The sequence below is a fragment of the Citrobacter sp. Ce006 genome (assembly GCF_030336535.1).
In the GTDB taxonomy this organism is placed as follows: Bacteria; Pseudomonadota; Gammaproteobacteria; order Enterobacterales; family Enterobacteriaceae; genus Citrobacter; species Citrobacter europaeus.
Map to the genome: position 1 here is coordinate 661,206 of NZ_JAOWDO010000072.1, position 57,671 is coordinate 718,876.

Here is a 57,671-nt window from a genome sequence, read left to right on the forward strand (position 1 = left end):
GAAGTATTCCGTATGCTGTCGTTTGAAGAGATTGGCACCGCGACGCTGCAATCCCGGGCGATTGCCGGAGTAGCCAATAAAACGCTGATTTTCGCCATGCCGGGGTCGACGAAAGCGTGTCGTACCGCCTGGGAAAATATCATTGCGCCGCAGCTCGATGCCCGTACGCGTCCGTGTAATTTCCACCCACATTTGAAGAAATAAGTATGTCGCAACTGACTCATATTAACGCCGCTGGCGAAGCGCATATGGTGGATGTCTCCGCCAAGGCGGAAACCGTACGCGAGGCGCGTGCAGAAGCATTCGTGACCATGCGTAGCGAAACGCTGGCGATGATTATCGACGGCAGCCACCATAAGGGCGACGTTTTTGCCACGGCGCGTATTGCCGGTATCCAGGCTGCCAAACGCACCTGGGATCTTATCCCGTTGTGTCATCCGCTGATGCTGAGCAAGGTTGAAGTCAATCTGCACGCTGAACCGGAACATAACCGCGTACGTATTGAAACGCTGTGTCGCTTGACCGGTAAAACCGGCGTTGAAATGGAAGCGTTAACGGCGGCCTCCGTAGCGGCGTTGACCATCTACGATATGTGCAAAGCGGTGCAAAAGGATATGGTGATTGGGCCGGTGCGTCTGCTGGCAAAAAGCGGCGGAAAATCGGGCGATTTTAAGGTGGATGCGCATGATTAAGGTTCTTTTCTTTGCTCAGGTACGGGAACTGGTGAACACGGATGCGTTAGAGGTTGCTGCCGGGTTTGCAACGGTAGAAGCCCTGCGCCAGCATCTGGCAGCGCAAAGCGATCGCTGGGCGCTGGCCCTGGAAGACGGTAAGCTGCTGGCGGCGGTAAACCAGACGCTGGTCAGTTTTGACCATCCCCTTAACGCGGGTGACGAAGTGGCTTTCTTCCCGCCGGTAACCGGAGGCTAAGATGGCTGAAACGCGAATTGTTGTTGGCCCTGCGCCGTTCAGCGTCGGGGATGAGTATCCCTGGCTGGCCGAGCGTGATGAAGACGGCGCGGTCGTCACTTTCACCGGTAAAGTACGCAATCACAATCTCGGTGATAGCGTGCGGGCGTTAACGCTGGAACACTATCCGGGAATGACTGAAAAAGCACTGGCGGAGATTGTCGACGAGGCGCGTTCGCGCTGGCCGCTGGGTCGGGTGACGGTAATTCATCGCATTGGCGAACTGTGGCCGGGTGACGAAATCGTTTTTGTTGGCGTGACCAGTGCGCATCGCAGCAGCGCGTTTGATGCCGGGCAGTTCATTATGGATTACCTGAAAACTCGCGCGCCGTTCTGGAAGCGCGAGGCTACGCCGGAAGGTGAGCGCTGGGTTGATGCCCGCGACAGTGATAAGCTAGCAGCAAAACGCTGGTAGAGTACAATTGTTGTAGGCTCATACTGATTCAGGAGATTGTCATGGACCGATTCCCACGATCCGATTCTATTGTACAGGCCCGTTCCGGCCTGCAAACGTATATGGCGCAGGTGTACGGCTGGATGACCTGCGGACTGTTGCTGACGGCGTTTATCGCCTGGTATGCGGCAAATACGCCCGCGGTGATGATGTTTGTCTTCTCCAGCAAAATCACCTTCTTTGGCCTGATCATCGCTCAACTGGCGCTGGTGTTTGTCCTGTCCGGCATGGTGCAAAGGCTCAGCGCAGGTATGGCGACAACGCTGTTTATGCTCTATTCGGCATTAACCGGTTTGACGCTATCAAGCATTTTTATCGTCTATACCTACTCGTCTATCGCCAGCACCTTCGTGGTCACCGGCGGGATGTTCGGGATCATGAGTCTGTATGGCTACACCACCAAACGCGATTTGAGCGGCTTCGGCAATATGCTGTTCATGGCGCTGATCGGTATTGTGCTGGCCTCGCTGGTTAACTTCTGGCTCAAGAGCGAAGCGCTGATGTGGGCGGTAACCTATATCGGGGTGATTGTGTTTGTTGGCCTGACCGCCTATGACACGCAGAAGTTGAAAAATATCGGTGAGCAGATCGACCTGCGCGACAGCTCCAATCTGCGTAAATACGCGATTCTTGGAGCCCTAACGCTGTATCTGGACTTCATCAACCTGTTCCTGATGCTGCTGCGTATTTTTGGCAATCGTCGTTAATCGTCTGTTGCCGGATGGCGCTGCGCTTATCCGGCCTACAGTTGTGTATCGAAAGTAGGCCGGATAAGGCGTTAAGCCGCATCCGGCAAATCATTTCGCCATCGCCTTCTCGTTTTTTACCCGCAGCTTTTTCGCCCGACTCTCCAGCAGCAAATAACACACCAGCGCCAGCAGTAGCGGAATAAAATAGTACAGCACGCGATACGCGAGCAGTGCGGCAATGATCGTGCCCTGAGACGTGTCCTCTCCTGCCAGCAGCGCCATAAACACCGCCTCCAGCACGCCAATTCCCGCCGGAATATGTACGATAACGCCGGCAATACTGCTCACCAGTAGCACGCCCAGCACGAAGAAATAGTTAATATTCTGACCCAGCAACAACCAGATAATCGCCCCCATTACCATCCAGTTAGCCCCGGATATCGCCATTTGTGCGAGGGCAAATTTCCAGGAGGGTAGCACCAGTTTTTGGCCCTTGATGGTGATGTGGCGATGTTTAGCGAAGGCGCAAAACCACAGATAAACGCCAATTATCAACAGCAGCGCAATGCCTAAGATACGCAGCGTACCTTCATCGATATACCAGTGCGCGGGCAGTTCGACGACGCCGAAAGTAAAAATAAAACCGCCCAGCAGAATATAGCCCAGCCAGTTGGTGGTAATGCTCAGTGAAAAAATTCGGGTAATTGTGCTCCCCGGCAACCCGAGACGCGAGTAGAGCCGATAGCGCATCCCAATACCGCCCACCCAGGTGCTTAACGTCAGGTTGAAGGCGTAACAGATAAACGACACCAGCATGACCTGGCGTTTTGCCAGCTTGTGCCCACAGTAGTAGCGCCCGAGCAGGTCATAACAGCCGTAAAGTAAATAACTGACGATCACCAGCCCCACGGCACTGAGCAGGGCAATCCGATTATAATCGCGGATTACCGTCCATACTTCCTGCCAGTTGACCTTGCTGGCATAAACGACCAGCAATACGATCACCGCAATAAAAAAAAGCCATGTGAGGATCTTTTTCGCTAACCGCCAGCGTCGGTGGTTTTTTGTCATCAGGTTTTCCCTCCTGCATCCTCAGTTTGTATACGGTCCTGGGTTTCCAGAGCGGGCTGTGCGGGCGGCTCTACCTCGGCCAGAAGCGGGGTATGCGCCGGCAGCCAGCCGACCAGCGCCGGGAAGTGGCGTAAGAAGTGGAAGGCCAGCACGCTCTTGGTCAGGTTCCACCAGGTGCGTTTTGGCAGCATAGATTCGTCAACCCGCTTGCAGTCCTTGGCAATAATGGGATTCAGGTTGTCACGCAGAGTCTGGTTAAATGTGCGGTCATGAATAATCAGATTTGCTTCCAGATTCAGCGACAGGCTCAGCGGATCGAGATTGCTGGAGCCCACCGTCGCCCAGTGATCGTCCATCAGCGCTACTTTGCCATGCAGAGGTTTACGACGGTATTCATAGACATGGACGCCGCCCTTGACCAGATAGTTATACAACAGGCGGGCGCCCACTTTTACAATCGGCATGTCCGGTTCGCCCTGCACGATGAGTTTTACCCGAACGCCGCGCCGCGCTGCTTTACGCAGGGCATGCAGCAGGCGATATCCGGGAAAGAAATAGGCATTGGCGATAATCACTTCCCGCCGGGCCTGGGTCAGCATTTTCAGATAATGGCGTTCAATATCATCGCGATGCTCTTCGTTATCGCGCCAGACAAACAGCGCCTGCGCTTCGCCGGGACGATGATTGTCGATTGCCCGGTGATGACGTCGCCACCAGCGGCGTACGGCGCTTTGCCCGGGCAGGTTTTCCAGCACGAATGTCAGGATGTCGGCCACGACTGGACCTTCAACACGCACGGCGTAATCCTGCTTGGCCTCAGGGCCGTAATCAGACATATGTTCAGCGGAGTAATTGATGCCGCCGACAAAGGCAACACGATCATCAATGACCACAATTTTGCGATGCATACGGCGAAAGAGATTGGTGCGCATTCCAAACAAACGTGGACGCGGATCGTAGTAGCGGAAAACAACGCCGGCTACGGTGAGCTCTTCGACAAAACTGTCGCTAAGATCCGGCGAGCCGTAGCCATCCAGCAGCACCTCTGCTTTGATTCCTCGCTGGGCGGCCCCGAGTAGCGCGGCATGCAGCTGTTTTCCGACCGCATCCTCAAACCAGATAAAGGTTTCGAGGATAATTTTTTGCTGCGCCTGCTCAATGGCCTCAAAGACGGCGGGATAAAATTGATCGCCGTTTTCCAGCAGTTGTATTTGATTGCCTTCACGCCAGCCATATTTCATAAATGAATCTCCGCACTCAGGGGGGCATGATCGGACAAATGTCGCCAGTGGCGCAGCGCCAGCGTCGTTGGAGTACTGGCATTGGCGTTTTTCACATAGATCCTGTCCAGACGCAGCAGGGGAAACTGCACCGGAAAGGTTCGCGCCGGGCGACCGTGGGCGCGGGTAAAAATCTCATCAAGGCCGGCCCTGGCTTTCAACGGGCGATTGGCCGTTTGCCGCCAGTCATTAAAATCTCCGGCGATCACCACGGGCTCCGTGTCGGGCAGGGCGTTGACCCAGTCTGCCAGCATAGCGAGCTGGGCCTGGCGGTGAGCTTCACGCAAACCGAGATGCACGCACATCACATGGATGGGGTGGGAGAGCATTGGCGGTACGATTCGGCAGTAAAGGACCCCGCGCTTTTCACTCGCGCCGACGGAAACATCACGATTTTCATAATGCTCAATGGGATACCGCGACAGCACCGCATTACCGTGATGTCCCTGCGGGTATACGGCGTTACGCCCGTAGGCGAAGTCGCTCCACATCGTGTCCGCCAGAAATTCGTAGTGGCTGGTATCCGGCCAGTTCTCAATATGCAACGAATGAGCTTCGTGCGCGCCCATGACTTCCTGCAGACACACAATGTCTGCACCAACCGTTCTGACAGCCTCCCGTAGCTCAGGTAAAATAAAACGCCGGTTGAAGGCGGTGAACCCTTTGTGAGTATTAATGGTGAGCACATTGAATGAAAATTGAACTCCCGATCCGCTCATGAGCCTCCCGATGGCGTCACTTCCTAAATAAAATAGTGTAGTCGTCGTCACAAAAAGATGCGGTGTTGCGGAATTTTCCGTAAAGTCCGGTACTCTGAACAATTAGTCGAAAATCCTTCAGGAGAATAGCCATGAGGTGGCAACAACGTGTTCGTGTCGCAACGGGTCTAAGTTGCTGGCAGATAGTGTTGCATTTACTGGTAGTGGCGTTGCTGGTAATGGGCTGGATGAGCGGCACGCTGGTGCGCGTCGGCCTGGGATTATGCGTCGTTTACGGCGTAACGGTTTTATTAATGCTGGCCTTGCAACGTCACCATGAACAGCGCTGGCGCGACGTCGCTGACGTGCTGGAAGAGCTGACTACCACGTGGTATTTCGGTGCCGCAATGATCGTACTGTGGCTGCTGTCGCGTGTGTTGCAAAATAACGTCTTGCTGGCACTGGCGGGGCTGGTGATCCTTGCCGGACCCGCCGTGGTCTCGCTGCTGGCGAAAGACAAAAAGCTACATCACCTTGCGTCTAAACATCGCATACGCCGCTGAGCCGGTCGTGGCCGCTATCACTAATAGCGGCCACAAACTTCCCCAGACAATCTGCAGACTCGCATCCTTCAGGTAAATTTGTTTGGTGATGTCCGTAAAATGACGGATTGGGTTTATCCACGTCAGATTCTGCAACCAGACCGGCATGTTTTCGACCGGTGAAACATAGCCCGAGAGTAAAATCGCTGGCATCATAAACACAAACACCCCGATAAATGCCTGCTGCTGGGTGGCGCACAGCGATGAAATCAGCAGACCAAAGCCGACCAGCGACAGCCCGTAAATTACCATCGTGAAATAGAACAACCCCAGTGAACCGGCAAATGGGATGTGATAAGCCCAGATGCCGATCGCCAGCACAATGGTGGCCTGAAAAGTTGCCACAATTAACGCAGGCACCGCTTTGCCGATGAAAATCTGCCAGGTGGTAAGCGGGGAAACCAGCAGTTGATCCAGCGTGCCTTGCTCGCGCTCGCGGGCAACCGAGAGCGAGGTGACGATCATTACGCCGATAGTGGTGATCATGGCGATCAGCGACGGAACCACAAACCATTTATAATCCAGATTCGGGTTATACCAGTTACGCACTACCAGCTCGCTGTTATTCGGCTTCGGCTTGCCGTCCATCAGCTCCTGCTGATACTCCTTAACGATTTGCTGCAGGTAATTCGCGGCAATTTGCGCGCTGTTGGAGTTACGTCCGTCGAGGATAATCTGCATGGGAGCCTGCTGGAAGGTATCCAGATTACGCGAAAAGTTAGCCGGGAAACGCACCAACAGCAGGGCTTTTTGCGTGTCGATGGTGGGCTGGATCTCCTGCGGACTTTTCAGCAGCAGAACATGCGTAAAGGCGCTGGCGCGGGCGAAGCGCTGGGTGAGCTCCACCGAATGTTTACCGTTATCTTCGTTATAGATAGCGATAGTCGCGTTGGTGACTTCCAGCGTTGCCGCGAACGGGAACAGGATAACCTGAATCAGCACCGGTAAAATCAGAATGGCTCGCGTCTGCGGTTCGCGTAACAGCGATTGCAGCTCTTTGCGAATTAATGTCCATAATCGATGAAACATGCCCGTCCCCTTAATCCAGCCGACGTTTGGTTTTAAGCCACGTCAGGCCGATAAACATTACTGCCGAAGCGATTAAAAACAGCACGTTGACAATCAGCACTACCGGAATATTTCCCGCCAGAAACAGGCTTTGCAGGGTGCTGACGAAATAACGAGCCGGAATAATGTAGGTCACCGCCCGAATAATCGCGGGCATGCTGTCTATCTGGAAGATAAAACCCGACAGCATAATCGAGGGCAGGAAGGCGGCATTCAGCGCGACCTGCGCGGCGTTAAACTGGTTGCGAGTGATGGTGGAAATAAGCAACCCCATGCCGAGCGTACTGAGCAGAAACAGGCTGGTAATAAAAAACAGGATCAGCAACGAGCCACGATAGGGCACGCCAAGAATAAACACCGATACCAGCATACACAGCAGCATCGCCAGCATGCCCAGAAAGTAATAGGGGATCAGTTTGCACAGTAGGAGTTCGACGCGGGTGACTTCGGTAGACAGCAGCGCTTCCATGGTTCCGCGCTCCCATTCGCGTGCCACCACTAATGAGGTGAGGATGGCGCCAATGACCGTCATTATGATGGTTACTGCCCCAGGAATAATAAAGTGCTGGCTGATGGCCGCCGGGTTAAACCAGTAGCGGGTCTGCACATCGATCAATGGCTTGAACGATTCTCCACGATCTTCCGCCCGCTGTTGCTGCCAGATTTGCCAGATGCCTTCGACATAACCCTGCACAAAGTTGGCGGTATTCGGCTCACTGCCGTCGGTAATCACCTGGATCGGCGCCACGTCGTTGGGCCGCGCCATCTGCTGGGCGAAATCCACAGGGATCACCACCAGCCCGCGAATGCGCCCGGCCTGCATTTTCTCAATCAGTTCCTGACGGTTATCGCTGATGGTGGCGTCAATATAGGGCGAACCGGTCATAGTATGGGTAAAATCCAGCGCCTCTTCGCTTTGCTGTTCGAGCAAAATCCCTACCCGCAGCTTGCTGGAGTCGAGGTTGATCCCGTAGCCGAAGATAAACAGCAGCAGCAGCGGGATCACCACCGCAATCAGCCAACTGCTGGGATCGCGGACGATCTGGCGCGTCTCTTTTACGCACAGCGCACGTACGCGACGCCAGGAGAGAGCGGAGTTACTCATGCGTATGCTCCTTATCCCAGTCATTGATTAGCGTAATAAACGCCTGCTCCATGGTCGGATCCGGCGTGTCGCTGTCGGCAGCCTGAGCTTTCAGGTCGTCCGGCGTACCGCTGGCAATCAGTTTGCCGCGATACACCAACCCGATGCGATCGCAGTATTCCGCCTCATCCATAAAGTGGGTGGTCACCATCACCGTGACGCCTTTTTCCACCATGCTGTTGATATGCAACCAGAACTCGCGGCGGGTGAGGGGATCGACCCCGGAAGTGGGTTCATCAAGGAACAGAATGTCGGGTTCATGCATCAGTGAGCAGGCCAGCGCCAGACGCTGCTTAAAGCCCAGCGGCAATTCGTCGGTGGCGTGGGAGGCGATGCTCTTCAGGCCGAATGCCTCGCTCATACGGTCAATTTTCTCTTTCTGCGCCCGACCGCGCAGGCCGTAGACACCGGAGAAAAAGCGCAGATTCTGTTCAACCGTCAGGTTGCCATACAGGGAGAATTTCTGCGCCATATAGCCCAGATGCTGACGCGCTTTGCCGGAGCTGACTTTCAGATCCATATCCAGCACCAGCGCTTTGCCGGAAGTGGGGACCAGCAGGCCGCACATCATTTTAAACGTGGTAGACTTACCGGCGCCGTTGGGTCCTAACAGACCAAAAATCTCGCCGCGCTGCACGGCAAAGTCTACGTGGTCGGTAGCGGCAAAATCGCCAAATTTCTTGGTCAGCGCTTTGGCCTCGATCACCGTTTCGCCAGGCGTGCCTTCCACGGTATGCAGGATAGCCCCCAGCGGGGACTCTGATGTTCCGGCCCCACCGAGTAAATCGATAAAAGCATCTTCGAAGCGCGGCGCAGTTTCGTTGATGGTTATCTCCGGCATGCCGTCAGCGCGTTGAATCTGCTGAGCTGTAGCCTCTTTTTTCAGGATTAAACGGACTGATTTCCCCTGAATCATCCCATCGCTGACCTGCGGCAGTTTTAATGCGCGTTGCAGCAGCCGGCGGTTGTTTTCCTGCGGACTGCTCATCAGGAAGCTGCGACCCGCCATGGTTTGCGTAAGCTGAGTGGGATCGCCCTGGTATAATAATTCCCCTTCGTTCATCAGCAGCACATCACGACACTGTTCAGCCTCATCCAGATAGGATGTACTCCAGAGGATCAGCATGCCGTCCCCGGCCAGTTCGTGGACCATTTGCCACAGTTCGCGACGGGAAATAGGGTCGACGCCGACGCCTGGCTCATCCAGCAGCAATACTTTGGGTTCGCCGACCAGCGTACAGGCAAGCCCGAGCTTCTGTTTCATGCCACCGGAAAGCTTGCCAGCCAGTCGTCCGGTAAACGGCCCCAGCGAGGTGAATTCCAGTAGCCGGGCAAAGGTTTTTTCTCGCGTTTCACCGGTGACGCTGCGCAAATCAGCATAGAGATTGAGGTTCTCCATGACCGTCAAATCTTCATACAGACCAAATTTCTGCGGCATATAGCCGAGCACTGCATGCAGCGCGCTGTCGTCTCTGATGGGATCAAAACCAATCACCGCAGCACTTCCGGCATCGGGTTTTAACAACCCCGCCAGCATTCGCATCAGCGTAGTTTTGCCCGCGCCGTCGGGTCCGACAAGTCCGGTCACGTAGCCCGCATGGACGGTGCAGTCGAGTGGGGCGACAGCCGGTTTTTCCATTCCGGCAAAGTTTTTCGTCAGCCCTTTAAGCGTAATGACGGCGTCATTCATGCCGTGCCTCATCGGCAAACTTAATTGTTACCGGCATTCCCTGGCGTAGCGCATCGTCCGCGTCGGTGACGACAATTCGCAGTCGATAAACCAGGTCGGTGCGCAGGTCAGGGGTCTCAACCGTTTTCGGCGTAAACTCGGCGGTAGGGGATACGAAGCCGATTTTACCGTGATACGGTTTGTCCGGGCGACCATCGGTATAGAGCTGGATTTCTCGTCCTGGCTGCGCCTGGCTCAGATTTCGTTCGTCAACGTAGGCGCGAACCCATACCGGACGCGTGAGCGACAGCGTCAGTACCGTGCCCCCTTCGTTCAGCATGCTGCCGGGTTCAACCGCACGGGTGAGAAGCGTGCCATCTGACGGCGAGGTCAGCGTGGTGTCATGCAAATTAAGCTCTGCCTGCGCCAGCTCGGCCTGGGCCTGTTCGAGCGCGGCTTTTGCCTGTTCGATGTCCTGTACACGATTACCGCTGCGATATTGCGTGAGCTTATCCTGCGCGGATTTCAGTGAGGCCAGCGCCTGATCCCGTGATGAACGGGCGTTTTCCAGATCGTTGGCGGAAATGGTGCGGCTTTTCCACAATCCTACCTGCCGATTGTAAAAGTTCTGCGCGTAATCATAGGCCGCCTGCGCCTGTTTGACAGCCGCCGCGGTTTGCGCGATCTCTTCTTCGCGATATCCTGCCAGCATCAGATCGTATTGCGCCTGCGCAGCGGCAACATTGGCTTTTGCCTGCATTAATGCGTTTTCATACGGCGCGCGATCCAGTTCGCCCAGCACCTGACCGGCGGTAATCGCATCGCCTTCGTCAACAGCCAGCGAGGCCAGCCTGCCGCCGACGCGAAAACTCAGGTTGACGCTACGGATGTCGACATTGCCGTACAGCGTCAGGCCGTTATCTTGCCGGCTTTGATACCACCACGTTCCACCGGCAATCACGGCAACGAGGGCCGCGATGACCAGCCCGAGAACGACAGGTTTTTTCATGACTCCAGACTCCTTTGCGTTAAACCTTGCAGAATAAGATCGATGTGACAGGTGATCGTTTGGTCAATCAGCGCGGTTTTATCCTCATCAAATTGTGACCAGCCCGTACGCAACAGAATGGTTTCTTTCCCCAGACGAAAGGCCAGCACTTCGCCGAGTATGGCGTGGGTGTGCAGAATCATTTGGGTATCGTTGGCATCGCCGCCGGTATAGGCGGCAATCAGGCGTGTCAGGTGTGTATGCAGCGGATTGATAACCTGGTCGTGCACCAGTTGATAAGCCGCGGTGGGGGAAAGCTGTTCACGCGAGATAAATTTGCTCAGGTTAACGGTGTCGTCCTGAGTTAACAGCATGATCATATTTTTGCAGGCGCGCAGGATCAGTTCGCGCATCGCGCCGCGATCAGGCTCCGGCTGCGCAAACAGACGCTCGGCTTCTTCAGCGTGCGGGCGAAACTGTGAGCCGATAAAATCTGCAATCCACTGGGCGCAGGCGAGATATAAATCCTCTTTTGAGCCAAAATAGTAGGTGATGGCCGCAATATTTTGCCCGGCCTGAGCGGCGATATCGCGCGTGGTGGCATGCAGACCATACTCGCCAAACTGCGCCAGCGCGGCGGCAATGAGCTGATTTTTCGCCTGTTCACCTTTGGTTGTCATGGTGGGTGTATTCATGGCCCAACTCTAATCTTAATCAATCGATTGATTAAGATTATGACTGATGTGCAACCTTGTCCAGTCCAGACCGTTATTTTCCTGCACAGGGATAATTTATGCGGCACATCACAAAAACTGCTACACTCCGCCCCTTCATGACATTGTGGTTTTTGTCATCTCTATTATATGTATCTCCCTGAAAACGACACCGGTAACGGTCAGGGTGGTTCGGAGTTGTTATGTCTTTTGATTCCCTTGGTTTAAACCCTGATATTTTACGTGCCGTTGCCGAGCAGGGTTACCGTGAACCTACCCCTATTCAGCAGCAGGCGATCCCTGCCGTGCTGGAAGGCCGCGATCTGATGGCCAGCGCCCAGACCGGCACGGGGAAAACGGCAGGTTTTACCCTGCCGCTGTTGCAGCACCTGATTACTCATCAGCCGCATGGTAAAAGCCGTCGTCCGGTTCGTGCGCTGATCCTTACGCCAACCCGCGAACTGGCAGCCCAGATTGGCGAAAACGTCCGTGATTACAGTAAGTATCTGAATATTCGCTCGCTGGTGGTTTTCGGCGGCGTCAGTATTAACCCGCAGATGATGAAGCTGCGTGGCGGCGTGGATGTGCTGATTGCCACTCCGGGTCGTTTGCTCGATCTGGAGCACCAGAATGCGGTGAAACTGGATCAGGTTGAAATTCTGGTGCTGGATGAAGCTGACCGCATGCTGGATATGGGCTTTATTCACGACATTCGTCGCGTTCTGGCGAAATTGCCGGCAAAACGTCAGAACCTGCTGTTCTCAGCCACGTTCTCTGACGATATCAAGTCGCTGGCCGAAAAGCTGCTGCACAATCCGCTGGAAATCGAAGTGGCGCGTCGTAATACCGCGTCCGAGCAGGTGACTCAGCACGTTCATTTCGTAGATAAGAAGCGTAAACGCGAACTGTTGTCGCAGATGATAGGTCAGGGCAACTGGCAGCAGGTGCTGGTGTTTACCCGTACCAAACACGGTGCGAACCATCTGGCGGAACAGCTGAATAAAGACGGTATCCGCAGCGCGGCGATCCACGGTAACAAATCTCAGGGAGCGCGTACGCGTGCGCTGGCTGATTTTAAATCCGGTGATATTCGCGTGCTGGTGGCGACCGACATTGCCGCGCGCGGCCTGGACATTGAAGAATTGCCGCATGTGGTGAACTACGAGTTGCCAAACGTCCCGGAAGATTACGTGCACCGAATTGGTCGTACCGGTCGTGCGGCCGCTACTGGCGAAGCGTTGTCTCTGGTGTGCGTCGATGAACATAAGCTGTTGCGCGACATCGAGAAGCTGCTGAAAAAAGAGATCCCGCGTATTGCAACGCCAGGCTATGAGCCAGACCCGTCCATCAAAGCCGAGCCGATCCAGAATGGTCGCCAGCAGCGTGGCGGCGGCGGCCGTGGTCAGGGTGGAGCAGGGCGTGGCCAACAGCCGCGTCGTCAGGATGGCGGTGCGCCAAAAGCGAAACCGCGTAGCGGCGAAGGCAAACCGGCAGGCGACAAGCCTCGTCCACCGCGCCGTCCGCGCAAACCGTCTACAGCGCAGTAATTCCCTTACTGTATGGCTGTATAAACACGCTATCCGGTCTACACACTGTGTAAGCCGGATAGGTCAATCACTCCCCCGAATTTTGCGATTTCAGCACGATCGAGCAGGTATATCGTCCTGCCGGGTGAATCGAAATCGTCGTCTCAAATACTTTCCCGTTCCTGTCCAGATAACGACGCACAATTCTCATCGCTGGCGAATCAGGCGCTACATTGAGAATCTTTGCCACCTTTTTGGGCACTCCGACAGCCGTAATTGTCTGATGCACCTCATGACTTTTGATACCGTAATGCGTTTCGATCAAATCGCTGATTAATGAGTGTGGATCGTCACGGATGTACGTGCGCAACTTGGCGTAATCCGTGCTGGCATAGCTGTCCGTCCAGCAGATTGGCGCGTCGGGGTTGTGCGCATCTTCGCGAGTGCTGGCAATGTGCAGCCATCGAGAACCTGGCGGGCAGCCAATCATCTGGGACAACTCTATGTCCGCCACAATCTCATCGATTTTCTTGATGACGCGCAGATTGTTTTTGGCCAGCAGCAACAGATCCTCAAGATGCGATAGCGGGTGATTGACGCCGTTCGCCTTAGGTTCGCAAACGCGAGTACCCGCACCTTTACGCCGTGAAATCAGACCTTGCTCTGTTAATTCCCTTAACGCCTCACGCATGGTGTGGCGGCTGACCTGCCATGTTTCGCACAGTTCCATTTCCGTAGGAAACAGCGAGCCGGGGGCGAAGGTTCCCACCGCAATTTGCTGCGCCAGTTCACGTGCTATTCGCTTGTACAGAGATTCTTTCATCGCAGTTTCATCAAAATATTAGTGATCTTTATCACGAAAATTTGTACGGACTATTCCCTACATTTCTTATGAATACTATAAATGTCCGTACATTTAAATGTACGGACATTTTGTTATGTCTGGACATTGTGGCGGTGTTTGGGCATTCAACAAACTGCCGTAAACACGCATCTTATCATTATCAGATTTTCCAGGGGGATTTATGGCTTCGAATGTACTTGATTCTGTTCTATTCAGGGATTCTTTCGGTACACCGGCGATGCGCGCGGTGTTTGACGATCGCGAACTGGTGCGCAAATACGTGGAAGTGGAAGTGGCATTAGCCAAAGCCCAGGCACGCTGCGGTGTGATACCCGAGGCTGCTGCGGTGGAAATTGCTGAAAAATGTAATGCCGACACGCTCGATTTTGATTTATTGCGCCATGAAACCGAAATTGTGGGTTATCCGATCCTACCGCTGGTCCACCAGATTTCTAAACAGGCTGGCGAGTCCGGCGGTTATGTGCACTGGGGGGCAACCACTCAGGACATTATGGACACCGCAGTGGTCCTGCAAATTCGTGATGCTTTTGCGCTCATTGAATCCGATATGGACAAACTCCGCGCCACGCTGGCCGATCTTTCACGCCGCTACCGTGATACGCCGATGGCCGGGAGAACCCATTTACAACAGGCTTTGCCGGTGACATTCGGTTACAAAGCGGCCATCTGGCTGGATATGTTTGAACGCCACGCGGAACGTCTTACCCAGGCGCGTCCTCGTGTATTGGTTGGCGAATTTGCGGGGGCGGCCGGTACGCTGGCATCGCTGGGGGATAAAGGGCTGGCGGTACAAAAAGCGATGATGGAAGAGCTTGGTCTGAATGTTCCAACCTCCACCTGGCACGTCGCGCGTGATGGTTTTGCCGAAGCGGTGAACCTGTTAGCGGTGATTACCGGGTCGCTGGGTAAGATTGCCTACGACGTAATGCTGCTGGCAGCTAACGAGTTTGGTGAGCTGTATGAGCCGTTTGTTAAAGGGCGTGGCGCCAGCAGTACCATGCCGCAGAAACGCAACCCTATTTCCAGCGAGCTGATGCTGGCCTGTGCCAAAGGTGTTCGCCAACAGGCAGGGTTGATGCTTGATGCGATGGTACAAGATCTGGAGCGTGCAACCGGGCCGTGGCATGCCGAATGGATTGCTATCCCGGAAAGTTTCGTTCTCAGCGCGGGGGCGTTGCATCAGGCCAATTTTATGCTGGCGGGGCTGGTGGTCGATGAAGCGGCGATGAAACGTAACCTCGGTATGACCAACGGATTGATTGTGGCTGAGGCAGTCATGATGGGATTGGCCCCGTACATTGGTCGTCAGGATGCACATGACGTGGTGTACGACGCCTGCCGTATCGTCAACGAACAGGGGGGGCGATTGGCTGATGTGCTGAATGCGATGCCCTCTGTCTCTGAACGACTGGACCCACAGTTGATTGAAAAACTGACCGACCCGGCAAATTACCTTGGAATGGCACCGGCGATGGTGGATCAGGTATTAGCAAGATATATGTCGCGGAAATGAACGTTCTCGGGCTAACGGAATAAGGATATTTTTATGTCAACGAATTCTGTCACGGGAAAATCCATTCTGTCGTTCCTGATACCGCTGGCGATAGGCGCGATCGTTTGGTTTTATCCCGTACCTGATGGTCTGACGCCTCAGGCCTGGCATATGTTCGCGATATTTGCCGCGACCATTGCCGCCATTCTTACTCAGCCGCTCCCTTCGGGGGCGGTGATGTTGGTTGCACTTTGTGTGGTTATTTTCACCAAAACATTACCAGAGGCAAAGGCGCTGTCAGGGTTTGCGTCCGGTACGGTATGGCTCATTTTCTGTGCCTACGTCTTGTCTCTGGGGTTTGTAACGTCAGGACTGGGGAAACGTATCGCGTATAAAATGTTATCGCTCTTTGGTGGTAGCAGCCTGGGTATCGCTTACTCACTGGGGGTTTCCGATCTGATTATGGCCCCGGCAATGCCGTCAGTAACCGCGCGGTCCGGGGGCATTATTTTTCCCATCACTCGTTCCATCAATGATGTATTGGGTTCCGCTCCAGGGGTTACCGGCAAGCGCATTGGCGATTTCTTAACCATGGTGTGCTTCCAGTTTACGCCGATTACCGGGGCGATTTTCCTCACCGGGATGGCGGCGAATCCGCTGGTAGCCAGTCTGGCTAAATCGTCATTGGGTATAGAGATAACCTGGGGCGGATGGTTTATTTCCGCAGTGGTCCCTGCGATGGTCTGTTTCTGCCTGATGCCACTTCTGGTTTACAAGTTATTGGATCCCGAGCTTAAGCGTACGCCAGAGGCAAAAGCGATGGGTAAGCAGGCGCTCGGTGAACTCGGTTCGATGAGCAGCAATGAGAAAAAGGTTGCATTTGGGTTTGTGCTGGCGCTGGTTGGCTGGGGCACTAGCTTGATTACTGGATTGTCTGCCACATCTGTCGGACTGGGGCTGGCTGCTTATCTGTTCGCCTCGGGTGCCGTTAGCTGGAAAAGCCTGCTTAATGACCATGCGGCATGGGATACGGTAATCTGGTTTAGCGTCATAATTAGTCTGGCGACCGGACTTGCCGATCTGGGCTTTATTAAATGGATGACCGTAAAGCTAGGCAGCGGTATTCAAGGGTTTGGCGCGATCGAGTCCTTTATTGTCCTGGGGATCCTTTACATTTACGTCCATTATCTCTTTGCTACGGCTACCGGGCACGTGGCTGCGCTGTATGCCCCTTTCGCGGCCACGGCGATCGCTGCAGGTGCGCCGCCGATGATGGTCGCTATTTGCTTCGGTATCTTTAGTAACCTGATGTGGGGGAATACCGAGTATGGCGGCGGACCTGGCCCTATTTATTTTGCCCAGGGCTATTTTGAACGGCCGCGCTTTTACAAGATTAACCTCTGCGTGGTGACGGCAAATGTGATCATCATTTTTGCCGTGGGCATGCTGTGGTGGAAGCTGCTGGGGTACTATTAATCGACACATTTATTCGGCCTGCAATGAACCAGGCTGTAGGCCGGATAGCATGTAAGCCGCCATTCGGCAATTTAAGTCAAAGCTGCGAAGCGCTTTCCAGAATGGGGGAAAAAGGTACATTCAACGACTGAAATGTGCCACAATAGTGGCTGTTTATACAGTACTTCAGGTTTTCTCATGGCACTAACGGCTGCGTTAAAAGCGCAAATCGCCGCCTGGTATAAGGCGCTTCAGGAACAGATCCCCGACTTTATCCCCCGTGCGCCGCAGCGGCAGATGATTGCTGACGTTGCGAAAACACTCTCCGGGGAAGAAGGGCGACATCTGGCGATTGAAGCGCCGACCGGGGTGGGGAAAACTCTGTCTTATCTGATTCCCGGTATTGCCATAGCGCGTGAAGAACAAAAAACGCTGGTGGTCAGTACCGCCAACGTCGCTTTGCAGGATCAGATCTACAGCAAAGATTTACCGCTGCTACGCAAAATTATCCCTGACCTGCGTTTTACCGCCGCGTTTGGTCGCGGACGCTATGTCTGTCCGCGTAACTTAGCGGCGCTGGCCAGTACCGAACCCAATCAGCAGGATCTACTGGCCTTTCTCGACGACGATCTGACGCCCAATAACCAGGAAGAACAAAAGCGCTGCGCCAGGCTAAAAGGCGATCTCGACAGCTACAAGTGGGACGGGCTGCGCGATCACACCGATATCGCTATCGACGACGGACTCTGGCAACGCCTGAGCACTGATAAAGCCAGCTGTCTGAACCGTAACTGTCACTACTATCGTGAATGCCCTTTTTTTGTTGCCCGCAGGGAGATTCAGGAAGCCGAAGTGGTGGTTGCCAACCACGCGCTGGTGATGGCGGCCATGGAAAGCGAAGCCGTTTTGCCGGAGCCGAAAAACCTGCTATTGGTGCTTGATGAAGGCCACCATTTGCCCGACGTCGCGCGCGATGCGCTGGAGATGAGCGCAGAAATCAGCGCCCCCTGGTACCGACTGCAGTTGGATCTGTTTTGCAAATTAGTGGCTACCTGCCTGGAGCAGTTTCGGCCAAAAACCACGCCTCCGTTGGCGAATGCCGAGCGTCTGAATGGTCACTGTGAGGAACTGTATGAGCTGATTTCCTCGCTCAATAACATTCTTAATCTGTACATGCCCGCTACCCAGGAGGCGGAACACCGCTTCGCGATGGGGGAGCTACCTGCGGAAGTGATGGAGATTTGTCAGCGTCTGGCAAAACTAACGGAAATGCTGCGCGGTCTGGCGGAACTGTTCCTCAACGATCTCAGCGAAAAAACCGGCACTCACGATATTGTGCGTCTGCATCGGGTTATTTTGCAGATGAATCGGGCGCTGGGCATGTTTGAGGCACAAAGCAAATTGTGGCGGCTGGCATCGCTCGCGCAATCATCAGGCGCGCCGGTGAGTAAATGGGCGACGCGCGAGGTGCGTGACGGGCAGATCCACGTCTGGTTTCACTGCGTGGGGATCCGCGTGAGCGATCAGCTCGAACGACTGCTGTGGCGCAGCGTACCGCATATTATTGTCACTTCCGCAACGCTACGCTCGCTCAACAGCTTCTCGCGTCTGCAGGAAATGAGCGGCCTGAAGGAAAAAGCAGGGGACCGGTTTGTTGCGCTGGATTCACCGTTTAATCACGTTGAACAGGGCAGAATCGTCATTCCGCAGATGCGCTACGAACCGCTAATTGAAAACGAAGAGCAGCATATCGCGGAAATGGCCGCCTATTTCCGCGAACAGCTGGAAAGCAAGAAGCATCAGGGGATGTTGGTACTCTTTGCCAGCGGCCGGGCGATGCAGCGTTTTCTGGAGCACGTTACCGATCTGCGCCTACTGTTGCTGGTTCAGGGCGACCAGCCGCGCTATCGTCTGGTGGAGCTGCACCGCAAGCGGGTGACCAACGGCGAGCGTAGCGTGCTGGTTGGGCTGCAATCTTTTGCCGAAGGTCTGGACTTGAAAGGCGACCTGCTGACTCAGGTGCATATTCACAAAATTGCTTTTCCGCCTATCGACAGCCCGGTGGTGATCACCGAGGGCGAGTGGTTGAAAAGCCTGAACCGCTACCCCTTCGAGGTGCAGAGCCTGCCCGCGGCGTCGTTCAATTTGATCCAGCAGGTAGGGCGACTCATCCGTAGCCATAGTTGCTGGGGAGAAGTGGTTATTTATGATAAGCGTTTATTGACCAAAAACTATGGCAAGCGTTTACTGAATGCATTACCCATATTTCCGATAGAGCAACCTGCTGTGCCAGACGTTATAGTAAAACCAAAAGAAAAAGCGAAACCCACACGCCGCCGTCGGCGTTAACGACGCGAGCAACAGGCAAGGAGTTAACGATGGATTACCGCAAAATCATTAAAGAGATTGGGCGAGGAAAAAATCACGCGCGTGACCTGGATAAGGATACTGCTCGCGGACTGTATACCCATATGATGAACGGCGACGTACCTGACCTTGAAATGGGCGGGGTACTGATTGCGCTACGTATTAAAGGCGAAGGCGAAGCGGAGATGCTGGGCTTTTACGAAGCGATGCAAAACCACACCATTCGCCTGACTCCGCCGGTAGCGAAACCCATGCCGATTGTCATTCCCAGTTACAATGGCGCGCGCAAGCAGGCGAATTTGACTCCGCTGCTGGCGATTTTACTGCATAAGCTCGGCTTTCCGGTGGTGGTACATGGCGTCAGCGAGGATCCAACCCGCGTGCTGACAGAAACCATTTTCGAGCTGATGGGAATTGCGCCGACGCTGCATGCCGGGCAGGCGCAGGCAAAGCTGGATGGTCATGAGCCGGTGTTTATCCCAGTGAGCGCGCTGTGTCCTCCGCTGGAGAAACAGCTGGCGATGCGCTGGCGAATGGGCGTGCGTAACAGTGCGCACACGCTGGCTAAATTAGCCACGCCGTTTGCTGAAGATGCCGCGCTGCGTCTTTCCAGCGTGTCCCACCCGGAATATGTTTCGCGCGTGGCGAAGTTCTTCGGCGATATCGGTGGGCGTGGCCTGTTGATGCACGGTACCGAGGGCGAAGTGTATGCCAACCCGCAGCGCTGCCCGCAGATAAGTCTGATAGATTCATCCGGTGTGCGAGTGTTACAGGACCGACAGAGCGAGATGCCTGATGAGCCGGTACCGCTACCGGTAGCAAAAGACCCGGAAACCACCGCGCGCTGGATTGAGCGTTGTCTGGCTGGCAGTGAGCCTGTTCCGGCATCGTTGAAAATCCAGATGGCCTGTTGCCTGGTGGCAACCGGTGAATCCGCCTCACTGGCTGAAGGACTTGCCCGCGTCGAGCAAAGTTTCTAATTAATTTGTTATCCCGACGGGCCATTTACCAGGCCTGTCGGTTCTCTCATTTCAGCAACGTGAAATTTCTGCACGTTTATTGACCTCCGGAGCGCCGTGGCGCAGCATAGTTTGTTGAAAAATAAGAAACACAACAAACACGCGACACAACAGGAGATAACAATGAACAGTGGACATCGCTTCCATGTGCCAACGCTGCACGCCTTTATCCAGGCCGTTTTTCATCAGATGGGAAGCAATGAGCAGGAGGCGCGGCTGGTGGCAGATCATCTGATAGCCTCTAACCTTGCTGGTCACGACTCCCACGGCATTGGCATGATCCCAAGCTATATTCGCTCATTCTCACAAGGGCACCTGCAGATCAACCGTCATGCCAAAGTGGTCAAAGATGCGGGAGCGGTGATAACGTTTGACGGCGACTGTGCGTTTGGTCAGGTGGCGGCGCACGAGGCAATCACGCATGGAATCGAAAAAGCGCGCCAGTACGGTATCGCCGCCGTGGCATTACATAATTCGCACCATATCGGACGCATTGGCTACTGGGCGGAACAATGTGCGGCGGCAGGTTTTGTTTCGGTGCACTTTGTGAATGTGGTAGGTATCCCGATGGTCGCACCGTTTCATGGCCGCGATAGCCGTTTTGGCACCAATCCCTTCTGCGTTGTGTTCCCGCGTAAAAATACTTTCCCGTTGTTGTTGGACTATGCGACCAGCGCCATCGCGTTTGGCAAAACCCGTGTGGCATGGCATAAGGGCGAACCGGTGGCACCTGGATGCCTGATTGACGCAAATGGAGTGCCCACAACCGATCCTGCCGTAATGCAGGTTTCTCCGCTGGGGTCGTTACTGACATTCGCCCAACATAAGGGTTATGCGCTGGCGGCGATGTGCGAAATTATGGGCGGGGCGCTTTCTGGCGGTAAAACAACACATGAAGAAAGCCTGCAGACCAGCGCGGATGCCATCATTAACTGCATGACGACCATCATTATAAATCCTCAACTGTTCGGCGCGCCGGACTGTGATAACCAGGTTGCGGCATTTGCTGAGTGGGTGAAAGCGTCTCCGCATGCTGAAGGTGCCCCGATCCTGTTACCAGGGGAGTGGGAGGTGAATACGCGTGAGGAACGGCTGGAGCAAGGTATTCCGCTGGATGCCGGGAGCTGGAAAGCGATTTGCGAGGCGGCGCTGCAAATAGGGATGCCAGACGTCGTGTTACAGGAGTTCCGTCAACGACTGGAACACTAAGCAAAAAAAGCCCGTCCAGTGGCGGACGGGCAAACAAAGGGTAACAAACAGGGTCAATGAGGGTTGGAGCATTGGGTCGTACAGGTAATTTCTCGGTTATTTATAGATAACCGCGGTGCCGCTCATTTTATCTTTGCCGATAGCGGAAGTGATGCTGTATCCCGTTGCGCCAGCAGCATTTGCTTTCTCAGCGAGTTTGGCTTCCAGGCCGTCCAGCGTAGTGGCGCCGTCAGCAGATACCACACCAATTTTGTTCATGTTTTGTGCCTGAGTAGAGGAAACCGGCTCGGCAGCGAAAACGCCAAATGACAGGGTAGACAGAGCGATGGCGGCAACAGCAAATTTGATATTTTTCATGATTAATTTCTCGCAGGGTTGTTCTGTTAGTCAGTGTTCTTTAAGAAGACGTTGTTTCGTCGATGTGAGAAGTATCACGTTTTTTTATGCGAGATAAAATCGAATAGAATTGACGGCATCAATCAAAAAAATTGAATGACAAATAACTTATTGAATATTAATAAATTCGAAAGAGGGATTTACAGTTCTTGTCATTGCGCTTTACAGAGACACCGACAACGGCACATTTTGCTACACAGAGTGCAAAAAAGCGTGCTCGTAAAAGAAATTGTATACGCTAAAGCTTTTGGTAAAGATAAGTCAACGTAGCTGGCTGTCTTTTGAACCTCTGCGATTATATCCTGAAAATGCCGCACTATGTGAATCTTTATCCTGTTGGCAAGTGATGCACAAGCGTACGCCTGGCACGGCCTCACGTCTGGCCTGAGGGATAGGATTGCCACATTCTTCGCATTCATACAGACTTTCCCCCGTCGGTAATTCACCGCGGGCGCGGGCTACAGCATCTTCAATAGTATTGTTGATCTGTTCGTTAACCGCGTCGTCATTTGCCCATCCGGATGCCATGCTTACCTCCTGCTGATGTCTACAGAATAAGTATAGCGAATGTGATGGCTGAAAAACGACCACGCGTTACCACTATCAGATTTCAGACCATTCGCGCAGCAGGTTATGGTAGAGATTGAGAAGCGAGAGGATCTCGCTACTCTCCCCATGACGTGTTTTCAGGGACTGGATGTTTTTATCCAATTCAAAAAGCATGGCGCGATTTTTGTCGTCACGGATCATCGACTGGATCCACATAAATGACGCCACACGAACGCCTTGGGTCACCGGTGTGACGCAGTGCAGGCTGCTGGAAGGGTAAAGCACCAGATCGCCCGCCGGCAGCTTTACCGCATGCTGGCCGTAGGTATCATTGACCAGCAGCTCTCCTCCTTCATAATCATCAGGATTACTCAGGAATAAGGTGGCGGAAAGATCTGTGCGCATCCAGCCGTTTTCCGGATGGCTACGCACCGCGCCGTCAACGTGAAAACCGTAAGTCTCGTTGTCCTGGTAGCGATTAAACAGAGGTGTGGAGAGTGTTTTCGGTAATGCTGCGGCGAAGAATAGTGCGCTGCTATTCACCGCAGTTTGTACCGCCTGTTGTAAAACGCCATAACGCGCACTTTGCGTATCCACCTGCTGGTTGTTTTTAACCTGTGCGCCCTGAGCGCCGGTGGTTGCACGGCCATCAACCCAGTCGGCAGCGTCCAACTGTTCGCGAAACCAGGCAACATCCTGCGCTGTCAGAACGCCGGGAATGTGGTACATCATCAGTGTTTCTCCTGAAAGTGGGGCTGACGCCCCACGTAAAAGATCAGAAATGCATATTTGCAGTGAGCAGGAAGGTTCTTGGCTCGCCCGGATGGTAACGGTATCCGCTCTTGTTAATGGAGGATACGTAATCGGTGTCGAACAGGTTATAGACGTTTAGCTGGAAATCGAGATTGCGATTCACGCGATAGCCCAGTTTGGCGTCGGCGACCCAGTAACCTTCAGTGTAGGATGGCGTACCGACCGCACCGTCGGAACCGCGATGCATGCTGCCCACGTAACGAGCGCCCGCGCCAACAGAGATATCATCGGTAGCCTGATACTGGTTCCACAGCGTGAACGCATGTTCAGGCGTATACGGCAGGGATGAAGACCCATCCTGAGCAACGTTTTTACCATTGTGGATGGTAGCGCGTTGCTGGGTGTAGCCACCAATAACCTGCCATGCGGGGGTGATGTTGCCTGCTACCGAGAGCTCGTAGCCTTCAACGCGTTTCTCTCCGTACTGGGAATATGTTCCGTCGTCGTTCTGCTCAACTTCGTTTTCAATATCCGTGCGGAAAATCGCGGCGGTTAACAGCAGGCGCTTATCCAGCACCTCCCATTTGGTGCCGATCTCGCTGGTTTTCGCTTTCTGCGGTTTGAAATCGGTACGGTTCGCACTGTTACCGCTGCCGCCCTGGGCAAGAGCAAAGTTGCTGCCGCCTGGCGGTTGCTGAGAAACGGCATAGTTGATGTACACGTTACCATTATCGGTCAGGTGATACAGCGCACCCGCTTTCCAGTTAACCAGATTGCCTGATTTGGCTGTATCCACAGTGGTGACCGGGGAACCTTTGACCACACCTGTCGGGCACGCGACAGCGCCACGCCCGGAGGCGCCGCAAGCGGTGGCGCTGTCATATTCAGTGCGGTAATTGTCGAGGCGAATACCACCGTTTAGCTCAAACTCACGGGTAACTTGTAGCGTATCAAAAGCGTATATACCGAAGGTATCGGTTTGTCCGTTAGCGTTGGCGCCGTTACGCGACAATCCGCCGATATTCACATTGCTGTCGGGATGATAGATATTCACCGGTGGTGGGGTGATCGGCGCCACGCCATAATTGGTTTGCGTTTCGCGCGTTAGCTCCACGCCGGTACTGATGTCGTGACCGATGGATCCCGTGTAAAACTTTGAGGTCAGATTAGTCTGGTTGGTGAGGATTTTATTGCTGACATCTTTGGTATTTGCCAGGCGTGACCAGGTCCAGGTATCGACACTACTGGTTGGTTGAGTGATGTTAGACGCGCCGCCCATCACCGCCGTCATCAGATAATCTTGTTTAATACGCGACCAGCGGGTGGTGTTGCGAATAGTGGTGCTGTCGTTCAGGTCATGTTCAAAACGCATCGTTGCGGTATCGGTCGTCGAATCGTCGTAATCCGAGTTGGTGCCGTAGAAGTTATGCGTATCTACTTTTCCTGAATGATTCAGTGCAGAAGTCCCCGCGGATGGTGCGGAATACCCCGGCAGGCCAATGGTAGGGATACCGCCATCCGGCGTGTTGTGCTGGGTGACATGAAGATAGTTCAGGTACAGTCGGTTCTCAGTCCCTAAGCCAAAAGCGAGAGAGGGGGCCACACCATAACGTTCATTCTTAACATTATCGCGACCCGCATCATGGGTTTTTTCACCCATCAGGTTTAAACGTGCGGCGGTGGTCTCGCCGATGACCTGGTTAATGTCCAGCGTACCACGACGGAACCAGGCGCTACCGACGCTGGCTGACGCATCGATCCCGGAATCGGTGCGCGGCTGTTTGCTGATCATATTGATGGAACCCGTCGGCGCGCTACGTCCATAGTCGGTACCGGAAGGACCTTTGATCACTTCCACCTGTTCTGTATTGAAGGTGTCGCGCGTGACGCTGCCAATATCACGAACACCGTCGATATAAATACTGTTCGAGGTATCCGCACCACGCATGTAAACCGCGTCGCCTGTGCTGGAGTTTCCGTTCTCACCGGCAAAAAATGCGCCAACGCCCGGTACGTTTTTCAGCGCATCGGTCAGATTTGTTGCGCCTTGATCCTTAATCACCTGTTCAGAAATCACCGTCATGGTGCGGGTGGTATCCGCCACCGGGCGGGAGAATTTAGGATCGGCAGACTGCGTTGGGGCGTACAGCGAAGGTTTGGCCGCTTCAACAACCAGAGTGTCTTCTTGTTTTTTATCCTGATTGCCCGCGGCGACAGCCTGAGCTACCGGGGACAGACCAATGCACAGACCGGCAAAAAAAGTCAGTGAGTGAAAACTACTGGACGGCAAGTTGCGATTTTTATCCATGTTAATGAGTGACTTATTATTGTTTGAGTAAACGGTTTCACTCGCGCGAAGGGACATCTCTATGGATGTTATACCCTGCAGGCCTCGCGGAAGTGGACTTGTAATTGATAATGATTTTGATAAGCATTACTAATCAGTGCGACGTTTTAGCATTCATTACTTCAAAAATAAATACATTTGTTTACATTGGATTCAAAATTACTACACGGTGATTACAATTCGCACCGGGAATGACGTGAATTGCGGACAGCTAACTGCATTCGGGATGAATGCAGTTGGGCTAAGGTGAGGGGGTTACTTATAGATAGTTGCGGTGCCGTACATCTGGTTTTTACCGCCCGCAGAATTGACGACAAAGCCTTTGGCGCCTTGCTCTTTCGCTTTCTCAGCCAGCTTGTCTTCGAGATCGCTCAGGTTAGAGGCGCCGGTAGCGAAAACTGTGCCGGAAGCCTGTAGCTGACCGATAGCAGGGCTGGTGTAGGGCTGTGCAGCAAAGGACGCAAATGTCATGCCGGTCAGGACGGTAGCGGCAAGTAATGTGAGGCATTTCTTCATAGTGATATCCTCTGAAAAACAACAGGTGTGCCTGATAAGTTTAGGTCGTCAGCACAGGACATTTACCGCAAAAAACTGGTGAAGACCTGTCTGTTTTTTGAACAATTGGCAAGGCATTAAACAGGCGTGAAAAATCAAATTTCCTTGTTGCATGTGTTTACCGCGTGGCGTTATGCGGGTATCTTACGCCGCTGTTAAAAGGAGAATGCTATGTCCGCCCAGAAACCGGGATTACACCCACGCAACCGCCACAACGGCCGTTATGATCTTGCGACTTTATGCCAGGTTACGCCCGAGCTGACGCAATTTCTCACCCTCACGCCCGGCGGCGAGCAGAGTGTTGATTTCGCGAATCCGCAGGCAGTGAAGGCGCTCAATAAAGCACTGCTGGCGCATTTTTATGCGGTGAAACACTGGGATATTCCAGACGGTTTTCTGTGCCCGCCGGTTCCTGGTCGCGCAGACTATATCCACCATTTGGCCGATCTGTTGGGTGAAACCAATGGAACCATTCCGGCAAATGCGAGCGTACTGGACGTGGGAGTAGGGGCCAACTGTATTTATCCGCTGATCGGCGTGCATGAATACGGCTGGCGATTCACCGGGAGTGAGACCAGCAACGAAGCGTTTAACAGCGCTCAGGCGATCGTAAATGCCAATCCGGGGTTAACCCGTGCTATTCGCCTGCGTCGCCAGAAAGATGTTACGGCAATCTTCAACGGTATCATTCACAAAAATGAGCAGTATGAAGCCACATTGTGTAACCCGCCATTCCATGATTCTGCGGCCTCAGCCCGTGCCGGAAGCGAGCGCAAGCGCCGTAACCTGGGCCAGGATAAAGATGATGCGCTGAACTTTGGTGGACAGCAGCAGGAGCTGTGGTGTGAAGGCGGCGAAGTGGCGTTCATCAAAAAAATGATCGCCGAAAGTCAGGCCTTTGGACGTCAGGTGATGTGGTTCACCACGCTGGTTTCGCGCGGTGAGAATTTGCCGCCGTTGTACCATGCATTAACGGATGCGGGCGCGGTGAAAGTCGTCAAGAAAGAGATGGCCCAGGGGCAAAAGCAGAGCCGCTTTATTGCCTGGACCTTTATGGATAACGATCAGCGCCGACGTTTTATGGCGCGTAAACGCTAAAGCGTGGGCTCGGTTGGCGGCAGCGGTTCGCTTGCCGTCGATACAGGGCCATTCACCGGTGCAGGCAAGACCTGATACGTCTGTACCGGGGCGCGTATGTTGGCCAAATCGAAGTATTTCTTCACCTGACTGTCGAGGGCAAAACGTACCGTCCACTGCTTCAGCGGTAAAGTAGTAAACGAGACCCTGAGCGTGAAAGCCGTATTGGTTAATCCCACGATCCCGGCAAACGACGGCTCGCCGATAATAAGACCGCGGATATCTTCTTTTTCCATCACCGCAGCAACCGCGTCTTTCAACGCTTGATTCGCTTTATCCGCATCCTCATGACGGTCTACGTCGTAATTGGCGACGACCGATCCAATTCCACGCACAAAGTTGGCGAAGGTCGTTATCGATGACCAGGGAATGATATGGTACGCCCCGGTGTCTTGACGCACACCCACAGAGCGGATGGACATTCGTTCAACCGTGCCGGTGAGTGGGCCGATGGTCACCAGGTCGCCGGTGTTCATACCATTTTCGAACTGAATAAAGATCCCAGTAATAATATCTTTTACCAGCGTTTGCGAGCCGAAAGAAATAGCCAGCCCCAAAGCCCCGGCCCCGGCCAGTAAGGGGGCGATATTGACGCCAATTTCGGACAGCACAATCATAATGGTGATCGTGCTGATTATTACCGCCAGCGCATTGCGAAACAGCGTCAGCAAAGTGCGGGTTCTGGCGCTGGGTAGCGGGCGGCCATGAATATCGGAAGCCAGACGATTTTCAATCAGGCTGGCAAGGATCGTCCAGCCGATGGCGGAGAAGAATAAAATCAGCGCGATACGGATCAGAATATCCACCGTTTTTTCTCCTGCGCCGTAATGCAGCCAGTTCCAGAAGTCGAACAGTCCCCAGGCATTCAATAGCAGCATCACCGCAACGCACACCGTCAGGATCCTGGCCACGCTTAACGCCGTCGACAGCCAGCCATTCAGTCGTTTTTGTAATTCCGGATAGCTGCGCTGGGTGTGTGGCGAAAGGGTAATGGTCTTGGCTATCCAGCGGGAAAACATGCCGGACACAAAGGCAGCAATCCCGATAATCACGAGGCTGCGCAGCGTAGCGCCCATCATGAATTTCAGGCTGTTGCCAGGATCAAACAGCGAGAAGAAAAACAGCACAATGAAGTAGGCGCTGGCCAGCCAATGCCATACCAACGCAAAAGCGCGGATAAACAGGCTGAAGAAAGCTAACGATCTTTCCGCCAGATTCTGTAAATGCTGTGTTATCTCTTTCTTGTTTCTGAAAATCAGGTACAGCGCCCATAGCGTAATACACAGCATGATGATGACGTTTGCCATCGCGCCGACCTGCACGTTGACCTGATTGGAGATAATGGGAACGGCAACGATCAGTCCGTAACCAATCAGACTGCTCAACGAACTCAAACGGCGATTCCAGTAGCGAGCACCAGCATCCTGAATGTTAAACGGGCGCAGTTCGGCCACCGTTGGGCAAAATATCAGACGTAGAATGGCTTTGAAGAATTCAATCAGGGCAAAGGCATTGAGAAACAGGCTTTGCTGAAAGGCGATCGTGCGACTGCCGGCGTTCATTCGGTCGCTCAGTATTTGCCCGACAAACAATGTCAGCGCCAGCAGAAGCAAATCGATAATGAATGCGCCGATTATCATTGCCGGAAGCTGGAGCCAGTTGCTGCGTTCACGGTTTTTCCGTCGTGCCCATTGCCCCATTTTGCGATACAGCGGAAGCGCGCACAGGCGAATCAACCAGAAAAAACCGAACACTGACGCCGCCAGCATTAAAAAATGGGTCAGGGCATTGGTGAAAGTTTGTGGGTTAAAACTCTTATGCGGTGCGTCGGTAATATTACGGTAAAGTTGGGCAAAGCGGCTGGAGAGCGCCTCACCGTAGTGCCGTGTGACATCCGTGACGTTTTCCAGCACCGTTTTTTCTTCTGTTAATGTGGGTGGAACAATGGTTGGCACCGGCTCGGCAGGGGGCGCTGTCGCCACTTTGCGTAACTGATCGATCAGTTCCTGACGTGAGGCGTCATTTTCCAGCACATCCGCCAGTGCGCCGTAGGCCGCTTTCTTCTGTTCAACATCCGGCTCTTTCGTTGGCGCGGTTTGTGCGTTGGTTGACGTTGGCGAGGTGACGCCAGGTATCGTCACCGCCTGAGCCGGAATACTCAGCAGACAAACAAAGATGAACAGGATCCAGCGCATGACTCCTCCCATGAGAAAATAAATTCAAAAGGATAAGTATAGATGTCAGGGCGGGGGAGAAATGAAATGAGAGGATTCTGGTGAAAAACCTCCCTTCGGGCGAAGGGAGGCTGAACTATCAGGAAACGTGCTGCAAAAATTCCTGTAAGCGTTGGCTGGGCGGATTTTCAATCAGGGCCTGCGGATTACCGTCTTCGGCAATACGTCCCTTATCAATGAAAATCAGGCGTGAAGCCACTTTTTCGGCAAAGCCGATTTCGTGGGTTACAATCACCATGGTCATCCCTTCTTCCGCCAGATCCTGCATAACTTTCAGAACTTCATGACGCAGTTCCGGGTCCAGCGCTGAGGTTGGCTCATCAAACAGCATCATTTTCGGCTTCACCGCCAGCGCACGGGCGATAGCCACACGCTGTTGTTGACCACCGGACAGTTCAGAAGGGTAGTGATGCGCACGCTCAGCCAGACCCACTTTCGCCAGCAGCTCTTTAGCCAGTTTCTCAGCCTGTTCTTTATTCGCCCCGCGTACGCGCTGCGGTCCGAACATGACGTTTTCCAGCGCCGTCAGATGCGGGAACAGATAGAACTGCTGAAACACCATCCCGGCTTCCTGGCGGATTAACCGCTCGTCTACCTTCGGATCGTTTACTTTCAGACCATCGACGATCAAATCGCCGGAGGTGATTTCTTCCAGTTTGTTAATACAGCGCAGCAGGGTAGATTTACCGGACCCGGACGGACCGATAATCACCACCACTTCGCCCTGCTGAATGTTCAGGTCAATATTGTGCAGCACCTGAGTTGGACCAAAGTGCTTAGAAACGTTTTTAAATTCAATCACAGGATTTTCATCCTTCTTTCCAGACGACGCAGAATGAAGCTCAGCACCAGCGTAATGATCAGATAGAACACCGCAACGGCGCTCCAGATTTCCAGTGCGCGGAAGTTACCGGCAATGATTTCCTGGCCCTGACGGGTCAGTTCAGCGACGCCAATGACAATAAACAGCGAGGTATCTTTTATGCTGATTATCCACTGGTTACCCAGCGGCGGCAGCATACGACGCAGTGCGAGAGGCAAAATTACGTGGCGGATAGTCTCTGTGCGTGAAAGTCCAAGCGCCAGTCCGGCTTCGCTGAATCCTTTATGGATTGAGAGCACCGCACCGCGGGTGATTTCCGCAATATAGGCCCCGGAGTTGATCATGATGGTGACAACGGCGGCGCTAAAGGGATCAATGCGTAAATCGTTAAATGCCATTGGCAGGGCGAAGTAAATAAACATCACCTGCACAACGATTGGCGTACCGCGAATGACTTCGATAAACACCAGCGCTACGTGGTTGGCTATCCAACCGCCGAAAGTACGTGCAAACCCCGCTGCAAGCCCGATTATCAGACCGCCAGCCAGACCGAGGACCGAAATCCACAGGGTCATTTTGGCGCCTTCAATCAAAAGCGGGATGGCGGGCCAGATGGCACTCCAGTCAAACTGCATATGTCGTTCCTGTTACCGTGGTGTAAATATTCAAATGCCTGTTTTACCGGATTCACTGTGTGGTTATTCGGCCTACAGGTCTCAAAAATCCCGGCGTAAGCCCGGTAAGCATCGCGCTACCGGGCAACGCTGTCGGTTATTATTTAGGTTCAGTACCGAACCATTTTTTGTAGATTTCGTTATACGTGCCGTTCTCTTTCAGCGTTTTCAGCGCGCCGTTCACTTTCTCGCGCAGTTCATCGCTGCCTTTCGGGAAGGCGATACCGTACTGCTGGGCTTCCAGGGATTCACCTACGGCTTTGAACTGGCCGTTACCCGCGGTTTTGATGAAGTAAAGAATGTTTGGCGTGTCGTGCAGCACGGCGTCTGCGCGGTTGGTGCCCAATTCCATATACGCGTTATCGATATTCGGGAACTGACGCAGGTCTTTGGTTTTGATGTTAGCTTTTGCGTAATCAACGGAACCGGTGCCGCTCTTCACAGCGACGACTTTACCATCCAGATCTTTCACGCTTTTCACGTCGTTATTATTCGCTTTGACCATCACTAACAGACCGCTTTTGTAGTAGCCGTCAGAGAAGTCGATCGCTTTTTTACGCTCATCAGTGATGGTGATACCCGCCAGTGCCAGGTCGATATTTTTGGTTTGCAGAGCCGGGATGATGCCGCTGAAATCCATTGGTTTCAGTTCATAATCCAGCTTCAGTTCTTTGGCCACGGCAGCCCACAGATCCACATCAAAACCAACGTATTTGTCACCCTGTTTGAATTCGAACGGTACAAACGCGGTGTCGGTTGCGACAACCAGTTTCTTATCTGCGGCATGGGAGGACACCGCAAAAGCCAGGGTAAGTGCAGCCAGTGAAACTTTTAATACAGACTTCATAGGATTTCCTTTTATATCCACGGGGCGATCCCCTGCGAGAACATATGGCTTAATGAAAAAATCGTGCCAATTTTGCAACTCATTGTTTTAACAAGAGGGTGTCTTGTTTCTCTGCACAATAAGTAGGGCAAAGCGGGCGATCTGCACTATTTTGGGGCACTCATTTGGTGCGTACCTGACACGGTGCAAACGGTATGACTATTTAGCGTAAAAATTGTTGATAAAACAATCTTTCGTTAACGATTGTGTGAGGTGATTATTACAATTAATTTACTTTGGAGTGACGAATGATCAAAGTTATGCACCATAGAAGTGCAAAACCCCCGCCAGGGCGAGGGTTATATAGGTAATTCTTATGTCTGCTGTTATTCAATATTGGCTTCGATAAACCACAGGAATTTGTCGAGATCGCGTGACGCGGCGGTGAAGATATCTGCAGTATCTTCGTCTTTAGCTTCGCTAATGGCTTTACGTACGCTATTCGCGACGACGGCATAACGATCGGCCAGCTCTTTTAAGTGGTCCTGCACGCTATGGATATCCAGCGGGTAGCTTTTCAGAGGCGTTTTGCTGTTAATCACCTGGGTTGTACCCAGTGCGACTCCGCCCAACTGTACGGCGCGCTCAGCCATGGTGTCGAGGTGATCGGTCAGGGCTGCGCGGAAGCCATCCAGCATTTCATGTACGGCAATAAAGTTGGTGCCGCGCATGTTCCAGTGAGCCTGTTTGGTGATCAACGACAGGTCGATGAACTGGATCACTTGCTGATTCAGCAGCTCTACGGTCGCTTTCTTTTCGCTATCTGTCACATCGTTGCGGGTATATAGGAGGGCAGATGCTTTTGTTTTTACCAATTTTGCGGTACTCATATTTTCATATCCTCTTGATATTTATGTCCCAGCTCTTCAACGGGATTAAGTATAGCGCTAAATTTGGATTTGTTTTTCCGATCTTGCCTATCACTTTAATAGCGAAGAGAGAGGTTGGTATAAAATAATTAATGAAATCATAGTGATATGATGGTTGTTGCCGGGGTGATGTTATTTTTATGTTAATGTAAAAAGTAAAAGAAATATGTGGATGAGAAAAATATATTTATTAGAATAATTATCACGCAGATTTACAATTGGATATTCTGCATGATTATGCAAACCATGCAGAATATTAAGTGGTTAATTCACGTCAACTTGCTTAATTTGCGGTTCTTTGCGAATAGTGAGCGTAGACCCCATTGATGCGACGATAATGGCGCCCAAAGCGAGCGTCTGGATAAGCGTCAGCGTTTCACCGAGGAAGATCATTCCGGAAACCGCTGCCAGTGCGGGCTCCATGCTCATCAGCGTCCCAAAAGTACGGGTTGGCAGCCGCGTCAATGCAATCATCTCCAGCGAGTAGGGAAGCGCAGTGGAGAGGACCGCAATGGCGAGGCCTAACGGCAGAATGGACCAGTGCCACAGGGCATCTCCAGCCTGGATCGCGCCGATGGGGACAAAAACCAGCGCCGCAATTAATGACCCAACCGCAACGGTCGCCGGACCATGTTCCGCGCCTGCACGCTGCCCGGTAAGAATATAGATTGCCCAACAGGCGCCAGCCCCCAGCGCCAGCGCGGCGCCGGTTAAATCCACGTGAGAAACGTCCTGACCTAACGGCAGCAGGAACCACAGCCCGAGAACAGCCAGTGCAACCCAGATGAAATCCACCGGACGCCGGGATGAAAACAGCGCTACCGCGAGCGGACCGGTAAACTCCAGCGCCACGGCAATTCCCAATGGCACGGTCTGGATTGACAGGTAGAAGAGATAGTTCATCCCGCCCAGAGACAGGCCATAAAACAGCAGGGGCAGGCGCTGTTCTTTGGCGAATCGCAAACGCCAGGGTTTAAAGAAGGCGATAAGGATGAGGGTGCCCAACGCAAGGCGCAACGCGGTAACGCCCGGCGCGCCAACGAGCGGGAACAGCGATTTCGCCAGAGATGCTCCGCTTTGAATGGATGACATAGCAATGAGCAAAACCAAAATAGGCAACCAGACTGGCGCTTTACGTGACGACCCCGGCATCCTTTCTCCTGTCAATGATGATTACACGCCTTCATCTGCGCGACGTTGCAGTTTTGCTACGACACGGATGACTTTATGTATAGAAAAGTAAAACAGCGAGTGTAATGGAAATACACATCGCTGGTTGACTATTCGTTGAAAAAAAAATTGCTCAGTTCCGTACAATGGCATGAAAATGATGGATTAATAATCTGTGTGATTAGGATTAATCTGGATGAATGTGCCATATTGTGCGCGCAATAATGGCATTTTACGTTAGAAAAGTGATGTTAATTGAAAGAGATAGCGGGTTTCTGAAATGTTCTGTTACATGAAAGACCCCGTTAGACATCGCGAATCGCAAAGAGTTTCCCATCAATTTTTGGTATATTTAAAACTTAAGATTTACTTGAAGCACATTTGAGGTGGTTATGAAAAAAATTGCATGTCTTTCAGCACTGGCCGCTGTTCTGGCTTTCTCCGCAGGTACTGCTGTAGCTGCTACTTCTACCGTTACCGGTGGTTACGCTCAGAGCGATGCTCAGGGCGCAGCGAACAAAATGAACGGTTTCAACCTGAAGTATCGCTACGAGCAGGACAACAACCCGCTGGGTGTTATCGGTTCCTTCACTTACACTGAAAAAGATCGTACCGATGCTTCTGGCGACTACAACAAAACCCAGTACTACGGCATCACTGCTGGTCCGGCTTACCGTCTGAACGACTGGGCAAGCATCTACGGTGTAGTGGGTGTTGGTTACGGTAAATTCCAGAACGCAGCATCCCCGGCTGACAACCACACCACCAGCGACTACGGTTTCTCTTACGGTGCTGGTCTGCAGTTCAACCCGATCGAAAACGTTGCTCTGGACTTCTCCTACGAGCAGAGCCGTATTCGTAGCGTTGACGTTGGCACCTGGATCGCTGGCGTGGGTTACCGCTTCTAATCACTCCGGTGATATGAAAAATCCGCCTTTTAGGGCGGATTTTTTTTTGCGTGTAATTTAGAGATTAACGAGATTTGGTCTCAAAGATATCGGTACCAAGATGGTTGTAATCCACCTTCTGCAGTTTGAAGTTGGTGATGTACACCGGGCCGGCCTTTTTCTCTGAAATAAAGCGGTAGCTGTTGGTAATTTCCTTTGCGCTTATCCCTGTCCACTGTGAGAAAAAACTGAGGAAATCATTCGCAGAGCGACGGGCTTTAATCACCCGATGCGCTTTATCATCGCTCGACAGCACCATGAAAGGCACCTGGAAATTCTGCTGGAACTGATCGTCATGTGCCAGGTACTGCACCTCTTTTCCTCGCTCTTTAAACGCGAGGCCATGATCGGAGAAATAGACCATCGAGAAGCTGGTACCGCTGTTACGTAGCTGATCGTATAGCTGACGCAGCAGGTCATCCGTCTGAGTCATGGTGTACAGGTAGCAGGATGTCTCTTTTGACTGGACGAAGGTCTCGTATTTACCCTGCGTACGGTCGCAGGCCTGTGGATGTGAGCCCATTAAATGCAGCACGATGAGCTGTGGCTGGGTGCGCTCGGTTGCCAGCACCTGGGCGGTCATCTTCAACAGCGCTTCGTCACGGGTGTTTTTATCCGCTTCGAAATCACCGCTTTTGAGAAACTGAACTTCATCAGCGCGTTTCGCGATGCTGGCGATGGCCGTATCGTATTCACCAATCTGTCCCTGATTGGAAAACCACCACGTCTGGAATCCCGCTCGGTTGGCCAGGGTGACAAAGTTATCCTGGAACTGGGGCTTATTGTCGACCACCCGATTCAGCGTCAGGCCGAGTGATTTTTGCGTCGAACCGCTTGCCGCAATGTAATCCGCGAAGATGTAGCCGTTAACGGAGCTGGCAAACGGGGTGTTATCCCAGTGGCCGCCAAACGCGCCTAACGCATCGCGGCGGGCGCTTTCGCCGATCACCACGACGTAGGTGTGATACTTCGGCTTGACGGCGGTTACCGTCCAGCTGTCTTTTACGCTCGACAGTTTCGCCATACGCTCTTGTTCATCGAGCACTTCGTTGTTATTGACGATAACGTCCTTGGCAAAGCGGAAAACCGGATAGCCAGTATCTTTCAGCTTGAACACGCCGCCCCAGGCCAGGTTTTGCATCGGGGTAACAAAGAATGCGACAACGCTGAACAGCAAACAAACGCTGTCGAACTTGTTCCAGCCACGCTGCTGTACATCTTTTTTACGGCGTACGGCGATAACGCCGAGGGCGAAAATAAATACCCCAACCAGATAACTGTACCAGGGGAAGATGGTCAGGATTTCAGTAGACTCTTCCATATTGGTTGAGTGCAGCGCCAGCAAAGTATTGAAGTTCGGCGCACCATAAGCCTGGCCGAACGGAAAGTACATTGCCGCAATGAGTGAGCAAATGCCAATCAGTGCTTTCTGCACGCGCGGCGCGCTACGCCACAGCAGCATCAATATACAGGTGAAAGCAACGCTATAGAGCAGGCTAAGCGGATAGCCCAGCGCAAGGTTGATCAGCAGAGACTGTAAGAAATAGAGGCCAGTCCACGGACTAATTGCCCGGCTACGAGCAATGATTGAATCTTTGAGGGTTAAATTCATATGCCACTGTTACAAAAACGCCATGTGCTTACCCTGGCGCTAAGGGTCATTGCCTGCCTGAGAGAGCGAGAAGAGGGATAGGGTCCGCATCCGCGAGCCGCAATATACGCAGGGCTGCGAAAAGATAGAGTGTGCGCAGGAGAAGGTCAACTACTACAAAGAAATTGTTTTGCGAGGGACGTGGCAAAACTGACAAAAAGAAGGGTTATTGGCAGGAAAACGATCGCCGTATGCGAGTTACGGCAGGAAAAAGAAGCGGCGTACCGCGACGCCGCATTATTTTTCTGAAGGTTTATCCTGCTCTGGTTTGCTGTTAATCATGTCGCACAGCATAGAGATAAGCATTAACCGTACTTTAAAGGGAGAGTGGCTAAACACGCGTATACACCTCTTAAATTCATTCATATAAACCTCCTGACTTCACGACCCCATCAGTCCTTGAGGGATGTCTTTATTATATACAGATATAGCACAGGCTATATTATATAGCTATTGCTAAAACGTTAATTTTTTGTGCCCACGCAACTCTGGTTTACAATGAGCGCTCTCTAATCAGATGCCGTTAACGCGTCACAGGAACGAGGAAGCATAATGAGTCGTCGCGCAGGTACGCCAACAACAAAAAAAGTGACGCAATTGGTGAATGTCGAAGAACACGTTGAAGGATTTCGTCAGGTCCGGGAGGCACATCGCCGTGAGCTGATTGATGACTACGTAGAGCTGATTTCCGATCTCATTATTGAGGTTGGTGAAGCGCGCCAGGTAGATATGGCCGCGCGGCTTGGGGTTTCCCAGCCGACGGTTGCTAAAATGCTTAAGCGTCTTGCTTCAGTCGGATTGATTGAAATGATCCCCTGGCGAGGCGTGTTTTTAACCGCAGAAGGTGAGCGACTGGCTCAGGAGAGTCGGGAGCGTCATCAGATTGTAGAGAATTTCCTGTTGATGTTAGGTATCAGCCCGGAAATTGCCCGTCGCGACGCTGAGGGAATGGAGCACCACGTCAGTAAGGAAACGCTGGAAGCTTTTAGCCGGTTTACGCAACAGCAAGGAACAGGCTCTGAATGAGTTTTCCTTTATTACGCGCCTTACAGCGCGATCGTTTTTTTCAGTTGTTAATCATCGTCGGGATTGTACTAAGCCTGTTTACGCCATTTGCGCCCCGGTCGTGGCCGGGGGCGATTGACTGGCACACGATTATCACGCTTAGCGGGCTGATGTTACTGACCAAAGGGGTGGAGCTAAGCGGTTACTTCGATGTGTTAGGGCGCAAGATGACCCGCCGCTTCAATACTGAACGCCAATTGGCGATATTTATGGTGCTGGCGGCGGCGCTGCTGTCGACGTTTCTGACCAACGATGTTGCGCTGTTTATTGTGGTTCCGCTGACCATCACCCTGAAAAAATTGTGCGCCATTCCGGTGAATCGCCTGATTATCTTTGAGGCGCTGGCGGTAAACGCCGGATCGTTACTCACGCCAATAGGCAATCCACAAAACATTCTGATGTGGGGACGCTCAGGCTTATCGTTTAGCGCGTTTATCTGGCAAATGGCACCGCTTGCGGGGGCCATGATGCTGACGCTGGTGGTGCTGTGCTGGTTCAGTTTCCCACACAAAGCCTTGCACTATCATACCGGTACGTGCGCGCCTGACTGGCAACCGCGCCTGGTGTGGGGCTGTCTTGCGTTGTATATCATCTTCCTGACGGCACTGGAGTTAAAACATGGGCTGTGGGGCCTGGCGGTTGTGGCGGCAGGTTTCATGGTGCTGGCTCGCCGCGTGATCCTCAGCGTGGACTGGACGTTGCTGTTGGTGTTTATGGCGATGTTCATTGATGTGCATTTGCTGACGCAGCTCCCGGCCTTACAGGGGATGACCCATCAGATTGGCACCCTCTCAGCGCCGGGGCTTTGGTTGACCGCCATTGGCCTGTCGCAGTTTATCAGTAATGTTCCCAGTACGATTTTGCTGCTGAACTACGTCCCGCCAACGCTGCTGTTAGCCTGGGCGGTCAATGTGGGCGGCTTTGGGCTGTTGCCGGGGTCGCTGGCGAATCTTATTGCTTTACGGATGGCAAACGACCGACGGATCTGGTGGCGTTTTCATTGGTATTCGGTGCCGATGCTGATATGGGCGGCGCTGGTGGGATATGGTTTGTTGTTACTAATGTAATAGCGGCATTGAGGCAATAAAAAAGGCGGATGAATTATCCGCCTTTTTCGTGTCAGGTATGTGCTTAGTTCAGACGAACCGGCATACCTGAACGGTTCTGAACCGCCTGCTCAACGACGGCCTGATCGACGTCAGACTGACCGGTGATGCTGGTAATGCTCTTGTTCAGCGTAATCGGTACGATTTCCCCGCCTTCGAACTGTGCTTCAGTGGTAGACAGTGGGTTATGTACCTCGATGTAACGGCTGCCGTCTGGTTCGGTAGTGGCTTTTACCGGCTCATCGATAAACTGTACGCGGGTGCCGACTGGCACATTTTCAAACAGGAATTTGATGTCATCGTTACGCAGACGCACGCAACCGTGGCTGACGCGTAAGCCGACGCCGAAGTTAGCATTGGTGCCGTGGATGGCATACAGACGACCAATATACAGCGCGTACAGACCCATCGGGTTATCCGGACCTGCCGGAACAACGGCTGGCAGCGGTTCACCCGCAGCGCGGTATTCCGCATGCATTTTCGCCGTTGGCGTCCAGGTTGGACCCGCTTTTTTACGTTCTACTTTGGTAGTCCAGTTGATTGGCGTGTCTTTGCCCAACTGGCCGATACCAATCGGCAGAACAATAACGGTGTTGGTGCCTTTCGGGTAATAGTACAGGCGCATTTCAGCGCTGTTGATAACAATACCTTCATGCACGGTATCCGGCAGGATCAACTGCTGAGGAATGTTCAGCACCGTGCCGCCTTTCGGCAGGAAGGTATCCACGCCCGGGTTGGCTTCCAGCATGTTAGACAGACCCATCTGATACTCCGCCGCAAAATATTCCAGCGGTTGGGTGTTGCCTTCAGGAATCGTGATGACCTGGTTTTGCCCAATTAAACGGCTGCCATCGGTAGGCAGCGGGTACGTGACGGCAGAAGCTGTATTACAAAAACCAACTATTGCGAGTGCCGCCGCGAAAAGCGTTGTTAATTTCATATTCATGTTCATGTATGCGAGATTCAGTGCCAGGCAGGCTAGTGGGTTGAGATTTATGTAGTGTTGGGCACGCATTATATGTGCAATCTGAGCAACAAGGAATTCGGATGTGTACTAAATCACATTTTTTTCCTTTTACTCTCATTTTAGCCCTTCAGCATCAGGGGGCGATCTTATTGCAGACTTATGGCATAATAAGCGGTTTGTCACATATTTCTTTCTCTTTCAGGATACGCCAGTGTTAGTTTCCAGCAACGTCACCATGCAGTTCGGCAGTAAGCCGCTGTTTGAAAATATTTCCGTCAAATTTGGAGGCGGCAACCGTTACGGCCTGATTGGCGCGAACGGTAGCGGTAAATCTACTTTTATGAAAATTCTCGGCGGCGACCTCGAACCGACGCTGGGCAACGTTTCCCTCGATCCGAACGAGCGCATCGGTAAGCTGCGTCAGGATCAGTTCGCCTTTGAAGAGTTCACCGTGCTTGACACCGTGATCATGGGTCACGGCGAACTGTGGGAAGTGAAGCAGGAGCGCGATCGCATTTACGCCCTGGCTGAGATGAGCGAAGAAGATGGCTACAAAGTTGCTGACCTTGAAGTTCAGTACGGCGAAATGGACGGCTACTCTGCGGAAGCGCGTGCGGGTGAACTGCTGCTGGGCGTCGGTATTCCGGTAGAACAGCATTACGGCCCGATGAGCGAAGTCGCGCCCGGCTGGAAGCTGCGTGTGCTTCTGGCGCAGGCGCTGTTCTCTAACCCGGACATTCTGCTGCTCGACGAACCAACGAACAACCTGGATATCGACACCATCCGCTGGCTGGAGCAGACGCTGAACGAGCGTGACAGCACCATGATCATCATTTCGCACGACCGTCACTTCCTGAACATGGTCTGCACGCACATGGCGGATCTGGACTACGGTGAACTGCGCGTTTATCCGGGTAACTACGACGAATACATGACGGCGGCAACCCAGGCGCGTGAACGTCTGCTGGCTGATAACGCCAAGAAGAAAGCACAGATTGCCGATCTGCAATCCTTCGTCAGCCGCTTTAGCGCCAACGCGTCTAAATCTCGACAGGCGACTTCTCGTGCGCGTCAGATTGATAAGATTAAGCTCGACGAAGTGAAAGCGTCCAGCCGTCAGAACCCGTTCATTCGCTTCGAACAGGATAAGAAACTGTTCCGTAACGCGCTGGAAGTGGAAGCGCTGGCGAAAGGTTTTGATGAAGGCCCGCTGTTTAAAAACTTCAACCTGCTGCTGGAAGTGGGGGAGAAGGTTGCCATCATTGGCGCCAACGGCGTGGGTAAATCCACCATGCTGAAAACGTTAGTTGGCGATTTGCAGCCGGACAACGGTACCGTTAAGTGGTCTGAAAACGCCCAGGTCGGTTACTACGCGCAGGATCATGAATACGAGTTCGAAAACGATCTGACCGTTTTCGAATGGATGAGCCAGTGGAAACAAGAAGGCGATGATGAGCAGGTTGTGCGCAGCTTCCTTGGCCGTCTGCTGTTCAGCCAGGACGATATCAAGAAACCTGCGAAAGTGCTCTCCGGTGGTGAAAAAGGCCGCATGCTGTTCGGTAAACTGATGATGCAGAAACCGAATATCCTGGTCATGGATGAACCAACCAACCACCTGGATATGGAATCTATCGAGTCGCTGAATATGGCGCTGGAAATGTACCAGGGCACGCTGATCTTCGTTTCTCACGACCGTGAGTTTGTCAGCTCGCTGGCCACCCGCGTGATTGAAATTACGCCGGAACGCGTGATCGACTTCACCGGTAACTACGAAGATTATCTGCGTAGTAAAGGCGTCGAATAATTTTCCCGCCGTCTTTCGCGTTACAGGTGTGTTGGCTACACCTGTAACGCGAGATTCTTAGGGAAAAGGGTATAAGTTACAGATTAAATAATCCCCAACGCGCGTTTACCGTGGATATTCAAATCCTCCAGCGTGAAGCGTCCTTCCCAGTTAGTTTCATAATCCTCACGCGGGAAATCACCCGGCGACGCGCCTTTTTCCAGTGCGGCTTTCACTTTGTGGGCATAAGCCAGATTCTTTTCGCACATTGGTGCGGCAGGAATGTACATCACGTTGCCCCAGCCCTGCTGATTTTCCACCGGGGCGACGGAGTGAATCACGTCGCAATGCCACCAGACGGAGTCTCCGGCGTCCAGTTGCGGAATGCTGGTTAATGCCTCAATCAGCAGCGGATGCCATTGTGTGGAAATCGGCAGGACTCTGCCGGGCGCGACGCCGCAAAGTTCATCTTCCGGCACATCATCAAGCAATGGGCGTAACAGCACATATGCCATCGCTTCAGGAATAGGGACCACGTGCAGCAATCCCTGACCCGGCAGCATATCGGACAGTGCAGTCCAGCCCTGGAAGGTACGGAAGACCGAACATTTGGTGGTGTTATCCACCGTGTACTCTTCTACCTCGGTGCGATGCGCCGCCTGCCATGGATCATAATCTTCCAGCTTACCATTGAAAACATTAGCAAAGACCTGCTGATACGCCGGAAGAAGCCAACGCTCCAGCGCGCCGGAATCCGTATGCGCACCCAGCCCTTTGGACGTCGTTCCCGGCGGGCGACGGCGTATCCGGTCAGGGTAGATAACGCTGACATCGGGGTTAAACCATTGCTTACCTGCGCTTGAAAATGTCCAAAGACGATTAAGGAAAGACTGTGCATTGGCCATTTCTTCACTCTGACGGGCCTGCATCTGCGCCTGGGACCAGTAGATGGGGTAGATTTCAGGCCGCGATGCGCTCAGGGTACCAAAGAAATTATCGCCCGGTCCTTTATAGACATCGTCAAAATGGTTGCGGTCCAGATAGTCCAGCATTGACCGATCCCAATCGAGGGCCTGTTCTCGAGGGAAATGGCCTTTAATCACCGCGCATCCGCGACGCTTAATTTCTTCACGCTGCTCTGCACTTACGCGACCCGCGTTGATATCTGCATAAGACACCACGGGCCAAACCGGGGAGCCTTGCGCTTTGAGGGCGTTGATTTCCGCCACGCGATTGGCAATGGCATCGCTCAACTGATTGAAAATCAACTGAACATCTCCAAGCTGTTCACGCAGTTGCTGTTTCATCTGCCGGATTGTCGCTTTGTGATCGGCGGGCAACGTGTCGCTGGTAAAAGTAAAAGTCATATCCACCTCACATTAACTTTCATTCGAAACTCATTTAGCTTACAGATGATAATATAAGTTAAAATTTGGTTAACGCAAGTTTAATTAATGGTGCTCTAACCGGCTGGGACGATGCTGCATTGTCTGAATTGCAGGGAGTTATGAGTATTACGCGTAAAAACGTTAGCCTGGCGTAAGTGGGGTTCTTTATAATTTGATTCGCAACTGATTCGACCGCTAAAAAATAGGGCGCAAGGACACAGCACGATTTCAAGGAAAATTGCTATGGAAAGAAAAGGAATTCTTTACCTCTTTACCGTCCCGGTGAGCCTCTTTTTTTATGCGCTTTGGCTGTGTTGGCGCGTGGGGGATGCTCCCATTAGTGATAACGTGGAGATGTTTCGCTGGGCGTTGGCCAGGTCGGCAATATTACTTACGGGTGGTGCGCTGCTGGTTGTTGGCACCGCAATTTGCGTATGCACAACCAGTGCACGCGCTTCGCATCATTCTCAGACCATCCTGATTAACAAATTTACGCTCTGTCGACGCCTGCTGCCTGTCTTGATGGTGGGGGAAATAGTGGCTTGTGGTCTGGCGACCATATGTTTGGTGTTATCGGAAGTTATCTGGACTCTCTCGCATATTGGCGGAGCCGGGGGCTTCAAGCTTGTGGTGATACTCCTGCTCGCCGTCGGCGTCATTTTCTGGATGTTAATAAAAAGCCTGGCCTCCATCAAAAGATGCTTTGCAATTTTTAAGCAAGAAGATACGGATAGCTACGGGATAAATATCACAGAGGCCTGCAATCCGATGTTATGGCGTTGGGTTCGCGATCTCACCGAGCGTGGTCGACTCACCGTACCCGATAACATTGTGGTGGGTTTTTTTGAATGCTTTTACGTCACGGCCAATGCCGTAAACACTATCGATGGTGAACGTCTGACGGGGAATACCCTCTATTTGCCGCTAACCTATATGGCGCTACTGGATGAAAACGAAGTCGCCGCCGTGATTGGTCATGAACTGGGACATTTTACCGGGGAAGATACCCAGTACAGCCTACGTTTTGCTCCACTGTATGCTGGTATAGAAAATAGCCTTGAGCATATGGCAAATAGTTCACAGGGTTTTTCCTGGCTGGACCGCATAGTACTGCGTCCCTCTTTGGATATGGGCGTCTGGTTTTTACAGTCGTTTCACGAGACGGTGAGTTACTGGAGCCGAGTTCGTGAACATGCGGCTGATAGTATGGGCGCTGAGGTCTCTTCTCCTATGGCAATGGCTTCGGCGTTATTGCGTATGTCGGTACTTGATGAACCGGTTTCCCGGTTTCTCGACGACATGATTCGCAAACAGATTGTTAGCGATTGCTGGCTTGCCAGTCTGGTGACTGCACTGCAAAGCGTTAACCCATTTGAGTTGCATAACGCTATCGACAGTGAAATTGCGCATCCAATGGATAGCCATCCTACGACGCGAGCTCGCATTGCTCTACTGGCAGTAGAACTGGATGATCAGCTTCAGACACGAGCTGTGCGGCCGGTTACGGCAAGTGACGGTGATTTTATTCGTAAATTGTTCAGCGATGTGGATGCTTTATGTTCGTCACTTACGCAAAAGCTATTGGGCCACATTGTTCCACAACGTGAGGCGTATCGTCAGGCGCTTGAAACTGAGGCCGTTCTGGCAACGGAGTCGGTTGCACTGTGGACCAGCAAAAAAGAACCATGGTATATGATTGTGCTGGGTTTTTTGATGTTGCTGGGGGGAGGGTATTTAGTTCTGTTCTGCACCGTCAGTGCATGGTTCTGGATGCTTCCCTTCGCAGGTACTGCCTCAGGGATACTGGGGGTCATCACATTACGACGAACGCGGCAGCCGCTGTTAGTGTTCACGTCGGACAGCATTACCAGCTCCTGGCTACCTCAACCATTACCGCTAAAATACGTTTCTAATGGTGAATTGACGATCGTCTCCAGTTCATTGACCATCAAGCTCTTCCTGAATGAAGAGTATCAACCCAACGTCACCACAAAGCGGTTTATGCAGGCGATTCGTTTTAATCCTCGACAGCATGCGATTATAATTGTGGTGTCCGGCAGCCTGCTACGCCAGCAGGAAATGAAAAAGGTTAAGCTGGATGCGCAAGCCTTGATGACGCTTATCGGCCAATACATTGGCTCAGCCCACGCGCGGGCTGAGTTAGCGGATTTCTGAGCATAGTAAAAACCGGAGCCAGCACTCCGGTTATCTGTCAGACGTTAAAAGGCGAAGTGTTATCCAGCACCGCCTGAATCACGTTCAGCGCGCCCTGATGGTTGTTGTCGTCGGTCTGATAGCGAGCAATCGCTTTGATACTCTCTGCAGCGTTGGCCATGGCGAAAGAGTAGCGCGCCATTTTCAGCATTTCCGCGTCATTACCGCTATCGCCAATCGCGACCACGTTTTGCGGTGACAGGTTCCAGCGCTTTAGCAGACGGCTGATCCCGTTGGCTTTATGTAAACCAGGAATGATCAGGTCGATAAACCCAAAGCCGCTGGTAACGGGCTTCATAATACCGTCAAGGGCTGAATGAAGGTGATCGATAACTAATGGGATCTGTTGGTCAGGTAGATTTAGCGAGAACTTGAACAGTACATCGTCGATGTCCTGATAATCCTTCACGGGTTTCAGGCGATGATAGTGTTTTGACATCAACGCGACAAAGGACTCTGGGGCATTTTCGCTAACGTAGGCGCTTTGCAGGCCGCAAGCCACAAAGTTGAGATGCTTATCTTTTAGCAGTTCGCCAATAACAATGCGGGATTCGTGGCGGGTTAGCTCACCGTGAAACAGCTGTTTGCCATGTTCAAAGACTAACGCCCCGTTCTCGGCGACAAAAGAAATCTCATCTTTGAGCTCCGGGAAAAAAGAGATCAACTGGTAATACTGGTTGCCGCTGGCCACGACAAATTCGATATCTCGTTTTTTTAGTTCCTGATACTGCGCCATAAAACGTGCACGATCGTATTGCTTGGCATCGTCGAGAAAAGTTCCGTCCATATCGGTGACGATAACTTTGATGGTCATATTTGCTCCTGGCTTATAACTGCAACCAGAAACATTCTAATAACAATGTGACCTGTGGCACAAATTTAATTTCGAATGAAAGTAAAAGGCCGGGTGACAGCTTCGCCTTACCCGGCTAAGGGGGAGATATGAAGGCCCGGTAAGCGCAGCGTCACCGGGCGGGGGTTTTACAACATGTGTTCAGTACGGGCGATGATATCGTCCTGCGCATCCGGAGACAGCGCGGTGAAGAAGGCGGAATAACCTGCTACACGGACCACCAGGTCGCGGTACTGATCCGGGTGTTTTTTGGCTTCCAGCAGCGTTTCACGCGAGACAATGTTGTACTGAATATGCCAGCCTTTGTGCTCTTCAAAGAAGGTACGCAGCAGGATCATCAGCTTTTGCTTATCGGATTCATTCTCCAGCGTGGCCGGGTTCAGTTTCTGATTTAACAACACGCCGCCGAGGATTGAACCGGTCGGCAGTTTTCCCACCGAGCCAATCACCGCCGTCGGGCCGAGATGGTCCGTCCCGGAAGCCGGACTTGCGCCTTCAGCCAGCGGGGTGTGCGCCTTACGGCCATCCGGCGTTGCCATGGTTGCCGCGCCAAACGGCACGTTTGCGGAGATAGACGAGGTGCCGGCGTAGTAATTGCCGCCAACCGCACCGCGACCATAACGTGGATTATGATACTGTTTCAGTTCATCGATATAGGTCTGATAAGCGCGGGCCAGCAGCGTATCAACGGAATCGTCATCGTTGCCGTACTTCGGCGCGCCGTTGATCAGTCGCTGGCGTAATTGCTCGTGGGTCAGACCGTCAAAATCGTCGGCCAGCGCGGCGGCCAGCTGTTGCTGACCGATAGCACCTTGTTCAAAGACCAGTTTCTTCACTGCCGCCAGGCTGTTGCCGAGGTTGGCAATACCCACTTGCAAACCTGATACCCAGTCATACTTCGCGCCGCCTTGCTTAATGCTTTTCGCGCGCTCGATGCAGTCGTCTACCAGCGCGGAGCAGAGAATATCATGTACATTCTCTTCCAGCATGGTGTCGACGACATACTCGATTTCGATAGATTTACGCGTGTAGTAGCGAATCTGCGCATCCCAGGCGTCCATCACTTCGTCGAAATTGTTGAAGTTACCGGCTGAGAGCGCTTTTTCCTGTGGCAGGAAGACTTTGCCGCTGGTGGCATCACGACCTCCTTCCAGCGCCGCCAGCATTACGCGGGCAAAGTTAATAAAGCTCATGCCGGTGCAGCGGTAGCCCCATTTACCGCCAACGGCGGTTTCGATGCAACCAATAGCTGCATAGTCATAGGCGTCCTGCGGTTCAATGCCAAGCTTAATGAATTCCGGGATGACGATTTCATCGTTGTTAAAGGCTGGCATCCCGAAGCCGCAGCGGATCACCTGCACGCAGGCATCCAGGAAGTCATTACTCATCCCTGCGTGATAACGCACGCTCAGGTTGGGCTGCGTAGAACGCAGTCGGCCGCAGGATTCCAGAATCGCGTAGGAGAGCGGGTTGACGGCATCCATCGCCTGACCGTTAACCAGATTTTGACCACCAATGGTTACGTTCTGATACAGCGGACTGCCCGCCGATGCTTTCGAATGGGAGCCGGAACGGATTTTGTTCACTTCCAGCAGTTTCAACCAGCAGCTGTGCAGCAGCTCAATGGCGTGCTCGCGATCGAGGCTCTGGTTCAGTTCTACGTCACGACGATAGAACGGATAGAGATACTGATCCATACGACCAAACGACACCGAGTGACCGTTAGATTCAATTTGCAGGATCAACTGAATGAAATAGCACAACTGCAGCGCCTGCCAGAACGTTTTTGGCGGCTCATGGGCGATCACATCGCAGTTTTCCGCAATGGTCAGCAGTTCATCACGACGGCTGGCGCGAGTTTCTGTGGACGCCATTTTACGTGCCAGCGTGGCAAAGCGCTCAATGTGCAGGCTGACGGCCTCCAGCACGATATCTATCGCTTTCAGGAACTGATCGCCATGGAGGTCTTCCAGACATGTCAGATTGATGCGGGAACGACGTTCATCGACTTTGTGGCGTAGGCCGTCGAGACCTTTTTCCAGCAGCAGCGGGAAGTTTACCGCCAGGTGTGCGTCGCCGGAGGTCATGTTACCTTCGGCTTTGATAATACCGGTTTCCAGCAGCCCTTTCTGTTCGTCGGTAAACATCCCGTAGCAGCGATCCTGCACGGTCTGACCACGCCACCACGGGCACACCTCGTGCAACACACGTTTATTCTCCTCGCTTACCGAGAAGCCTGCGCCCGGCCTGTCGGCGAGGTCGTCGATCTCTTTTTCAATCCAGGAGACGGTGTATTCCGGGAAGATAGGCGCAGCACGTACTTCACTCGCCTGGTTGCCAACGATCAGCTCGTCATGCTTAATCCAGATGGTACGTTCCGCCAGATGATGGGCCAGTGCCAGCGCGCGGCGAACCGGGATGGGTTTATCCAGATGCTGTTGGTACATCTCGGTATAGTGCTGGGCGCGCTCGGTACAAACCGGCGGCTTTACGATGTGGATCAGGGCCGTTTTATGCGCTTTGATACGGTCGCTGAGTGTGTCCAGTTTCAGTGTGGTCATGGCGATTATCCTCGTAGGGTCGCGGTTAAACCTTTAAGGCTGGCGTACTGCTGGGCAAATTCGAGCAGCGCAGGCGCATCAAGCGGTTTATCCGGTGCGTTGTAGGGTTGACTGAGTAAGTGGTATTTGTTGATGCCCAGAGTGTGGTAGGGCAAAAAATGGATCTCACCGACGTGAAGCTCGTCGGCGGCAAAATCGGTAATGGCTTGAATAGCGGCTTCGTTAGCGTTGAATCCCTGAATCAGCGGTACGCGGATGATCATTTTTTTACCAGCGGCGGCCAGTTTTTTTAGATTTTCCAGTACGCGAGAGGCACGCCCATCGGTCCACTGTTTAAACGGGGCGTCGGCCACATGTTTTAAATCGGCCAGGAACAGATCGACGTTGGGTAATGACGGTTCAATATACTTCCACGGAACATGCAGACACGTTTCTACCGCCGTATGAATGCCGGCATCGTGGCTGGCTTTGAGCAACGCTGCCGCCAGTTCTGGCTGCATAAACGGTTCACCGCCGGATAAGGTGAGGCCCCCTCCGCTGCGGTCGTAAAACGGTTTGTCACGCATTACGGTCGCCATGATCTCGTCCACACTTTTTATCTCTCCGCAGACGGTCAGTGCCTGCGTCGGACAGCAGTGGGTCAACGCGGTAAGCGCGTCATCGGTCAGTTTTTCGCGATGAATCAGCAATCCGCTTAGCGCCCGTTCAATCACCTCCGGTGCTGCCTGAGCACAAAGATCGCAACCCTCGAGGCACAAACGCGCGTCATAGAGCAGATCCTGCGTGCGGGCGCGGCTTTCCGGATTCTGGCACCACCGACAGCCCAGGGAGCATCCCTTAAGGAACACCACGGTACGGATCCCGGGACCATCATGCGTGGAATAGCGCTGGATATTGAAAATCATAAGCGGCCTCTTTTCTTTCGTATAAAGATTAAATTACTTTCGAATGAAAGTTATATTGACGTGCGTCAACTAACTGTGAGGTTTCACCGTGCTACCTTTTATTCATGCAATTATTCGTTTGAGGAAAGGTTATGGAACTCTATTTAGATACGTCTGACGTTGCCGCGGTAAAAGCGCTGGCGCGTGTTTTTCCGTTGGCAGGGGTGACCACTAACCCAAGCATTGTGGCGGCAGGTAAGCAGACGCTGGAGGTGTTACTGCCGCAACTGCAGGAGGCGATGGGAGGGCAAGGACGACTGTTTGCTCAGGTAATGGCGACCACCGCCGAAGGTATGGTCAGCGATGCGCGTAAACTGCGGGCAATCATCGCGGATATCGTAGTTAAAGTGCCGGTGACGGCAGAAGGTCTGACGGCCATTAAATTGCTGAAAGAAGAGGGCATCCCGACGCTGGGTACCGCCGTATACGGCGCCGCTCAAGGGCTATTCGCTGCGCTGGCGGGGGCGGAATACGTGGCGCCCTACGTTAACCGCGTGGATGCGCAGGGGGGAGACGGCATTCAGACGGTGAACGATCTGCAGGCCTTATTGAAAATGCATGCCCCACACGCCAAAGTCCTGGCAGCCAGTTTCAAAACACCGCGTCAGGCGCTGGATTGCCTGCTGGCGGGTTGCGAGTCCATCACGCTGCCGCTGGATGTCGCTCAGCAGATGATTAGCTCTCCGGCCGTTGATGCCGCCGTAGCGAAGTTCGAGCACGACTGGCAGAGTGCATTCGGTCGTACATCGATCTGATGCTGTTGCCGGGTGGCGCTAACGCTTACCTGGCCTACGTTCGAGCCGTTGTAGGTCGGGTAAGCGTTAGCGCCACCCGACTTTATTACCGACTACAAACCTCACACCCCGGGTTACGCATCAGCTTCATTTCGCGAAACTGGCAGGTCATGGCGTCGTACATGACGATTTTTCCCGACGCCGGTTTACCGTAGTTTGCCAGCAGCTTAATGGCCTCCATCGCTTGTAATGAGCCGATCACGCCGATCAGCGGGGCCATCACTCCGGCCTCGACGCAGGTCAGGGCATTTTCACCGAACAGACGGCTCAGGCAGTGGTAGCAGGGCTCCCCTTCCTGATACGTAAATACGGTAATTTGTCCTTCCATGCGAATTGCCGCACCAGAAACCAGCGGAACCCTGGCGGCAAAGCATCCGGCATTCAGCTGATTGCGGATGCTGACGTTATCCGTACAGTCCAGCACCAAATCGTGCCCGGCAATAAGCGCGTGAATCTCGCTATCTTCCAGCAGCGCATTCACCGGCGTAATGGCGATGTATGGATTAATCCGCGTCAGTGCGTCGCGGGCGGAGAGCACCTTTGGCTGTCCAACGGTCGCATCGCTGTGCAGTGTCTGGCGCTGGAGGTTCGACACGGAGACCGTGTCAAAGTCGAGCAGGGTTAAATGCCCGACGCCAGCGCCCGCAAGGTACTGGGTTGCTGCACATCCCAGTCCCCCCAGACCAACGACCAGTACCCGCGCCTCCTTGAGCGCTTCCTGGCCTTCAAAATCGAAGCCGCGCAGAATGATTTGCCGGTTATAGCGCATCATCTCCTGGTCGCTGAGTTCCGCCATTACAGGCCTCCAAACAGTGCGTTAAACGGCTCGACCTCAACCCATTCTCCGGCTTCGACGTTACCGCGATCGCGCTCCAGCACGATAAAACAGTTGCCGAGGCTAAAGGAGCTAAAAATATGCGAGCCCTGATGTCCGGTGGTGGTGACTTCCAGTTCGCCTTCTGCGGTGCGCTGCAACACACCGCGCTGAAAATCCAGACGGCCAGGCGTTTTCTTCAGGCGTGATGCGGTACGTACGCGCTGGCGCGCAGGCAGCCCGCAGGCGGTGTTGCCGCTGAGTTTTGCCAGCAGCGGTTGTACCAGTTGATAAAAGGTGAGGGCTGCAGACACCGGGTTACCCGGCAGGCCGCAAAACCAACTGTTGCTCAGTTTGCCAAAGGCGAACGGTTTGCCCGGTTTGATGGCCAACTTCCAGAAGGCAATTTCTCCCAGCTCTTCCAGAATGGTTTTGGTGTAATCCGCTTCGCCTACGGAAACGCCGCCGGAACTGATGACGACATCGGCCTGGCTGTCGGCTTCGATAAACGCGGCGCGTAGCGCGTTGGGATCGTCGCGAATGATCCCCAGGTTGATCACTTCGCAGCCCAACTGCTGCAGCATCAGGTGAACGGTCAGACGGTTGGTGTCATAAATCTGTCCGTCTCCCAGCGGCTGACCCGGCAACTGCAGCTCATCGCCTGTAGAGAACAACGCCACGCGGACTTTACGCACAACGGGGACTTCGGCAATACCGAGCGAAGCCAGCACGGGAAGCTCGGCGGTGGTCAGGCGCGTCCCGGAGGGAAACACCACCGCGCCATTGGCAATATCTTCGCCGCGCAAACGAATATTTTGTCCGCTGCGGACCTCGGCGGTAAAACGCACACCGTCGTCGGTTTGTTCCGTTTGCTCCTGCATCACCACCGCGTCACAACCGACAGGCACCGGGGCGCCAGTCATAATGCGGATGCAGGTTCCCGCAGGCCACTCGCCATGGAAAGGCTGACCGGCAAAAGCTTTGCCTGCCACAGCCAGAGGCTGGTCAGACTGTAAATCGGCTAATCGCACCGCATAGCCATCCATTGCCGAGTTATCGAATCCCGGCACATCAATCGGGGAGACGACATCGGTGGCCAGAATGCGGCCAAAGCATTGAACCAGCGGCAGCGTTTCAACAGCGGTAAGCGGGGTAATACGCGACAGCATCTGAGAGAGAGCCGTTTCAAGCGGCATCAGTCCGGCGGTAAATTCCATGAGAAGACTCCTGCGGGGCAAAATCGAATCCGCTCATTATGTCAGAAAATGGACGCGGACAGTATGCCACCTCAGTCTTAGGTGCTGGCCTTTACCTTTACATGACGTCTGCATCTTTCTATATTCAAAAATCGAATCAATAAGTCACAGAAATTCTGATATTTATAACCCCGGTATCTGCCACCTGATGGACGAAAAAAATGGGTAAAGCAGTCATTGCAATTCACGGCGGCGCAGGGGCTATCACCCGTTCGCAACTGAGCCAGGAGCAAGAGTTGCGTTATATACAGGCGCTGTCGGATATCGTTGAAACCGGCCAGCGGATGCTTGAGGACGGTCGTAACGCACTGGATGTAGTGACCGAAGCCGTGCGCTTGCTGGAAGAGTGTCCGTTGTTTAATGCCGGAATTGGCGCGGTATATACCCGTGATGAAACCCATGAACTGGACGCCTGCGTGATGGACGGTAATACGCTGAATGCGGGAGCCGTCGCCGGGGTCAGTCATCTGAGAAATCCGATTCTCGCGGCGCGCCTGGTGATGGAACACAGCCCGCACGTCATGATGATCGGTGAAGGGGCTGAAAAATTTGCCATTGCGCACGGTATGGAGCACGTATCGGCGGATATTTTCTCGACGCCAGAACGCTATGCTCAACTGCTGGCGGCGCAAGCGGCAGGTGAAACGCTACTGGATCATAGCGCGAGCCCACTGGATGAAAACACCAAAATGGGTACCGTAGGGGCGGTCGCGCTGGATATGTATGGCAATCTGGCGGCGGCAACATCGACCGGCGGAATGACCAACAAATTACCCGGTCGGGTGGGGGACAGTCCACTGGTCGGCGCAGGCTGTTATGCCAATAATGCAAGTGTGGCTGTCTCCTGCACCGGAACCGGGGAAGTCTTTATTCGTGCGGTGGCGGCCTATGATATTGCGGCGTTGATGGACTACGGCGGCCTGAGTTTATCGGAGGCGTGTGAACGCGTAGTAATGGAGAAATTACCGGCGCTCGGCGGCAGCGGCGGTTTAATTGCCATCGACCACGAGGGCAACGTCGCCCTGCCATTTAACAGCGAAGGCATGTACCGCGCCTGGGGATACGCAGGCGATACGCCAACCACCGGTATTTATCGGGAAAAAGGAGATACCGTTGCCACACAGTGATGAGCTTGACGCCAGCGACGTGCTGGCAGTCAACAATCTGAATATTGCCTTTGAACAGGAGCAGCAGCGCGTCAGTGCGGTGCGCAATCTGTCATTTCGCCTGAAGCGTGGCGAAACGCTGGCGATCGTGGGCGAATCCGGTTCAGGAAAATCGGTAACAGCCTTGTCGCTGATGCGTCTGATTGAACAGGCAGGCGGCGAGGTGAGTTGCGATGAAATGCTGCTACGACGCCGTAACCGACAGGTTATTGAGCTGGGTGAGCAGAGCGCGTCGCAGATGCGTCACGTACGCGGCGCGGATATCGCCATGATCTTCCAGGAGCCGATGACATCGCTCAATCCGGTATTCACCGTGGGTGAGCAGATTGCCGAGTCAATCCGTTTGCATCAGGGGGCCAGCCACGAAGAGGCGATGGTGGAAGCTAAACGGATGCTCGATCAGGTCCGTATCCCTGAGGCGAAGGCGATTTTATCGCGTTATCCGCACCAGCTTTCCGGCGGCATGCGTCAGCGGGTGATGATCGCCATGGCGCTGTCTTGTCGCCCTGCGGTTTTAATTGCCGATGAGCCGACCACCGCGCTGGATGTCACTATCCAGGCGCAGATCCTGCAACTGATAAAAGTGTTGCAGCAGGATATGTCGATGGGCGTGATTTTTATTACCCACGATATGGGCGTCGTGGCGGATATTGCCGACCGCGTGCTGGTGATGTATCAGGGTGAGGCGGTAGAAACCGGCAGCGTTGAGCAGATTTTTCATGCTCCCCAGCACCCCTATACCAAAGCGCTGTTGGCCGCTGTGCCGCAGCTTGGCGCGATGTGTGGACAAGAGTATCCGCGCCGTTTCCCACTTATATCATTACACGATCCCAGTCATGTAGAACCGCAGACCGAGCAGGACACCGTGGTTGAAGGCGAGCCTATTCTGCAGGTACGTAATCTGGTAACGCGTTTTCCTTTGCGCAGCGGCATTCTTAATCGGGTGACTCGCGAGGTGCATGCGGTTGAAAACGTCAGCTTTGACCTGTGGCCCGGAGAAACGCTCTCGCTGGTGGGGGAGTCGGGTTGCGGGAAATCCACCACCGGGCGGGCGCTACTGCGTCTGGTAGAGTCTCAGCGTGGAGAAATCATCTTCAATGGCCAGCGTATCGATACCCTGGCCGCCAGTAAGCTACAGCCGCTGCGTCGGGATATTCAGTTTATCTTCCAGGACCCCTATGCTTCGCTCGATCCGCGTCAGACCGTAGGATATTCCATTTTAGAGCCGTTGCGCGTGCATGGATTACTGCAAGGGGATGCGGCGGCAAAACGAGTTGCCTGGCTGCTGAAGCGCGTAGGATTGCTCCCTGAGCATGCCTGGCGCTATCCGCACGAGTTTTCCGGTGGTCAGCGTCAGCGTATCTGCATTGCCCGGGCGCTGGCGCTCAATCCCAAGGTGATCATTGCCGATGAATCCGTTTCGGCGCTGGATGTCTCGATTCGCGGGCAAATTATCAACCTGTTGCTCGACCTGCAGCGTGAACTGGGGATTGCATACCTGTTTATTTCCCACGATATGGCGGTGGTGGAGCGGATCAGTCACCGTGTGGCGGTAATGTACCTTGGGCAGATTGTCGAGATCGGCTCCCGGCGCGCGGTGTTTGAAAATCCGCAGCACCCATACACCCGCAAACTGATGGCGGCGGTCCCGGTTGCCGATCCATCGCATCACCGGCCCCAGCGCGTGCTGTTGTCGGATGATATCCCCAGTAATATCCGCAAACGCGGCGAAGAGATTCCCCCCGTTTCACTACAGTTAGTTGGCCCGGGGCATTATGTCGCGCGTGGGCAACCAGAAAATGCGCTTTCGCGTTTATAACAGGCAGGCAGGGTTTAAGGAGAATAACATGACAAAAATTGTTGCTCGAAAATGGCTGGTTGCTGTGGGTGTGGCCTCTGCGCTGGCCGCAACACCTGGCTGGGCCGCCAAGGATGTGGTGGTGGCGGTAGGATCTAATTTCACCACGCTCGACCCCTACGACGCGAACGACACGCTGTCGCAGGCGGTAGCGAAGTCGTTTTATCAGGGGCTGTTTGGCCTTGATAAAGAGATGAAGCTGAAAAACGTGCTGGCGGAGAGCTATACGGTTTCTGATGATGGCCTGACTTACACCCTTAAGCTGCGTCAGGGCGTGAAGTTTCAGGATGGCACTGACTTCAACGCCGATGCGGTTAAAGCTAACCTCGACCGGGCCAGTAATCCGGAAAACCATCTGAAACGTTACAATCTGTATAAGAATATCGATAAAACCGAAGTCGTCGATCCGTCGACGGTGAAGATTACGCTGAAACAGCCGTTCTCTGCCTTTATCAATATTCTGGCGCATCCGGCAACGGCGATGATTTCTCCCGCCGCGCTGGAGAAATACGGTAAGGAGATAGGTTTCCACCCAGTGGGGACCGGGCCGTACCAGCTTGATACCTGGAATCAGACGGATTTTGTGAAGGTTAAGAAGTTCGCGGGCTACTGGCAGCAAGGGCTGCCAAAGCTGGATACGATTACATGGCGTCCAGTGACCGACAACAACACGCGTGCGGCCATGCTGCAGACCGGGGAAGCGCAGTTTGCTTTCCCGATCCCTTACGAGCAGGCGGCGTTACTGGCGAAGAACAAAAACCTGGAACTGGTGGCTAGTCCGTCTATCATGCAGCGTTATATCAGCATGAACGTCACGCAAAAACCATTCGACAACCCGAAGGTGCGTGAAGCGCTGAATTATGCCATCAACCGCCAGGCGCTGGTGAAAGTGGCTTTTGCCGGTTACGCGACGCCGGCAACCGGCGTTCTCCCCCCGTCGATAGCCTATGCGCAAAGCTATACGCCATGGCCATACGACCCGGCGAAAGCGCGGGAACTGCTGAAAGAAGCAGGTTATCCGAACGGTTTTACCACCACGTTATGGTCTTCGCATAACCACAGTACGGCGCAGAAAGTGCTGCAATTTACCCAGCAGCAGCTGGCGCAGGTGGGTATTAAGGCTCAGGTAACAGCGATGGATGCCGGACAACGCGCCGCGGAAGTTGAAGGAAAAGCGCAAAAAGAGAGCGGAGTACGGATGTTCTACACCGGCTGGTCTGCCTCTACGGGTGAAGCTGACTGGGCGCTGTCGCCGCTGTTTGCATCACAAAACTGGCCGCCGACTCTGTTTAATACGGCGTTCTACAGCAACAAGCAGGTGGACAGTGATTTAGCGGCAGCGTTGCAAACCAACGATCCTGCGCAGAAAGCGAAGCTGTACAAGGATGCGCAGGATACTATCTGGAAAGAGTCGCCGTGGATCCCGCTGGTAGTGGAAAAACTGATTTCGGCGCACAGCACCAGGTTGACCGGGTTCTGGATTATGCCGGATACCGGATTTAGCTTTGATGATGCGGATTTAAAATAAGCTATTCATTCGGCCCCGCAGCCCAGGGGCCGACGAAGGGAGTGTGATGCTTAACTATGTTTTCAAGCGCCTGCTGGGGTTGATTCCAACTCTGTTGATTGTTGCGGTGCTGGTGTTTTTATTTGTTCACCTGCTACCCGGCGATCCGGCCCGGCTGATTGCCGGACCGGAAGCTGACGCCGAGGTGATTGAACTGGTGCGCAAGCAACTGGGTCTGGACCAGCCGCTGCATGTTCAGTTCTGGCATTACATGACCAATGTATTGCAAGGCGATTTTGGGACCTCGATGGTTTCTCGTCGCCCGGTTTCAGAAGAGATAGCCAGTCGTTTTATGCCATCGCTATGGCTGACTATTGCCAGTATGGCGTGGGCGGTGTTATTTGGCATGACGGCAGGGATTATTGCCGCGGTATGGCGCAATCGCTGGCCGGACAGATTGAGTATGACGCTGGCGGTCACCGGGATCTCGTTCCCGGCATTTGCGCTTGGCATGCTGCTCATGCAGATATTCTCCGTTGAGCTCGGTTGGTTACCCACCGTTGGTGCTGACACCTGGCTGCACTATATCCTCCCGTCTATTACGCTGGGCGCGGCGGTGGCTGCGGTGCTGGCCCGGTTTACCCGCGCGTCGTTTGTCGATGTGCTCAGTGAAGATTATATGCGGACCGCGCGGGCTAAAGGAGTGAGTGAAACCTGGGTGGTGTTAAAACATGGTCTGCGTAATGCGATGATCCCGGTGGTCACCATGATGGGGCTACAGTTTGGCTTTTTGCTCGGCGGATCTATTGTGGTTGAGAAGGTATTCAACTGGCCAGGGCTTGGGCGGCTGTTGGTGGACTCAGTTGAAATGCGCGACTACCCGGTGATTCAGGCCGAGGTGCTGTTGTTTTCTCTGGAGTTTATTCTTATTAACTTAGTGGTGGATGTGCTCTACGCCGCCATTAATCCGGCTATCAGGTACAAGTAAGGATGCGATTTTTTAACTGGCGCCGACAGGCGATTTTAAATGCGATGCCCCTTGTTAAGCCTGAGCAGATCCGCACGCCGTGGCATGAATTCTGGCGTCGTTTCCGCCGTCAGCGCATGGCGATGTTTGCGGGACTGT

At 53.3% G+C, this 57,671-nt stretch carries 53 protein-coding genes (2 of these 53 cut by a window edge); 24 read left to right on the plus strand and 29 right to left on the minus strand.

Features of this window, described 5'->3' with window-relative positions:
* The 5 genes in view from moaB to OGV94_RS17475 are tightly spaced (at most 41 nt apart) and all read left to right on the plus strand, a layout consistent with a single transcriptional unit that may run on beyond the window.
* Nucleotides 1-204 carry the end of a molybdenum cofactor biosynthesis protein B gene (moaB, locus tag OGV94_RS17455; protein ID WP_043015676.1) on the plus strand. It extends 309 nt beyond the left edge of the window, so 204 of the gene's 513 nt are visible here — the last part of the coding sequence; the start codon falls outside the window, past its left edge; it ends in the stop codon at nt 202-204.
* Between the two features lie 2 nt (nt 205-206).
* Complete coding sequence (gene moaC, locus OGV94_RS17460; protein WP_003035188.1) at nt 207-692, plus strand: cyclic pyranopterin monophosphate synthase MoaC; 486 nt, start codon at nt 207-209, stop codon at nt 690-692.
* Nucleotides 685-930, plus strand: a complete 246-nt coding sequence (moaD, locus tag OGV94_RS17465) for a molybdopterin synthase sulfur carrier subunit (protein WP_043015677.1) — start codon at nt 685-687, stop codon at nt 928-930. Before moaC ends, moaD begins: the two co-directional genes overlap by 8 nt.
* A 1-nt stretch (nt 931) precedes the next feature.
* A complete protein-coding gene (gene moaE / locus OGV94_RS17470) occupies nt 932-1,384 on the plus strand; it encodes a molybdopterin synthase catalytic subunit MoaE (protein ID WP_043015678.1) in 453 nt (150 codons plus the stop codon).
* A gap of 41 nt (nt 1,385-1,425) precedes the next feature.
* Nucleotides 1,426-2,130 carry a Bax inhibitor-1/YccA family protein gene (locus OGV94_RS17475; protein ID WP_003831536.1) on the plus strand — a complete coding sequence of 235 codons (705 nt, stop codon included), beginning with the start codon at nt 1,426-1,428 and terminating at the stop codon, nt 2,128-2,130.
* 90 nt (nt 2,131-2,220) lie between these two features.
* On the opposite strand, the gene OGV94_RS17480 is transcribed toward OGV94_RS17475, so the two are convergent.
* The 3 genes from OGV94_RS17480 to OGV94_RS17490 are packed head-to-tail and all read right to left on the minus strand — an operon-like array spanning nt 2,221 to nt 5,182.
* Nucleotides 2,221-3,183, minus strand: a complete 963-nt coding sequence (locus OGV94_RS17480) for a lysylphosphatidylglycerol synthase domain-containing protein (protein WP_193144679.1) — start codon at nt 3,181-3,183, stop codon at nt 2,221-2,223.
* A complete protein-coding gene (gene clsB / locus OGV94_RS17485) occupies nt 3,183-4,424 on the minus strand; it encodes a cardiolipin synthase ClsB (RefSeq protein ID WP_286523871.1) in 1,242 nt (413 codons plus the stop codon). Before clsB ends, OGV94_RS17480 begins: the two co-directional genes overlap by 1 nt.
* Entirely contained in the window at nt 4,421-5,182 is a 762-nt protein-coding gene (locus OGV94_RS17490; RefSeq protein ID WP_047412486.1) for an endonuclease/exonuclease/phosphatase family protein, read from the minus strand. The genes clsB and OGV94_RS17490 overlap by 4 nt, the downstream gene beginning before the upstream one ends.
* A 131-nt stretch (nt 5,183-5,313) precedes the next feature.
* Between OGV94_RS17490 and OGV94_RS17495 the strand changes: the two genes are divergently transcribed.
* Entirely contained in the window at nt 5,314-5,724 is a 411-nt protein-coding gene (locus OGV94_RS17495; protein WP_016152353.1) for a YbhQ family protein, read from the plus strand.
* Here the strand turns inward: OGV94_RS17495 and OGV94_RS17500 are convergent.
* The 5 genes from OGV94_RS17500 to cecR are packed head-to-tail and all read right to left on the minus strand — an operon-like array spanning nt 5,686 to nt 11,327.
* Entirely contained in the window at nt 5,686-6,792 is a 1,107-nt protein-coding gene (locus OGV94_RS17500; RefSeq protein WP_008784194.1) for an ABC transporter permease, read from the minus strand. The two genes, OGV94_RS17495 and OGV94_RS17500, sit on opposite strands and share 39 nt — an antisense overlap.
* A gap of 10 nt (nt 6,793-6,802) precedes the next feature.
* Nucleotides 6,803-7,936, minus strand: coding sequence for an ABC transporter permease (locus OGV94_RS17505; RefSeq protein WP_043015682.1), 1,134 nt, complete (start codon nt 7,934-7,936; stop codon nt 6,803-6,805).
* Entirely contained in the window at nt 7,929-9,665 is a 1,737-nt protein-coding gene (locus OGV94_RS17510) for an ATP-binding cassette domain-containing protein (protein ID WP_043015683.1), read from the minus strand. Before OGV94_RS17510 ends, OGV94_RS17505 begins: the two co-directional genes overlap by 8 nt.
* Nucleotides 9,658-10,653 carry a secretion protein HlyD gene (hlyD, locus tag OGV94_RS17515; protein WP_047412484.1) on the minus strand — a complete coding sequence of 332 codons (996 nt, stop codon included), beginning with the start codon at nt 10,651-10,653 and terminating at the stop codon, nt 9,658-9,660. The genes OGV94_RS17510 and hlyD overlap by 8 nt, the downstream gene beginning before the upstream one ends.
* Nucleotides 10,650-11,327, minus strand: coding sequence for a transcriptional regulator CecR (gene cecR / locus OGV94_RS17520; RefSeq protein ID WP_003035216.1), 678 nt, complete (start codon nt 11,325-11,327; stop codon nt 10,650-10,652). Before cecR ends, hlyD begins: the two co-directional genes overlap by 4 nt.
* A gap of 221 nt (nt 11,328-11,548) precedes the next feature.
* Between cecR and rhlE the strand changes: the two genes are divergently transcribed.
* Nucleotides 11,549-12,892, plus strand: coding sequence for an ATP-dependent RNA helicase RhlE (gene rhlE, locus OGV94_RS17525; RefSeq protein ID WP_043015685.1), 1,344 nt, complete (start codon nt 11,549-11,551; stop codon nt 12,890-12,892).
* 67 nt (nt 12,893-12,959) lie between these two features.
* Here rhlE and OGV94_RS17530 read toward each other — a convergent pair whose 3' ends face one another.
* Nucleotides 12,960-13,694, minus strand: coding sequence for a GntR family transcriptional regulator (locus OGV94_RS17530; protein WP_200000351.1), 735 nt, complete (start codon nt 13,692-13,694; stop codon nt 12,960-12,962).
* Nucleotides 13,695-13,896: 202 nt separating this feature from the next.
* Here OGV94_RS17530 and OGV94_RS17535 point away from each other — a divergent pair, with 202 nt between their 5' ends.
* The 5 genes from OGV94_RS17535 (at nt 13,897) to OGV94_RS17555 (ending at nt 21,278) form a co-directional block, all read left to right on the plus strand.
* On the plus strand, nt 13,897-15,249 hold the full coding sequence (locus OGV94_RS17535; protein ID WP_043015686.1) for a class-II fumarase/aspartase family protein: 1,353 nt from the start codon (nt 13,897-13,899) through the stop codon (nt 15,247-15,249).
* A 33-nt stretch (nt 15,250-15,282) separates the two neighbouring features.
* A complete protein-coding gene (locus tag OGV94_RS17540) occupies nt 15,283-16,704 on the plus strand; it encodes a DASS family sodium-coupled anion symporter (RefSeq protein WP_043015687.1) in 1,422 nt (473 codons plus the stop codon).
* Between the two features lie 177 nt (nt 16,705-16,881).
* A complete protein-coding gene (gene dinG / locus OGV94_RS17545; protein WP_043015688.1) occupies nt 16,882-19,032 on the plus strand; it encodes an ATP-dependent DNA helicase DinG in 2,151 nt (716 codons plus the stop codon).
* 29 nt (nt 19,033-19,061) lie between these two features.
* Nucleotides 19,062-20,030, plus strand: a complete 969-nt coding sequence (gene ybiB, locus OGV94_RS17550) for a DNA-binding protein YbiB (RefSeq protein WP_043015689.1) — start codon at nt 19,062-19,064, stop codon at nt 20,028-20,030.
* A 162-nt stretch (nt 20,031-20,192) separates the two neighbouring features.
* Nucleotides 20,193-21,278 (plus strand): malate/lactate/ureidoglycolate dehydrogenase, encoded by a 1,086-nt coding sequence (locus OGV94_RS17555; protein ID WP_100194131.1) that lies wholly within the window; start codon nt 20,193-20,195, stop codon nt 21,276-21,278.
* Between the two features lie 96 nt (nt 21,279-21,374).
* Here OGV94_RS17555 and ybiJ read toward each other — a convergent pair whose 3' ends face one another.
* From ybiJ to mcbA, 5 genes are all read right to left on the minus strand, one after another.
* Nucleotides 21,375-21,635: a DUF1471 family protein YbiJ gene (gene ybiJ, locus OGV94_RS17560; RefSeq protein ID WP_003831561.1), complete on the minus strand. Its 261-nt coding sequence runs from the start codon at nt 21,633-21,635 to the stop codon at nt 21,375-21,377.
* 300 nt (nt 21,636-21,935) lie between these two features.
* Nucleotides 21,936-22,202 (minus strand): DksA/TraR family C4-type zinc finger protein, encoded by a 267-nt coding sequence (locus OGV94_RS17565; RefSeq protein WP_003035233.1) that lies wholly within the window; start codon nt 22,200-22,202, stop codon nt 21,936-21,938.
* A gap of 75 nt (nt 22,203-22,277) precedes the next feature.
* Nucleotides 22,278-22,955, minus strand: a complete 678-nt coding sequence (gene ybiX / locus OGV94_RS17570) for a PKHD-type hydroxylase YbiX (protein WP_047412476.1) — start codon at nt 22,953-22,955, stop codon at nt 22,278-22,280.
* 43 nt (nt 22,956-22,998) lie between these two features.
* Nucleotides 22,999-25,284, minus strand: a complete 2,286-nt coding sequence (locus OGV94_RS17575) for a catecholate siderophore receptor Fiu (RefSeq protein ID WP_043017870.1) — start codon at nt 25,282-25,284, stop codon at nt 22,999-23,001.
* 294 nt (nt 25,285-25,578) lie between these two features.
* Nucleotides 25,579-25,839 carry a DUF1471 family periplasmic protein McbA gene (gene mcbA, locus OGV94_RS17580; protein ID WP_213731987.1) on the minus strand — a complete coding sequence of 87 codons (261 nt, stop codon included), beginning with the start codon at nt 25,837-25,839 and terminating at the stop codon, nt 25,579-25,581.
* Between the two features lie 210 nt (nt 25,840-26,049).
* Here mcbA and rlmF point away from each other — a divergent pair, with 210 nt between their 5' ends.
* Entirely contained in the window at nt 26,050-26,976 is a 927-nt protein-coding gene (gene rlmF, locus OGV94_RS17585) for a 23S rRNA (adenine(1618)-N(6))-methyltransferase RlmF (protein WP_043015693.1), read from the plus strand.
* Here rlmF and ybiO read toward each other — a convergent pair.
* From ybiO to rhtA, 6 genes are all read right to left on the minus strand, one after another.
* Nucleotides 26,973-29,210, minus strand: a complete 2,238-nt coding sequence (gene ybiO, locus OGV94_RS17590; RefSeq protein ID WP_043015694.1) for a mechanosensitive channel protein — start codon at nt 29,208-29,210, stop codon at nt 26,973-26,975. The genes rlmF and ybiO overlap by 4 nt on opposite strands.
* Before the next feature lie 118 nt (nt 29,211-29,328).
* On the minus strand, nt 29,329-30,051 hold the full coding sequence (gene glnQ / locus OGV94_RS17595; RefSeq protein WP_003035246.1) for a glutamine ABC transporter ATP-binding protein GlnQ: 723 nt from the start codon (nt 30,049-30,051) through the stop codon (nt 29,329-29,331).
* Nucleotides 30,048-30,707, minus strand: a complete 660-nt coding sequence (gene glnP / locus OGV94_RS17600) for a glutamine ABC transporter permease GlnP (RefSeq protein WP_003035248.1) — start codon at nt 30,705-30,707, stop codon at nt 30,048-30,050. Before glnP ends, glnQ begins: the two co-directional genes overlap by 4 nt.
* A gap of 139 nt (nt 30,708-30,846) precedes the next feature.
* On the minus strand, nt 30,847-31,593 hold the full coding sequence (glnH, locus tag OGV94_RS17605; RefSeq protein WP_016152370.1) for a glutamine ABC transporter substrate-binding protein GlnH: 747 nt from the start codon (nt 31,591-31,593) through the stop codon (nt 30,847-30,849).
* Between the two features lie 365 nt (nt 31,594-31,958).
* Complete coding sequence (gene dps, locus OGV94_RS17610; RefSeq protein ID WP_286523873.1) at nt 31,959-32,462, minus strand: DNA starvation/stationary phase protection protein Dps; 504 nt, start codon at nt 32,460-32,462, stop codon at nt 31,959-31,961.
* 303 nt (nt 32,463-32,765) lie between these two features.
* Nucleotides 32,766-33,653, minus strand: coding sequence for a threonine/homoserine exporter RhtA (gene rhtA / locus OGV94_RS17615; RefSeq protein WP_003035255.1), 888 nt, complete (start codon nt 33,651-33,653; stop codon nt 32,766-32,768).
* A gap of 410 nt (nt 33,654-34,063) precedes the next feature.
* Between rhtA and ompX the strand changes: the two genes are divergently transcribed.
* Nucleotides 34,064-34,579, plus strand: coding sequence for an outer membrane protein OmpX (gene ompX / locus OGV94_RS17620; protein ID WP_003035257.1), 516 nt, complete (start codon nt 34,064-34,066; stop codon nt 34,577-34,579).
* A gap of 64 nt (nt 34,580-34,643) precedes the next feature.
* Here ompX and OGV94_RS17625 read toward each other — a convergent pair whose 3' ends face one another.
* Nucleotides 34,644-36,230, minus strand: coding sequence for a phosphoethanolamine transferase (locus OGV94_RS17625; RefSeq protein WP_047412464.1), 1,587 nt, complete (start codon nt 36,228-36,230; stop codon nt 34,644-34,646).
* A gap of 276 nt (nt 36,231-36,506) precedes the next feature.
* A complete protein-coding gene (gene mntS / locus OGV94_RS17630; RefSeq protein WP_003831584.1) occupies nt 36,507-36,635 on the minus strand; it encodes a manganase accumulation protein MntS in 129 nt (42 codons plus the stop codon).
* 186 nt (nt 36,636-36,821) lie between these two features.
* Between mntS and mntR the strand changes: the two genes are divergently transcribed.
* The gene (mntR, locus tag OGV94_RS17635) at nt 36,822-37,295 is read left to right on the plus strand and encodes a manganese-binding transcriptional regulator MntR (protein WP_003035264.1); all 474 of its coding nucleotides are present in this window, start codon (nt 36,822-36,824) and stop codon (nt 37,293-37,295) included.
* Entirely contained in the window at nt 37,292-38,401 is a 1,110-nt protein-coding gene (locus OGV94_RS17640; RefSeq protein WP_181633954.1) for an anion transporter, read from the plus strand. The genes mntR and OGV94_RS17640 overlap by 4 nt, the downstream gene beginning before the upstream one ends.
* A gap of 64 nt (nt 38,402-38,465) precedes the next feature.
* On the opposite strand, the gene ldtB is transcribed toward OGV94_RS17640, so the two are convergent.
* Nucleotides 38,466-39,386 carry a L,D-transpeptidase gene (gene ldtB / locus OGV94_RS17645; RefSeq protein ID WP_003035268.1) on the minus strand — a complete coding sequence of 307 codons (921 nt, stop codon included), beginning with the start codon at nt 39,384-39,386 and terminating at the stop codon, nt 38,466-38,468.
* A gap of 232 nt (nt 39,387-39,618) precedes the next feature.
* Between ldtB and OGV94_RS17650 the strand changes: the two genes are divergently transcribed.
* A complete protein-coding gene (locus tag OGV94_RS17650) occupies nt 39,619-41,211 on the plus strand; it encodes an ABC-F family ATPase (protein ID WP_047412459.1) in 1,593 nt (530 codons plus the stop codon).
* 83 nt (nt 41,212-41,294) lie between these two features.
* On the opposite strand, the gene OGV94_RS17655 is transcribed toward OGV94_RS17650, so the two are convergent.
* A complete protein-coding gene (locus OGV94_RS17655) occupies nt 41,295-42,557 on the minus strand; it encodes a DUF1479 domain-containing protein (protein ID WP_199994067.1) in 1,263 nt (420 codons plus the stop codon).
* Between the two features lie 264 nt (nt 42,558-42,821).
* On the opposite strand from OGV94_RS17655, the gene OGV94_RS17660 reads away from it, so the two are divergent.
* Nucleotides 42,822-44,753: a M48 family metalloprotease gene (locus tag OGV94_RS17660; protein ID WP_286523876.1), complete on the plus strand. Its 1,932-nt coding sequence runs from the start codon at nt 42,822-42,824 to the stop codon at nt 44,751-44,753.
* Between the two features lie 37 nt (nt 44,754-44,790).
* Here OGV94_RS17660 and OGV94_RS17665 read toward each other — a convergent pair whose 3' ends face one another.
* The 3 genes from OGV94_RS17665 to OGV94_RS17675 all read right to left on the minus strand — a co-directional run bounded on the left by OGV94_RS17665 (nt 44,791) and on the right by OGV94_RS17675 (nt 49,111).
* The gene (locus OGV94_RS17665) at nt 44,791-45,606 is read right to left on the minus strand and encodes a Cof-type HAD-IIB family hydrolase (RefSeq protein WP_043015703.1); all 816 of its coding nucleotides are present in this window, start codon (nt 45,604-45,606) and stop codon (nt 44,791-44,793) included.
* A gap of 167 nt (nt 45,607-45,773) precedes the next feature.
* On the minus strand, nt 45,774-48,206 hold the full coding sequence (locus OGV94_RS17670) for a glycyl radical protein (protein ID WP_286523878.1): 2,433 nt from the start codon (nt 48,204-48,206) through the stop codon (nt 45,774-45,776).
* 5 nt (nt 48,207-48,211) lie between these two features.
* Entirely contained in the window at nt 48,212-49,111 is a 900-nt protein-coding gene (locus tag OGV94_RS17675; RefSeq protein ID WP_075144946.1) for a glycyl-radical enzyme activating protein, read from the minus strand.
* Nucleotides 49,112-49,242: 131 nt separating this feature from the next.
* On the opposite strand from OGV94_RS17675, the gene fsa reads away from it, so the two are divergent.
* Nucleotides 49,243-49,905, plus strand: a complete 663-nt coding sequence (fsa, locus tag OGV94_RS17680) for a fructose-6-phosphate aldolase (protein ID WP_043015706.1) — start codon at nt 49,243-49,245, stop codon at nt 49,903-49,905.
* Nucleotides 49,906-49,990: 85 nt separating this feature from the next.
* On the opposite strand, the gene moeB is transcribed toward fsa, so the two are convergent.
* Both moeB and moeA read right to left on the minus strand, forming a co-directional pair.
* Nucleotides 49,991-50,740 carry a molybdopterin-synthase adenylyltransferase MoeB gene (moeB, locus tag OGV94_RS17685; RefSeq protein WP_199994058.1) on the minus strand — a complete coding sequence of 250 codons (750 nt, stop codon included), beginning with the start codon at nt 50,738-50,740 and terminating at the stop codon, nt 49,991-49,993.
* Nucleotides 50,740-51,975, minus strand: a complete 1,236-nt coding sequence (moeA, locus tag OGV94_RS17690) for a molybdopterin molybdotransferase MoeA (protein ID WP_075144944.1) — start codon at nt 51,973-51,975, stop codon at nt 50,740-50,742. Before moeA ends, moeB begins: the two co-directional genes overlap by 1 nt.
* 200 nt (nt 51,976-52,175) lie before the next feature.
* Between moeA and iaaA the strand changes: the two genes are divergently transcribed.
* The 5 genes in view from iaaA to gsiD are tightly spaced (at most 46 nt apart) and all read left to right on the plus strand, a layout consistent with a single transcriptional unit that may run on beyond the window.
* A complete protein-coding gene (gene iaaA, locus OGV94_RS17695; protein WP_213731992.1) occupies nt 52,176-53,141 on the plus strand; it encodes a beta-aspartyl-peptidase in 966 nt (321 codons plus the stop codon).
* Nucleotides 53,128-54,999: a glutathione ABC transporter ATP-binding protein GsiA gene (gene gsiA, locus OGV94_RS17700; RefSeq protein ID WP_043015710.1), complete on the plus strand. Its 1,872-nt coding sequence runs from the start codon at nt 53,128-53,130 to the stop codon at nt 54,997-54,999. Before iaaA ends, gsiA begins: the two co-directional genes overlap by 14 nt.
* A gap of 28 nt (nt 55,000-55,027) precedes the next feature.
* A complete protein-coding gene (gene gsiB, locus OGV94_RS17705) occupies nt 55,028-56,566 on the plus strand; it encodes a glutathione ABC transporter substrate-binding protein GsiB (protein ID WP_047412432.1) in 1,539 nt (512 codons plus the stop codon).
* Nucleotides 56,567-56,612: 46 nt separating this feature from the next.
* Entirely contained in the window at nt 56,613-57,533 is a 921-nt protein-coding gene (gene gsiC, locus OGV94_RS17710; RefSeq protein WP_032942797.1) for a glutathione ABC transporter permease GsiC, read from the plus strand.
* Between the two features lie 2 nt (nt 57,534-57,535).
* A protein-coding gene (gene gsiD / locus OGV94_RS17715; protein ID WP_043015712.1) for a glutathione ABC transporter permease GsiD crosses the window boundary here: on the plus strand, nt 57,536-57,671 show its beginning. 776 nt of this gene lie beyond the right edge of the window; only the first 136 of its 912 coding nucleotides appear in the window; the start codon lies at nt 57,536-57,538; its stop codon lies beyond the right edge, outside the window.

Coding starts and splice junctions, on each gene's coding strand:
- moaE (WP_043015678.1), top strand. CDS start 932: ATGGCTGAAACGCGAATTGTTGTTGGCCCTGCGCCGTTCAGCGTCGGG.
- OGV94_RS17640 (WP_181633954.1), top strand. CDS start 37,292: ATGAGTTTTCCTTTATTACGCGCCTTACAGCGCGATCGTTTTTTTCAG.
- hlyD (WP_047412484.1), bottom strand. CDS start 10,653: ATGAAAAAACCTGTCGTTCTCGGGCTGGTCATCGCGGCCCTCGTTGCC.
- ompX (WP_003035257.1), top strand. CDS start 34,064: ATGAAAAAAATTGCATGTCTTTCAGCACTGGCCGCTGTTCTGGCTTTC.
- fsa (WP_043015706.1), top strand. CDS start 49,243: ATGGAACTCTATTTAGATACGTCTGACGTTGCCGCGGTAAAAGCGCTG.
- ldtB (WP_003035268.1), bottom strand. CDS start 39,386: ATGAATATGAAATTAACAACGCTTTTCGCGGCGGCACTCGCAATAGTT.
- OGV94_RS17660 (WP_286523876.1), top strand. CDS start 42,822: ATGGAAAGAAAAGGAATTCTTTACCTCTTTACCGTCCCGGTGAGCCTC.
- OGV94_RS17675 (WP_075144946.1), bottom strand. CDS start 49,111: ATGATTTTCAATATCCAGCGCTATTCCACGCATGATGGTCCCGGGATC.
- rhlE (WP_043015685.1), top strand. CDS start 11,549: ATGTCTTTTGATTCCCTTGGTTTAAACCCTGATATTTTACGTGCCGTT.
- OGV94_RS17575 (WP_043017870.1), bottom strand. CDS start 25,284: ATGGATAAAAATCGCAACTTGCCGTCCAGTAGTTTTCACTCACTGACT.
- ybiO (WP_043015694.1), bottom strand. CDS start 29,210: ATGCGCTGGATCCTGTTCATCTTTGTTTGTCTGCTGAGTATTCCGGCT.
- OGV94_RS17480 (WP_193144679.1), bottom strand. CDS start 3,183: ATGACAAAAAACCACCGACGCTGGCGGTTAGCGAAAAAGATCCTCACA.
- OGV94_RS17535 (WP_043015686.1), top strand. CDS start 13,897: ATGGCTTCGAATGTACTTGATTCTGTTCTATTCAGGGATTCTTTCGGT.
- OGV94_RS17475 (WP_003831536.1), top strand. CDS start 1,426: ATGGACCGATTCCCACGATCCGATTCTATTGTACAGGCCCGTTCCGGC.
- ybiX (WP_047412476.1), bottom strand. CDS start 22,955: ATGATGTACCACATTCCCGGCGTTCTGACAGCGCAGGATGTTGCCTGG.
- moeA (WP_075144944.1), bottom strand. CDS start 51,975: ATGGAATTTACCGCCGGACTGATGCCGCTTGAAACGGCTCTCTCTCAG.
- rhtA (WP_003035255.1), bottom strand. CDS start 33,653: ATGCCGGGGTCGTCACGTAAAGCGCCAGTCTGGTTGCCTATTTTGGTT.
- ybiB (WP_043015689.1), top strand. CDS start 19,062: ATGGATTACCGCAAAATCATTAAAGAGATTGGGCGAGGAAAAAATCAC.
- OGV94_RS17625 (WP_047412464.1), bottom strand. CDS start 36,230: ATGAATTTAACCCTCAAAGATTCAATCATTGCTCGTAGCCGGGCAATT.
- rlmF (WP_043015693.1), top strand. CDS start 26,050: ATGTCCGCCCAGAAACCGGGATTACACCCACGCAACCGCCACAACGGC.
- OGV94_RS17530 (WP_200000351.1), bottom strand. CDS start 13,694: ATGAAAGAATCTCTGTACAAGCGAATAGCACGTGAACTGGCGCAGCAA.
- iaaA (WP_213731992.1), top strand. CDS start 52,176: ATGGGTAAAGCAGTCATTGCAATTCACGGCGGCGCAGGGGCTATCACC.
- OGV94_RS17540 (WP_043015687.1), top strand. CDS start 15,283: ATGTCAACGAATTCTGTCACGGGAAAATCCATTCTGTCGTTCCTGATA.
- OGV94_RS17505 (WP_043015682.1), bottom strand. CDS start 7,936: ATGAGTAACTCCGCTCTCTCCTGGCGTCGCGTACGTGCGCTGTGCGTA.
- gsiC (WP_032942797.1), top strand. CDS start 56,613: ATGCTTAACTATGTTTTCAAGCGCCTGCTGGGGTTGATTCCAACTCTG.
- ybiJ (WP_003831561.1), bottom strand. CDS start 21,635: ATGAAAAATATCAAATTTGCTGTTGCCGCCATCGCTCTGTCTACCCTG.
- mcbA (WP_213731987.1), bottom strand. CDS start 25,839: ATGAAGAAATGCCTCACATTACTTGCCGCTACCGTCCTGACCGGCATG.
- OGV94_RS17655 (WP_199994067.1), bottom strand. CDS start 42,557: ATGACTTTTACTTTTACCAGCGACACGTTGCCCGCCGATCACAAAGCG.
- OGV94_RS17555 (WP_100194131.1), top strand. CDS start 20,193: ATGAACAGTGGACATCGCTTCCATGTGCCAACGCTGCACGCCTTTATC.
- OGV94_RS17670 (WP_286523878.1), bottom strand. CDS start 48,206: ATGACCACACTGAAACTGGACACACTCAGCGACCGTATCAAAGCGCAT.
- OGV94_RS17490 (WP_047412486.1), bottom strand. CDS start 5,182: ATGAGCGGATCGGGAGTTCAATTTTCATTCAATGTGCTCACCATTAAT.
- OGV94_RS17500 (WP_008784194.1), bottom strand. CDS start 6,792: ATGTTTCATCGATTATGGACATTAATTCGCAAAGAGCTGCAATCGCTG.
- gsiB (WP_047412432.1), top strand. CDS start 55,028: ATGACAAAAATTGTTGCTCGAAAATGGCTGGTTGCTGTGGGTGTGGCC.
- dps (WP_286523873.1), bottom strand. CDS start 32,462: ATGAGTACCGCAAAATTGGTAAAAACAAAAGCATCTGCCCTCCTATAT.
- OGV94_RS17565 (WP_003035233.1), bottom strand. CDS start 22,202: ATGGCATCCGGATGGGCAAATGACGACGCGGTTAACGAACAGATCAAC.
- dinG (WP_043015688.1), top strand. CDS start 16,882: ATGGCACTAACGGCTGCGTTAAAAGCGCAAATCGCCGCCTGGTATAAG.
- glnP (WP_003035248.1), bottom strand. CDS start 30,707: ATGCAGTTTGACTGGAGTGCCATCTGGCCCGCCATCCCGCTTTTGATT.
- clsB (WP_286523871.1), bottom strand. CDS start 4,424: ATGAAATATGGCTGGCGTGAAGGCAATCAAATACAACTGCTGGAAAAC.
- mntS (WP_003831584.1), bottom strand. CDS start 36,635: ATGAATGAATTTAAGAGGTGTATACGCGTGTTTAGCCACTCTCCCTTT.
- mntR (WP_003035264.1), top strand. CDS start 36,822: ATGAGTCGTCGCGCAGGTACGCCAACAACAAAAAAAGTGACGCAATTG.
- OGV94_RS17510 (WP_043015683.1), bottom strand. CDS start 9,665: ATGAATGACGCCGTCATTACGCTTAAAGGGCTGACGAAAAACTTTGCC.
- moeB (WP_199994058.1), bottom strand. CDS start 50,740: ATGGCGGAACTCAGCGACCAGGAGATGATGCGCTATAACCGGCAAATC.
- cecR (WP_003035216.1), bottom strand. CDS start 11,327: ATGAATACACCCACCATGACAACCAAAGGTGAACAGGCGAAAAATCAG.
- moaD (WP_043015677.1), top strand. CDS start 685: ATGATTAAGGTTCTTTTCTTTGCTCAGGTACGGGAACTGGTGAACACG.
- OGV94_RS17495 (WP_016152353.1), top strand. CDS start 5,314: ATGAGGTGGCAACAACGTGTTCGTGTCGCAACGGGTCTAAGTTGCTGG.
- glnH (WP_016152370.1), bottom strand. CDS start 31,593: ATGAAGTCTGTATTAAAAGTTTCACTGGCTGCACTTACCCTGGCTTTT.
- moaC (WP_003035188.1), top strand. CDS start 207: ATGTCGCAACTGACTCATATTAACGCCGCTGGCGAAGCGCATATGGTG.
- OGV94_RS17665 (WP_043015703.1), bottom strand. CDS start 45,606: ATGACCATCAAAGTTATCGTCACCGATATGGACGGAACTTTTCTCGAC.